The following is a 57,671-nucleotide window of genomic DNA, read 5'->3' as shown; positions in this document are numbered from 1 at the left end:
CAACAGCGACGACCGCTGCCTGTGGCAGAAACAGGGAGGAACTGTTGGGGCAGCGGCCTGCAAGATGCGAGTGCCGCTCCAAGGCACGAAGCAGACGCAGGGTGCCGCAACCCGTAGGCGTCGGCCATTTTAATCTGCGATTACTTCTTCCTTCAGCCGTGCAATGAGCCGCTCCATCAGGGCCACACGGTTGAAGGGGGTCATCAGGTAGAAGCCGTCGGCATAGGGGGCGGCCGCAAGTGCCGCCTGCACCGAAACTTCCAGCCCCAGTTCTTCGCCCTGGGCACGGTCCAGCCCGGCAAAGCGGTCAATGATGGCCTGTTCCACATGGATGCCGTTGATCTCGTTTTCCATAAAGATGGCGTTGCGCTGGCTCACCACCGGCATGATGCCCGCCAGCAGTTTGGCTTTTTCGCCCAGCGTCTCCCGGGCCTTTTTCAGGTTCTCCACTGCCTGCGCCGACAGCACCGGCTGGGTGAGGAAGCCGCTCATGCCGTTTTCCATCTTTTCCACAGCGCGGCGCAGCTCTACATCAAAGTTGCGGGCGTTCAGGTTCAGTGCGCCGAACACCGTCATGGGGCTGGGCATCTCCCTGCCCTCCCCGGCCAACGAGACGATGTACTGCGCCAGCTTGCGGGAGTTGAACTGGTACACGTTCTTCACCTCGTCGCGCTCGGCGGTGGGGATGGGGTCGCCGGTGATGGCCAGCACCTCCCGCACGCCCTCGGCGTACAGGCCCAGCAGCAGGGCCTTGGTGGCGTTCAGGTTGCGGTCGCGGCAGGTCATGTGGGGCAGCACGTTCAGCCCCAGCTCCCGGTGCACCCGGCAGGCCACCAGCGAAGAATCCATCCGCGCCCGGGCAATGGGGCAGTCCGCAATGGTCAAAAGTTCCGCCCCGGCGGCCTGCAGGCGGCGGGCACCATCCAGATAGCCGGTCAAGTCGGCATCCTTGGGACTGTCCAGCTCAATGGCAATGACCTTTTTCCCTGCGTTCAGCTTGCGCAGGAAGGCGTCGTCTTTTTCCACTTCCGGCTTCGCAGGGGTGGAGATTTCTGCCGCCGGGGCAGCGGGCAGGGCGTCCGGCAGGGCGTCCAGCGCCCCCCGCAAAGCCACGATGTGCTCCGGCGTCGTGCCGCAGCAGCCGCCCAGAATGCGCACGCCGCTGCATTCGGCCGCGATGCGGGCCAGCTCCCGGGCAAAATATTCCGGCCTGCCCTGGTACTGCACCCGGGTGCGGGTGACCACCGGGTAGCCTGCATTGGGCATGACCGAAAGCGGCAGCTTCGTCCCGCCCAGCCGCTGCACCAGCGCGCGCATGGCACCCGGAGCAGACACGCAGTTCAGTCCCACGGCATCCACCACGCCGCTTTCAGTCATACGGCGCACAAGCTCCGCGCAGTGGCGGCCCTCGCGGGTGTAGCCGTCCGGCAGCACCGCAAAGGACACCAGAATGAAGGCGTCCGGCACCGTTTTTTTGATGTGCTGTGCTGCTTCAGTCACGCCGGTGTCGGTGCTGAGAGTTTCAAACAGGAAGTTCTTCGCGCCCAGCGCGGCGAACCGGTCCGCCAGCGCGATGTACAGCTGTGCAGCAGGCTGGGCTTCGGTGTCCGGGGCCGGACCGATGTCGGCAAACACCGCCGCGCCGGTCTCGGCGGCAGCCTGCACCGCCAGCTTCCAGCCCTCGTCGGCCAACGCTTCCCACACCGGGTTCTGTGCCGCCGCCATGCGGGGCAGGCCGAAGGTGTTGGTTTTGACGGCATCCGCACCCGCCGCCAGATAGGCGCGGTGCACAGCCTGAATGCCCTCCGGGTCCAGCAGGTTCGCCTGCTCGCACTCCTGACCGGGCGCAGCTTTATAATAGGTGCCCATGCCGCCGTCGAACAGCAGCGGGCGTTTTTTCAGAATTTCGCGCACATCCTTCATGGTGGGGTCTCCTTTTTCCCTAGAAAAGTAGTCGGTTTTAAGTGTAATGCACAAAAGCGGTCCGGTCAAGCATTTTTTCGCCGCTGCGCTTGCAGGAACGCCAAATTTGTGCTATCCTATGCATACTTTATAAATTGGGGAGGTGTGCGCCATGCGCCATGTAGGGACACAGGAGCTGGAAACGAAACGGCTTTTGCTGCGCCGCCTGCTGCCGGAAGATGCCGGGCAGATGTACCAGAACTGGGCATCCGACCCGGAGGTGACCCGCTGGCTGCGGTGGGAACCCCACAAAAACGAGCTGGAAACGGTGGGCCTGCTGGCCGCCTGGGCCACCCTCTACCCGAACCCGGACTACTACCAGTGGGCCATTGTGGAGAAAAGCAGCGGGCAGGTGTTCGGCAGCATCAGCATCTTCAACACCCTGCTGGGTGACCCGGCACAGAAAGCGCTCTGGCCGCAGCTGGACTGCGCAGACGGCGTGTGGGAAGCAGGCTACTGTCTCGGACGGGCGTGGTGGAACAAAGGCTTTGCCACCGAAGCGCTGCGGGCCGTGGCGGACTACTGGTTCACCCAAACGGACGCTCCCTTCCTCACCTGCTGCCACGCCAAAGCGAACCCCGCCAGTGGCTGGGTGATGGAAAAGGCTGGGTTTGTGTACGACCACGACTCGGTGGACCACAAATTCGACGGCACCCCGGTGGAGTGCAAAAGTTATCTATTAACAAGAGCGCATTATCAAAGAAAGGACTTATTTTGAGCGAACTTTACGATATTTTGGTGGAAACACCCCCGACGAAGGTCATCCTGCTGGCACTGGATCAGGGCCTGTGGGATTGTGACCGCAGCCTGGCAGAGCTTTCTGCCCTGTGCGAAGCCAACCACATGGAGGCCGTGGCGCAGGTGACCCAGAAGCGCCAGACCCCGGAGACCGGCATCGTGCTGGGCAGCGGCAAGCTGGAAGAAGCATCCCTTGCTGCTGAGACCTTGGGTGCCGAGTGCGCCGTGTTTGACGGCGAGCTGACCGGCAGCCAGATCCGCAACATTTCGAACGCACTGGGCGGGCTGGAGGTCATCGACCGCACCATGCTCATTCTGGAAATTTTCCGCAGCCGTGCTGTTACCAACGAAGGCAAGCTGCAGACCGAGCTGGCCCTGCTGCGCTACCGCCTGCCACGCCTGCAGGGCATGGGCGAGGCGCTCAGCCGTCAGGGCGGTGGTGGTGGCGGCGGCGGTGGTGCACGCCGTGGTGCCGGTGAGACCAAGCTGGAGCTGGACCGCCGCCATGTGCACGCCCGCATCGACGCGCTGGCCGAAAAGCTGGCCGAGATGGAAAAGCGCCGGGGCGAGAGCCGCAAGGCCCGTGCCAAGACCGGCATGCCGGTGGTCAGCCTTGTGGGCTACACCAATGTGGGCAAATCCAGCCTGATGAACGCCCTGTGCGGCCCCAGTGTGGCCGAAGCAGACATGCTGTTCGCCACGCTGGACCCCACCAGCCGCAAGCTGGTGCTGCCCAGCGGCATGGCCGTGCTGCTGGTGGACACGGTCGGGTTTGTCTCCCGCCTGCCGCACAATCTCGTGGAAGCGTTCAAATCCACGTTGGAAGAAGCCGCATGGTCGGACGTCATCGTCCGTGTGGCCGATGCGGGCGACGAGCAGCGCGAAGAACAGCTGGCCGTCACCGACGAAGTGCTGGACGGCCTGGACTGCGCCGACATCCCCCGCCTGACCGTGTACAACAAGTGCGACAAATCCAACAGCATGAGCTTCGACCCGGACATCCTGCTCACCAGCGCCAAGACCGGCTACGGCCTGGACAAGCTGCTGGCAAAGCTGGACGAAGTGCTCAGTGACCGAGTGCACACCCTGCGGGTGCTGCTGCCCTACGATAAGCTGGGTCTTGCCGCCCCCATGCGGGAGCGCGGCAGCGTGCAGGTGGAGGAGTACCGGGAGGACGGCCTGTACCTGGAGGGCATCGTAAAAACCGAAGACCTGCATTGCTTTGAAGGATATCTGGTCTGAACCTGAACAAGATTTTGCAAAAAAGCCGTGCGCGATTTGTACAAAAACGCCTTTGCATTTTTGGTGCTGTTTCTGATAGAATAAAGTCCTAACGAGTGGCAGTAACTGCGTAAATCCAGTTGCTGCCGCTCGTTTTCTTTTTTGCCCAAAAAACAAAGGAGGAAATGCTTTTATGCAAACCAGTTCGCAAAATAAAATGGCGGTGCAGCCCATTGCACCACTGATGTTCCGCATCGGCCTGCCCATCGTGCTATCCATGATTCTGCAGGCTGCCTACAACGTGGTGGACAGCGCCTATCTTGCCCGCATGACCACCGGCGGCGAGGATGCCCTCACCGCCCTGAGCCTTGCCTTCCCGGTACAGCTGTTCATGGTGGCCGTGTCCATCGGCACCGGCGTGGGCACGAATGCCCTGCTGGCAAAGCTGCTGGGGCTGGGTGACCGGGAAAGCGCAAACCGCACCGTCGGCAATGCGCAGATGCTGGCCATCATCCTCTCTGCTGTGTTCATGCTGTTCAGCCTGCTGGGCGTGCGGCCCTATGTGTACTCGCAGAGCGCAGGCGGCAGCATCAGCCCGGAAGTGCTGGACATGGCCATTGATTATCTGCACATCTGCTGCGGCATCCCCTTCGGCATCGTGCTGTTCTCGGTGTACGAAAAAGTGCTGCAGGCCACGGGCCGCTCGCTGTATTCCACCATTGCACAGATCGCCGGTGCTGTGGTGAACATCATTCTGGACCCGTTTTTGATCTACGGCTGGTGCGGCCTGCCGGAGCTGGGCGTACGCGGTGCCGCATGGGCTACCGTCGTCGGCCAGCTGGTCAGCATGGGGCTGGGCCTTGCATTCCATCTGCACTTAAACGTCGAAATCAAAAACAACTTCTGCTATTTCAAACCCGACCGCCGCACCATTCTGGGCATTTACGCCATCGGCCTGCCCGCCATCATCTCGCAGGCACTGCTCACCGTCATGACCTACTCGCTCAACCTCATCCTCGGCGGCATCCCGCAGGTGGGCCAGAACGCCGTCACCGTCTATGGCCTGTACTATAAGATCCAGCAGCTCATCATCTTCGCGGCTTTTGGCGTGCGCGACGCCATCACGCCCATCGTCTCCTTCAACTACGGCGCACAGAACCGTCAGCGCGTGAAGGACGGCATCCGCTGGGGCCTGATCTACACCTCGATCCTGATGCTGGCAGGCTGTCTCAGCGTGGAGCTGTTCGCCGCCCCGCTGGCCGGGCTGTTCTCGCTGTCCGAGACGACCCTGCCCATGTGCATCGACTGTATGCGCATCGTCTCGCTGGGCTTTGTGTTTGCCGGGCTGTGCATTGCCTTTCAGGGCGTGTTTCAGGCATTGGAATGCGGCATCGAATCGCTGGTGATCTCGCTGTGCCGTCAGGTGCTCTTTGTTCTGCCGCCGGTGTGGCTGCTGAGCCGGATGGTGACCGGGGCTGGGAACGTGCGCATCGTCTGGGTGCCGCTGGCCGTCGGCGAAATGGTCACGCTGTGCATTGCACTGGTGATGTTCCGCCGGGTGAAGAAAAGCAGGGTCGATTCCATTCCGGAATAATTGAGAGCATTCAGAATGGCCTCCGCCTACGGGTTGCGGCACCCTGCGTCTGCTTCGTGCCTTGGAGCGGCACTCGCATCTTGCAGGCCGCTGCCCCAACAGTTCCTCCCTGTTTCTGCCACAGGCAGCGGTCGTCGCTGTTGCACTCTGGCCATGTTTAGCGGAAAATTATTTTTAATTTGAAACCCAGAAACGCCTGCGGGCGTTTCTGGGTTTCGTTTTCACCGGGAAGGGGTCGTAGATAGTAACAGCACCTGACTGCGCCGACTCCCTGTGGGAGCATCCGCACAGCCGTTCCCCATGTGCCGCAGCGCACATCATTTTGCAACGCAAACATCATCTGCGTCAGCAGACATCATGCCGCAGGTGCATCATTCTTCAAAAAATCCCCAACAAACACAAAAACCCGCCTGGCAGCGGGTTTTTGTGTATAGAGGGGTGGGAAAGTATATAAAGTGGTGAATCTCAATTTTTAAGGGGGCAGGCGCTTTTGGTTTGGCGCTGCCTTGCATGATGTATTATACGCCTTTTTCTTTTCTTGTCAAACAAATTTTTCCGTTTTTGCTTTAAATTAAGTCTTTACTTTTCCGGCAAAACTTTATATAATTAACACAAAGCCAAATCCGACCGACCTTTTCTGTCCTTTGTGCTTTTGCCACAACAATAAAACTTTACTTTCAAAAAATTTTATACATTCCAACATATTTTCAAAGGAGAATTCCCATGGACGATCTGGATCGCAAGATTCTCTCCCTTCTGGCCAAAAACGCCCGGATGCCGGTGAAGGAGATCGCCGAGCAGGTGTCGCTCACCAGCCCCGCCGTTTCCAGCCGCATCCACAAGCTGGAGACCGACGGCATCATCAGCGGCTACACCGTCACCCTCAACCGCCCCGCCGACCGCATGTATGTGGATGCCCTCATCAGTCTTTCGGTGGCTCCCTCCAAGCAGGATGCCTTTCTGGAGCTGCTGCAGAGCAGCAAGGAAGTGCTGCAGTGCTACCACGTCACGGGTGCATACACCTTCCTTGTCAAGGTGAGCTGCGGCAGCATGCCCCAGCTGGAACACCTGATCCTGCAGTTCCAGAAGCTGGGCACCACCAGCACCCAGATCATCCTTTCCACGCCGGTGAACCACGGCGAGCTGGATGCCCTTATGCTGTAACGCTGTTCATAAAATGGTTACGTTTGCGGTGCAATTCTGCCGGGGTGTTCTTTCGTATTATGGATAGCAGGCGCAAAACAGCACACAATAGCTTCAAAACCGCTGCGCCCGCTTTCACACGAAGATTTTCACACACGAAAGGACTTCATTTATGAAACGTATCATTGCTTCCCTGCTTGCCGGCCTGTGCCTGCTGGCACTCGTGGGCTGCTCTGCCGGCAGCAAGGCCGACAGCACCACCCCGAAGGACTACTCCCAGATCCTCCACGACGCCCGCAGCGACGAGGAGAACGAATACGACATGATCTTCACCAAAGGTGAGGACGGCAAGTTCACCGCCATCGACGGCTACAGCGCCGAGTACGACGCCGACCAGCTGGACGACGAGGTGAAGAACATGATCCTGCCCCTGCTGAACCTGGAAGACGACATGTACACCGACCTTGCCGCCTCTGTCTCCTCCATGATGGTGCGCAGCTACGCCGTGGCCATCGTGAAGCCTGCCGAGGGCAAGACCGACGCCGTGAAGGCCGCGCTGGAAGCCTATGTGGCCAGCGAGCAGCAGTCCATGGAGCACTACCTTGAGGACCAGTATCAGATCGCCAAGGCCGCCACCGTGACGGTCGCCTCCACCGGCGAAGTGGTCCTTGTCTGTGCCGAGGACCACGACACCCTGCTGGCCAACATCGAAAAAGCCCTCGCTGCCTGATTTTTTGCTGTATGGAAGCCGCGTCCCGCCGGGATGCGGTTTCTTTTTGCGTGCAGATATGCTATACTGTCTGCGTGAACGTGCACAAAGATACAGGAGTATTTATGGTTAAAGCGACGATCGTTATCCCGAACATCAACGGCAAGGGCTGGCTGAAGGATTCCATCGAGTCGGTCTACGCCCAGACCGAGCAGAGCTTCCGACTCATCGTGGTGGACAACGGCTCCACCGATGAAAGCCTGGAGCAGGCCCGCAGCTACTGCAGCCGTGAGAACTTCACCCTCATCGAAAACGGCACCAACACCGGCTTTTCCCACGCGGTGAACCAGGGCATCGCCCTGGCTGACAGCGAATATGTGGTGCTGTTCAACAACGACGCCTTTGCCGAGCCCCAGTGGCTGGCCGAGCTCATCCGCGCCGCCGAGTCGGACCCCAAGATCTTCGCGGTGCAGAGTTTGATGATCCGCCACTTTGACCGGGAGCTGGCCGACGATGCGGGCGACTACGTCACCTGGATGGGCTTTGCCTGCAAGACCGGCGACGGCCGCCGGGCCAGCCGCTACACAAAGCAAAAGCGCATCTTCTCGGCCTGCGGCGGTGCGGCCCTCTACCGCAAGAGCATTCTGGACGAGATCGGCAATTTTGACGAGAACTTCTTCGCCTACTTTGAGGATGTGGACCTGAGCTGGCGCGCCAACAACGCGGGCTACAAAAATATCATCTGCCCCACCGCCAAGTGCTACCACATCTGCGGTGCCAGCACCGGCGCGGTGCGCTACAACGCCTTCAAGAGCCAGCAGAGCGGCCGCAACAGCATCCTGCTGCCACTCAAAAACGAACCGCTGCTGATGCTGCTCCTCAACTTCATCCCGCTGGCGGTGGGCTACCTGCTCAAGTGCTACAAGTTCCACAGGCAGGGCTTTGGCGAGGCGTGGGACAAGGGCATGCACGAAGCCTTTGCCCTGCTGAAAAACGGCCAGCTGGGCAAACGGCCCTTCCGACTGAAAGACCTGCCAAACTACATTCTGATGGAGCTGTGGATGATCTGGAATATGGTGCCGTATCTGTGGTACCGGCTGGTGGTCGTGAAATTTGACCTAAAATAACGCACAAAAAGCCCGGGTGTGAGACTCCTCACATCCGGGCTTTGCGTTTGCTGTTTTTTATGCAGCCGGGCTGGCGGCGCTGTCGTCCGCCTGCGCTTCGGTGCTGTCGGCGCTCTCGTCCAGGCTCTGGGCGTCCGCAGCGTCCTCGGCGGCGGTGCTGTCCGCGGCGGCACTGTCGGCAGAATCCGAACCGGCTGCGGCGAGGATGGCGTCGTTTACGTCGCTCTCGGCCATGGGCTCCGGCTGGCTTGCCAGCGAAGCCGTATCGGTGCTTTCGGGCTTGGTATCGCTCTCGGTCAGGCCGGTGAGATACCAGCTGCCGCTCTGGCGCTCGAACAGATAGTCCATATATTTGGTGGGCGTATCCGAAGACGAGTTGATGATGCTGTCATCGGTGCTGGTGGTGGGGATGTAGCCCACCGTGACGTGCAGCTTGCCGCCGCGCTTGAACAGTCTGGTGACCGTTGCGCGGTAATAGCCCACCGTGCCGGTGACCGGGATCTTGTAGCACTGGGTGGATTCATCGAACTCGATGGTCATATCCTCCATGTCGAAGCTGCGGTGGGTGAGCTTGAAGCCCGGGCCCAGCAGCTTTGCCAGATAGGCATCCACATCCACCGAAGGCAGCAGCAGCTGTTCGGTGTCGGGGTCGGTGTTGTAGTTGTCAAAGCCGCCCTGGGTCTCCTGGATGCTGTAGATGCAGCCCCAGACGGCCGCCTCGCGCAGGGTCAGGTCGTCAATGTTCTCAATGCCGTCAAAGGGCATGGGGTCGAACAGCACGAGGCCTTCCAGCTTATCTTCGTATTCCTGCTTCTGGGCAGTGTCGTCGAACAGGTTCGCCACCAGCCCCACACCGGCGCGCAGCACCGTGACAAAACCGACGAGCACCAGCACAGCCACCAGCAGCCCCAGCGCCTGACGGCCCCGGCGGCGCTGCTGCCGTGCGTGTTCTTCGGGGGTAATATAATGTTTCATAGTTATTTTATCTCCCAGCGTTCAATGCTTTACAGCTCAGTATACCACATACTGCCGCGTTGTGCAAAACATTGGCCGTGGTTTTTTTGTGAAAGTGCGTGCAATACCCGTTTATTCCCAGGTTTTCCACACGTCCGGCTGGTAACCCACGGTGGCCTTGCGGCCGTTGCGCACGATGGGCGTTTTGAACAGCTGCTGGTTCTCAAAGAGCTTATCCTCTTTCTGCCAGTCCACCAGCGCGTCCAGCAAAGCCAGGGTCTGCTTGTCCTTGGCATTGGGGTCCACCAGCTTTTCCCAGCCGCCCAGCGCGCGGGAAACGTTCTCGAACTCGCCGCGGCTCATGCCTTTTTCCTTCAGGTCGATCATCTGGAACTTGATGCCCCGCTCCTTGAAATAGCGCTGGGCCTTTTTGGTGTCAAAGCACTTGGTGGTGCCGAAGATCTGAATATTCATGGTATCGCCCTCCTGAATCTTTATTGTACCACAGCAGCGGGCGGCTGCCTAGGCATAATTTGCGGCAAAGCGGGCCATACTGCCTGCAAGGCATCATCAAAAGGAGGTTTTCCCCATGAACGCATACGTTGACCCTGATCTGTGCATCGGCTGCACCCAGTGCGCCGGACTGTGCCCCGCCGTGTTCCACATGGAGGGCGTTCTGGCTGTGGCCGAGCCCGGCCCCATCCCGCCGGAGGAGGTCCCCCAGGCAGTGGACGCCGCCAACGCCTGCCCCGTGAGCGCGATCCGCATCGAGGAGTAACTTTGTGAGAGCCTTCCCCCCACACAGGAGGAAGGCTTTTTTGTTTTTTCTTTAAAAATCCCCCGCTGGATGCCGTTTTGTGCTATACTATAAGATGTGTAATAATGCAATGGAGGAACACGACTATGCGTTTACTGGTCATTGACGGCAACAGCATCGCCAACCGCGCCTTTTTCGGCATCAAGCTGCTGACCACCAAGGACGGCCGTTATACCAACGCCATTTTCGGCTTTCTGAATATCATGCTCTCCCTGCTGAAGGAGTCCCAGCCCGACGAAGTGGCTGTGGCCTTTGACCTGAAGGCCCCCACCTTCCGCCACAAGATGTACGAGGGCTACAAGGCCACCCGCCACGGCATGCCGGACGAGCTGGCCCAGCAGATGCCGGTGCTGAAGGAGATCCTCACGGACCTGGGCTATCGCATCGTCACCGCCGAAGGCTGGGAGGCCGACGACATCCTGGGCACGCTGGCCGCCGCCTGCGCGGCCCGGCAGGACGACTGCTTCCTTGCCACGGGAGACCGCGACAGCCTGCAGCTGGTGAGCGACACCACCACGGTGCTGCTGGCCACCACAGCGCTGGGCCGCAGCAAGACCGTGACCATGGATGTGGACGCCATCCGCGAAAAATACGGCATCGAGCCCAAGCAGCTCATCGAGGTCAAGAGCCTGATGGGCGATGCTTCCGACAACATCCCCGGCGTGCGGGGCATCGGCGAAAAGACCGCCCTCTCCCTCGTGCAGAACTTCGGTTCGCTGGAAGGGGTGTATGAGCACATCGACGACAAGCGCATCAAGCCTAAGCAGCGGGAACATTTGCTGGAATGCCGCGAGCTGGCCCAGCTGAGCCACACCCTGGGCACCATCCGCACCGATGCGCCCATCGACACCGCCGAGGGTGCCTACGCCATCGGCGAGGGCAACAAGCCCAAAGCCGTGCGCATGCTGCAGGAGCTGGAGATCCACTCCCTGATCCAGCGCTTCGGGCTGGGCGGCATCGTGCCCGCCAATCTGGAGGAGGAGACCGCGAACCTGCCCGAGGCAGAGATCGCACCGCTGTCGCTGACCCCTGCCGGGCATTATCTGGTGGCGTCCCGCCCCCCCGTGATGGGCAAGCAGGGCGTCCACAACGTGGTGCTGCAGCCCGAGAGCTGGTACGCCGTGCAGGGCACCACCGTTTACCCGCTGGAAGACGCAGAGCTCGTGCGCCTGCTGGATGACCCGGATGTGACGCTGGATGTGTTCAACTCCGCGCCGCTTTACGCCAAGGCCATGGCCGCCGGCGGCTGGGGCAGCAGCATCGTGTGGGACGGCAAACTGGCCGCCTACCTGCTGGACGCATCGGCTTCCAAGTATCAGGTGGGTGAGCTGGTGCCCAGCTACAAGGCGGCTGCCGCCTTCACCTGCACAGACTACCCGGACGCAGGCCGTCTGGCGGACCTGTTCGCCAAGATGAAGGCCGAGATCACCGCCTGCGGCGAGGACCCCCTTTACAACGAGATCGAGTTCCCGCTGGCACAGGTGCTGGCGGACATGACCCGCATCGGCATGCTGGTGGACCGCGACGGCATCGACCAGTTCGGCGTGAAGCTGCGCAGCGAGCTGGAACAGGTGCTCACCCGCATCCACATGGAGACCGGCAGCGCCAGCTTCAACCCCAACAGCACCAAGCAGCTGGGCGAGATGCTCTTTGTCACCATGGGCCTGCCCCACGGCAAAAAGACCCAGCGCGGCTGGTCCACCGACGCAGAGACGCTGGAAGCTCTGCGGGATTACCCGCTGGTGGAGGACATCCTGCAGTACCGCGCCTACCAGAAACTGAACTCCACCTATGTGGAGGGCCTGCTCAAGGTCATCGGCGAGGATGGCCGCATCCACACCACCTTCAATCAGACCGAGGCCCGCACCGGACGTCTTTCCTCCGATAACCCCAACCTGCAGAACATCCCCATCCGCACCGAGCTGGGCAGCCAGCTGCGCGCCTACTTCATCGCAAAGCCGGGCTGCGTGCTGGTGGACGCCGACTACAGCCAGATCGAGCTGCGCATCCTGGCCCACGTCACCGGCGACGAGCACATGCAGCAGGCCTTCCGCAGCGGTCAGGACATCCACCGCAGCACCGCCGCCAGAATTTACGGCATCCCCCAGGGCGAGGTGACGCCCCGGGTACGCTCCGGTGCCAAGGCCATCAACTTTGGCATCATGTACGGCAAGGGTGCCTACAGCCTTTCGAAGGACATCGGCGTGACCGTGAAGGAGGCCGACGCCTTCCTGAAGAACTATCTGGCCGCCTTCCCCAGCGTGAGCAGCTATATGGACAAGACCATCGCCGACGCCCGGGCCAACGGCTACGTCTCCACCCTGTTCGGCCGCCGCCGGGCCCTGCCGGAGCTGAACAGCAACAGCCACAACATCCGCGCCAGCGGCGAGCGCATGGCCCGCAACACCCCCATTCAGGGCACCGCCGCCGACGTGATCAAACTGGCCATGGTGCGGGTGTGGAAGCGCCTGCGGGACGAAAAGATGGAGAGCCGCCTGATCCTCACCGTCCACGATGAGCTGATCGTAGAGGCCCCGGAGGCCGAGGCCGAGAAGGCCGCGCAGATCCTGCGGGAGGAAATGGAAGGCTGCGTGCACTACGCCGTGCCGCTGAGCACCGATGTGCACACAGGCAAAAACTGGCTGGAGGCCCATTAAAATGATCATTCTAGGAATTGAATCCACCTGCGACGAGACCGCCGCAGCTCTGGTGGAGGACGGCCGGCACCTGCTGAGCAACGTCATCTCCACCAGCGTGAAAGAACAGGCGCTGTACGGCGGCGTCGTGCCGGAGATCGCCAGCCGCCGCCACTGCGAGTTCATCAGTGCCACGGTGAAAAAAGCCCTGCTGGATGCAGGCAAGACCATCGACGATGTGGACGCCGTGGCCGTCACCTTTGCGCCGGGCCTCATCGGCGCAGTGCTGGTGGGCGTAAACTTTGCCAAGGGCCTGGCCTACTCGGCCAATAAGCCGCTGGTGCCGGTGCACCACCTGCGGGGCCACATCGCTGCGCTGTATCTGACCCACCCGGAACTGAAACCGCCCTTCCTCTGCCTGGTGGCATCCGGCGGCCACAGCCACATCGTGGAAGTGCAGGGCTACACCCACTACCACATCCTCGGCCACACGGTGGACGATGCCGCAGGCGAAGCCTTTGACAAAGTGGCCCGCACGCTGGGCCTGCCTTACCCCGGCGGCCCCAGCGTGGCCAACGCCGCCAAGACCGGCGACCCCAAGGCCTACCGCCTGCCGGTGCCCCATGTGGAGGGCAAATACAACGTGAGCTTTTCCGGCCTGAAGACCGCCGTGCTCAACGAGGTGAACAAGGCCCAAATGAAGGGCGAGGAAGTCAACGTGCCGGACCTTGCGGCCAGCTTTCAGGAGCGCATTGCAGGCATCCTGGCCGAAAAGCTGCTGCTGGCTGCTGCCGATACCGGGGCAAAGCAGGTGTGTCTGGCAGGTGGTGTGGCCGCCAACGGCCGCCTGCGCCAGCTGGTGAACGACGGTGCCCAGAAATTGGGTGCCAAGGTCTATCTGCCAGAGCTGAAGTTCTGCGGCGACAACGGTGCCATGATCGCGGCGCAGGGGTATTATCAGTACATTGCGGGCCACACGGCGGGCCTTGAGCTGAACGGCCTGCCCACTTTGCCCATCGACTACGAATAAGCAGCAAAAAAGACCTGCCTTTCCGGGATCTCCGGAAGGACAGGTCTTTTTCTTATGCAATCTTATGCAAAATATTCCTGCGCGCGCTTTGCGGCGTTGTTGATGCACGCCCGCAGCTCATCCAGCGTGTCGAACTTTTTGCTGGGGCTGAGGTAGGCGTGGAACTCCACCACCGGGTCGGTGCCGTAGAGGTCGCCGGAGAAGCCGGGGATGAAGGTCTCGCAGGTCACCTTGGTGGCGTCATCGTTGACAGTGGGGCGGCTGCCCAGACCGGTGGCCGAGGGGTACCACCTGCCGCCGATGCAGGTGCGGGTGATATAGATGCCGCTGCGGGGCATCTGGAATCCGGCCGGGTACAGCTGGTTGATGGTGGGCACGCCCAGCGTGTGGCCCAGACCCGCGCCGTGCTGCACCTCGAACCGGATGGCGTAGGGCATGCCCAGCATGGCGTTGGCCGCCGGGATGTCGCCGCCTTCCAGCGCGGTGCGGATGCGGGTGGAGGACACCGGCTTTTCTTCAAACTGCGCCATGGGGATGACCACCACTTCCACGCCCAGCGGCGCGCACAGGCGGCGCAGCATCTCAGGATTGCCCGCAGCTTTTGCCCCAAAGGTGAAGTTCTCGCCGCAGAACAGGGCGCGGGCATGGCAGTCCTCCACGATGCCGCGGACAAACTGCTCCGGCGTCAGGCCTTTGATCTCCTCGAAATCCGGCGTGAGGTAATACTCCACGCCCAGGCTTGCGATCAGCGCGTGCTTGTCCGCTGTGGACAGCAGCCGTCTGCCCTTCATTTTATTCACCACCGGCAGCTTGAAGGTGAACACAGCCGGGGCGGCATCGTGGGCCTTGGCCCACTGCACAGCCCCGTCGATCACCGCCCGGTGGCCGATGTGGATGCCGTCAAAGAAGCCCATTGCCACGGCGGTGCCTTTCTCGGGCTCCGCCAGCGGCAGCGGCGCAAACTGTGAAATGATCTGCATGGGTTTTGTTTCCTTTACTTTCGGAATACGCCTTCGCCCTCTCAGTCACCTGACGGTGACAGCTCTCCCAAAGGGAGAGCCAAGAACGTTTCGGTCAGACTTTTGTGTTTCTAAAAAACAACTGCAAATGAACGAATGCGGGCGTCAATTGCGTTCTACAAACAGCTTTTCCACCCGCAGCACGCCCTGCACGATGTTGGCAAGGCCCAAAAACTGCCCGGCGGCATTGCGCGCCCGGTAGCGGCCATCTGCTGCCGGATAGCGGCTGGTGGGGCAGCCGTTGTACAAGTGCTGCTCCACCCATGGCTCCACCACCAAAAGCGGCAGGCTCTCGAACACGCTTTCCACCGGCAGCATCAGTGCCTGCAGAGCGTCCGGGCCCTGCTCCTTTGCGGCAAGGATTTCTTCCAGCGTGTGGGCATCGGCTTCAGTGTACACGCCCGCCGAAGTGCGGCGCAAGGCGCTCATGGTGCCCTTCTGGCCCATGGCGGCGGCGATATCTTCCAGCAGGGTGCGGATATAGGTGCCCTTGGAGCACCGCACGTCCAGCACGAACTCGTTCTCGGCCGGGCTGCCGCCGTAGGTGATGCTGTAAATTTCAATGGGCCGGGCCTTGCGCTCCACGGTCACGCCCTCGCGGGCCAGCTTGTAAAGGGGCTGGCCATTGAGCTTGATGGCCGAATACATGGGCGGCACCTGCAGCTGCGGGCCGATGAACTGCGGCAGCACGGCCAGCAGTTCGGCTTCGCCTGCCGTCACCGGGGCAGTCTCCAGCACGGTGCCGGTCACATCGCCGGTGTCGGTCTTTGCGCCCAGTTTGAGCGTGGCACGGTAGCTTTTGTCGTGGTTCAGCTGCAGGTCCACGGCCTTGCTGGCCCCGCCGCAGAACACCGGCAGCACGCCGGTGGCCATGGGGTCCAGCGTGCCGCTGTGGCCCAGCTTGCGGGTGCCCAGCACGCCGCGCAGCTTTGCCACCACGTCGAAGCTGGTCCAGTCCATGGGCTTGTCAACGATCAGGATGCCCTGCATTTATGCGTCCTCCTGCGGTGCGTCCAGCTCGGCTTCTACCTCTGCCAGGATCGCGTTCTTGGTGTTTTCCAGGTTGCCCAGCAGTTCACACCCGGCCGCGCGGGCATGGCCGCCGCCGCCCAGACGCCGCGCGATGGCGCAGGCGTCCACGCCCTTGGCGGTGCGCACGCTGATGCGGTAGCTGCCGCCGGGCTGCTGGCGCAGGGTCAGGCCCACTTTCACGCCCTCAATGCTCACAGGCAGGCTGGTCAGTTCTTCCAGGTCCGCCGGGTCCACGCCGCTCTGCTCGATCTCATCCCGGGTGAGGTAAATGAGCGCGCACCGGCCGTCCAGATAGTATTCCAGATGGTTGCGGGCAATGCGCTCAGCCTCCATGCGTTCCCGAGGCTTGGTGTCGAACAGCAGGGTGTTCAGTTCTTCCACATGGCAGCCCGCCTCGATGAGCTTTGCCGCCACAAGGTGGGTGTTTGCCGTGGTGGACGAGAAGCGGAAGCAGCCGGTGTCGGTGGCAAGGCCGGTGTACAGGCAGTCGGCGATGTGGGGGGTGATGTCCACGCCCATGGCGCAGATCACCTCATACAGCAGCTCGGCAGCCGCAGCGGCCCCGCCGTCCAGCAGGGTGAAGTCAGCATAGCCGCTGTTGCCTGCGTGGTGGTCGATGCACAGGTCCACATGGCGGGAGAACTGCGGCACACCGTTGCCCTCGCCAAACAGCTGCACGCTGGCCACGTCCACGGCCACCACGGTCTTCGGCTCAAACTCGCCCTTGAACAGCCGCGCATTGGTGAAGGCGTAGCGGGAGGGGATGGCGTCGGAGCAGAGCACCGCTGCATTTTTATCCAGCGCTTTCAGCGCATAGTACAGGGCACTGCCGCAGCCGATGGTATCGCCATCCGGGTTTTTGTGACACAGGATCAGTATGTTGTCTGCAGCCGTCAGGCGCTGGGCCATCTGCTGCACATTCAACTGTTCTGTCATTCCATGATCCATCCTTTCCGCAGGCGGAATTATTCCTCGGTCTCCTCCGGTGCGCTGGCTTCGGCGTCAGCGTCGCCGTTCACATTCAGCGTGCGGAGCAGCTCGTTGATGTGGGCTGCATAGGCTGCGCCGTCATCCTCCACGAAGATGAAGCGGGGTGCCTTGCGGATGTGCATCTTCTTGCTCACTTCGGTGCGCACATGACCGGCCGCGCGGTTCAGCGCTTCAATGGCGGGCTTGGGGCCGTCCTCGCGGCCCATCACGCTCACATACACCTTGGCCACATCCAGGTCGGGGGTCACGTCCAGACGGGTGACAGTCAGCAGACCGCCCTCCAGACGCGGGTCTTTCAGCCGCCCGATGATGGCAATGATCTCGCGCTTCATATCCTGCGCCAGACGGCCCATATTCTTCTGAGACATAGTATTTCTCCTTAAACAAACTTTCTCTGGCACCTTGAGCAGTGCCAGAGAAAATTTCAAAAACTCTTAGTCGCGGTACTCCTCCATCTTGAAGGCTTCGTACACGTCGCCTTCCTTGACGTCGGCGAACTTTGCCAGCGTGACGCCGCACTCGTAGCCCTCGGCCACTTCCTTGGCGTCGTCCTTGAAGCGCTTCAGGGATGCGATCTCGTCCTCGGTGATGACGATGCCGTCACGCACCACGCGCACCTTGCTGTCGCGGGTGATCTTGCCGCTGGTCACGCGGCAGCCTGCAACGGTGCCCACGTTGGAGATCTTGTACACCTGACGGACCTGCAGCTCGCCCAGAGACACCTCGCGGAACTTGGGAGCCAGCATGCCCTTCATAGCGTCGGTGACATCGTTGATGGCGTCGTAAATGACGCGGTACATACGCATTTCCACCTTGGTGGCAGCGGCTTCTTCCTTGGCCACATTGTCGGGGCGGACGTTGAAGCCGATGATGATGGCGTTGGATGCATCGGCCAGGTCCACATCAGACTTGCTGATGGCACCGACACCGGCGTGAATGACGCGCACGCGCACTTCATCGTTGGAGATCTTTTCCAGGCTCTGCTTGACGGCCTCGGCAGAACCCTGCACGTCGGCCTTGACCACGATAGCCAGTTCCTTCATGTCGTTCTGGGCCATCTGGCTGAACAGGTTATCCAGCGTGACCTTCTGGAAGGAGGAGAACTGCTTCTCCTTGGCGGCAGCGATGCGCTGCTCGGCCAGTTCACGGGCCAGACGCTCGTCCTCAACGGCCTCGAACAGGTCGCCTGCTTCGGGCACTGCGGTCAGACCGGTGATCTCCACAGGGGTGGAGGGGCCGGCGTCCTTCAGCTGCTGGCCCTTGTCGTTGCGCATGGTGCGCACACGGCCCACAGCGGTACCGGCAATGATCACATCGCCGGAGTGCAGGGTGCCGTTCTGCACCAGAATGGTGGCGATGGGGCCCTGGCCCTTGTCCAGACGGGCCTCGACCACAGCGCCCTTGGCGCGGCGGTTGGGGTTGGCCTTCAGCTCCATGACCTCAGCTTCCAGAGCGATGCGCTCCAGCAGGTCGTTGATGCCCATGCCGGTGAGGGCAGACACGGGGATGCAGGCCACATCGCCGCCCCAGTCTTCGGTGATGATGCCGTACTTGGTCAGGCCTTCCATCACGCGCTCGGGGTTTGCGGTGGGCTTATCCATCTTGTTCATGGCCACGATCAGCTTGACGTTGGCAGCCTTGGCATGGTTGATGGACTCGATGGTCTGGGGCATGATGCCGTCGTCGGCAGCCACCACCAGAACTGCGATATCGGTCATGTTGGCACCGCGGGCACGCATGGAGGTGAATGCCTCATGGCCCGGGGTATCCAGGAAGGTGATGACACTGTCGTTCACCTTGACCTGATAGGCACCGATGGCCTGGGTGATGCCGCCGGCCTCGCCTGCGGTGACGTTGGTCTTGCGGATGGCATCCAGAATACTGGTCTTGCCGTGATCAACGTGGCCCATGACGCAGACGACCGGGGGACGCTCCACCAGATCATCCTGGGAATCCTCCTCCTGGGTGAACAGGCGCTCCTCGATGGTCACATGCACCTCGTGCTCGACCTTTGCGTGGAACTCCTCGGCCAGCAGAGATGCAGTGTCGAAATCGATGACATCGTTGATGGCGTGCATCTCGCCCATCTGCATGAACTTGGCGATGACCTTGCCGGCCTGCTGCTTCAGGCGGGCAGCCAGCTCGCCGACGGTGATCTCGTCGGGGATCATGACCTTCAGCTGGGCGTTGCGGGCCTTCTCCAGCTGGATGCGCTGCAGGCGCTCGAACTCGGTCTCGCGCTTACCCTTCTGGAACTGCTGGCGCTGGCGCTGGCCGCGCTGGGTGAACTTCTGCTTGTTGCCCTGCGGGGTGGGCTTGCGGCGGTTCTCGGTGTTCTTGGTGGAAGCCAGATCGTCGTAACGGGCATCGAAACGGTCCACGTTCATATCCACGGTGCGGGTATCGACGGTGACCTGATTGTCCTCGCGGCGGACAGACACGGCCTGTGCCGGGGCAGCGGAGGCCTTGGCACCGGTCTCGCGGGCCAGCTCACTCAGGGAGACGGTCTTCTCCTCGCGCTTCTTGTGCTGCTCGTTCTTTTTGTCGCCGTGCTTATTGTTGTTTTTGTTCTGCTGAACAGGCTCAGCCTTCTTGGCGGCGGGCTGCTCGGGCTTTTTCTCGGCCAACTTTTCAGCCTTGGGGGCCTCGGGCTTCTTGTCCGCCTTCTTCTCCGGCTTCTTTTCGGCCTTCGGCTCTGCCTTGGGCTCCTTGGCGCTGTTCAAAAACTCGTCCAGATTGGCCACACTGTTGTCCTTGCTGAACTTTTCCAGCAGGTAGTTCAGCTCGTTCTCCTCGAGGTTGGAGCTGTTCTTTTTGCCGGTGCTGCCCATGGCGTTCAGTTCGTCCAGGACCTTCTTGGCAGAAAGGTTCAGGTCCTTTGCAAAATCACTCACTTTATATTTTACGATCATTCGCTCATATCCTCCTCATTTTTGATTGCTCCGCAGTCCGACAGACGGTCAAAGCAGAGCTTTGCGAGGTTGCGGTCGGTCACCGCGTAAACAGCCACAGGCTTGCGGCTGATATCGGCCAGCTTATCCTGCGAAAGCGGCATGGTGATCACATCCACCAGGTCGCCCACAGAATAGTTCAGGCGCTGCACGGTCTTGGCGCTGGCATCGCTTGCCACCATCACCAGCCATGCCTTGCTCTTAACGCAGGCGTCTTCCACGGCGTCAAAGCCCATGGTCAGCGCGCCCGCCTTGCGGCACAGGCTCAGCGCCTGAAACAGCGCTTCCTCCGGGGGCAGCTTGGGCTTTGCGGGGGCGTTATTCTTCTTTGCCATTGGCTGCCTCCTTTGCGGCTTCGGCCAGCTGTGCGGCCAATGCCTCGTACACCTCGGCGGGAACCGGCTGCTCAAAGCAGCGCTCCAGCGCCTTTTTCTTCTTTGCCTTGGTCAGGCAGTCGAGGCTGGGGCAAAGGTATGCCCCGCGGCCCGGCTTTTTGCCGACCAGATCAATGCTGATCTCTCCGCTGGGTGCACGCACCACACGCACCAGCTCCTTTTTGGGGCGGCTGGTCATGCAGCCAATGCACTGGCGGGAAGGGATCTTTTTCTGTGCCATCCGGTTTCCCTCCTTTGGCTGTCTGCGCCGGAATCACTCGGCGTCGGTCTCGGCTTCCTTCTTGGGTTCTTCCTCGCCGTAATAGCCGCTTTCGGGGCGGATATCAATGTTGTAGCCGGTCAGGCGTGCGCACAGGCGGGCATTCTGGCCCTTGTTGCCGATGGCCAGGCTCAGCTGCTGGTCGGGCACGGTAACGCGGCAGGAGCGGGTCTCGCCGGGCAGCAGCTCCACCTTGACCACCTTGGCGGGGCTCAGGGCTGAGGAGATGAACTCGGAGATATCCTCGCTCCACTTGACGATGTCGATCTTCTCGCCGCCCAGCTTCTCGACCACGGCCGCCACGCGGGCACCGTGCTCGCCGATGCAGGCAGAGACGGGGTTGACGTTGGGGTCCTTGGACCACACAGCCATCTTGGTGCGGGCACCGGCCTCGCGGCTGATGGCCTTGACCTCAACGGTGCCGTCAAAAATTTCAGGCACTTCCAGCTCAAACAGGCGCTTGACAAGGCCGGGGTGGGTGCGGCTGATCATGACGCGGGGGCCGCGCTCGGTGCTGACCACATCCACAACGTAGACCTGCAGGGTCTGGCCCTCGGTGTACACCTCGCCGGGCACCTGCTCGTTGTGGGGCAGGATGGCCTCGCCGCCCTTGCCCAGATCCAGGGCCACGATGCCTTTCTCGGGGTCCACACGGGTAACGGTGGCCTGCACGATATCGTGGGCGCGGGACTGGATCTCGCTGAGCTGCTGGCTGCGCTCGGCCTCGCGGATGCCCTGACGGATGACGTGCTTTGCGGTCTGAGCGGCGATGCGGCCGAAGTCCTTGGTCTTCAGCGGGGTGATGATGCGGTCACCGACCTCATAGGTCTTGCGGATCTTCTGGGCCTCGGTGATGCCGATCTCAGAGTGCTCGTCGTACCAGTCCTCGTCGGCGACGACGTCCTGGATCAGGGCCACATCGAAGCGGCCTGCCTCGGGGTCGATATCCACCTTGACGTGGTCTTCCTCGACTTCATAGTTCTTCTTGACGGCAATGATGATGGCCGCCTTGATCTTCTCGATCAGGTATTCTGCGGTGATGCCGCGCTCGTGCTCCAGCATGGAGAGAGCTTCAAAAAATTCGTTGTTCGCTGCTGCCATTTTTCGGGTTCCTCCTGTAATTTACTCTCTATCTATGTTAATCAAACAGGTCTTCGTCGTCGCACAGGTTCACGCTGGATGCGGCGTTCACCTCAAAGCGCACCGGGCCGTTCTCGGTCTCCAGCGTGACGGTGCTGCCCTCGCGGCCGGCCAGGATGCCGGCAAGCTCGCGCACACCGTTTGCATCCGGGCGGATGAGCTTTGCACGGATCTTCTGGCCCTTGAGGGCTTCGTAGTGCTCGGGGCGGGTCAGCTTGCGGCCAAGGCCGGGGCTGCCCACTTCCAGATAATAGCTCTGGTCGATGGGGTCTGCCTCGTCAAGGATGGGGTCCAGTGCATGGGAGACATCCGCGCAGGTATCGGTATCCATGGTGCCGTCCTTGTCGATGAGCACGCGAAGATACCAGTCCGGACCTTCCTTCTCAAAAACGACATCCCACAGGCGCAGACCCATGCCCTCCACGGTGGGGCGGACAAGCGCTTCGACTCTCTGAGCGGTGTTGCCGCCAGACTGCTTCGCCATAAAAAACCTCCAGACAAACAAGAAACGCGGACCTTGCGGCCCACGTTTCAGGTTAAACTATATCGTACTACTAGAATATACCATACATCCTGCGATTATGCAAGCTTTTTCACGGATTTTTTTCGCCGCAGGGCAATTTACAGCACCCAGACACCGTCCCGGAACAGCTCCACGGTGCGGCCGTCGCGGCATTTGCCGGTGATGTGGCTGTCCTCCGCACCGATCATCACATCCTCGTGCAGGTGAGACTGGTTCATGCCGCGGGCCAGCAGGTCTTCCTTCGTCAGCGCCGTGCCGCCCTCCGTGGTGCCGGGGTAGCTGGCACCGAAGGCGATGTGGCAGGCGGCATTCTCGTCAAACAGGGTGCTGTAGAACAGCTTGCCGCTGCGGTTGATGGGGCTGCTGGCCGGCACCAGCGCCACCTCACCGATGCTGCGGGAACCCTCGTCGCCGTCCAGCAGACGGCCCAGCAGTACCTGCCCCTGCTCGGCATGGTAGTCCACCACACGGCCTTTTTCAAAGGTGACGCGGAAGTTTTTGATGAGCTGGCCGTTGAATACATAGGGCTTCGTGCCCCAGACAACGCCTTCCACCTTATCTTTATGGGGCGCGGTGAACACCTCCTCGGTGGGGATGTTGGGCAGGAACACCACACCTTTTTCGCTCTTGCTGGCGGCACTCTCCCACACGGCCTGGTCAGCAAGGCCCACGGTCAGGTCGGTGCCGTTGCTGCTCTCAAAATGCACGCTTTCCAGATCGAGGGCGTTCATTTTGTCCCGCAGGGTAGAAAGACGCTCCATGTGGGCCTTCCACTCGTTGACCGGGTCGCCGCCGGTCACGCGGCAGACATCAAAAATGAGCTTCCACAGCGCCTCCATGGCGGCGTCTGCATCCAGCTCCGGGAAAATTTTCTTCGCCCAGGGTACACTGGGCAGGGCCGCAATGGACCACTGCACACGGTCATTCATGGTGTACTCCTGCCAGGGCTCCATAAAGGCGCGGCGGGCGGCGTTCACCCGGCTGATCTTATTGCCGTCAAGGCCCGCGTACAGTTCCGGGTCGTCCGCGATGAGGTGCAGCACGCAGACGCCGCCCTCGCTCTCGGCATAGTCCAGATAGCGGCGCAGCTGCCACGGCTTCAGGTCGGTCAGGGCTTCCTCGCTGCCCAGCTCCATGCGGGCGCGGGCCACAGCATCATCCGACCAGTTCACCTGCACATCCCGTGCACCGGCTTCGTAGGCGCTGCGCACGCACAGCCGGGCAAGCGGGGCCCCTTCCAGCGGGCAGTTGATGATAAGGGTCTGGCCCGGCTGCGGGTTCACGCCCACCCGGACGATGAAATCGGCATATTTTTTCAGCAGTTCGTCAAAGTTTTCCACGTTAGAACCTCCTGCGGTGCAAAATGCATTTTTGTTTTCAGTATACCGCAATCCCGTGCCCAACACAAGCAAAAGGAGCCGCTCCCCTTTTGCCGGGAACGGCTCCTTGAAACAGCAGTTTAGAACTCGATCTTGCTCTCAATATAAGCCTTCAGCTCGCTGATGGGCATACGCACCTGCTCCATGGTGTCGCGGTCGCGGACGGTGACGCAGTTGTCGGCCACGATGCCCTTGGCTTCGTCGCCCACGGTGTCGAAGTCCACGGTGATGCAGTACGGGGTGCCGATCTCGTCCTCACGGCGGTAGCGCTTGCCGATGGAACCGGTATCGTCGTAGTCCACCATGAAGTACTTGCTCAGCTCATTGCGGATCTCCATGGCCTTGTCGCCCAGCTTCTTGCTCAGGGGCAGCACAGCGCACTTGTAGGGAGCCAGCGCCGGATGCAGATGCAGCACGGTACGGATGTCCTCCTTGCCCTTGCTGTCGGTCAGGTGCTCCTCGTCGTAAGCCTCGCACAGGAAGGCCAGTGCCACACGGTCACAGCCCAGAGAAGGCTCGATGACGTAGGGGATATAGTGCTCGTTGGTCTCGCTGTCGAAGTACTCCAGGCTCTTGCCGGAAGCTTCCTGATGGCGGGTCAGGTCGTAGTTGGTACGGTCTGCAATGCCCCACAGCTCGCCCCAGTCGGTGAACGGGAAGGCGTACTCGATATCGGTGGTGGCGCGGCTGTAGAAGGCCAGCTCTGCAGGCTCGTGGTCACGCAGGCGCAGGTGCTCCTTCTTGATGCCAAGGCTCAGCAGCCAGTTCTCGCAGTAGTCCTTCCAGTAAGCGAACCAGTCCAGATCGGTGCCGGGCTTGCAGAAGAACTCGCACTCCATCTGCTCGAACTCACGGGTGCGGAAGGTGAAGTTGCCCGGGGTGATCTCGTTGCGGAAGGCCTTGCCCACCTGGCACACGCCGAAGGGCAGCTTGCGGCGGGTGGTGCGCTGGATGTTGGCAAAGTTGACGAAGATGCCCTGTGCGGTCTCGGGGCGCAGGTAGCAGGTGGAGGAGCTGTCCTCGGTGACGCCGATGGCGGTCTTGAACATCAGGTTGAACTTGCGGATGGGGGTGAAGTCGTGCTTGCCGCAGACGGGGCAGACGATGTCCTCATGCTCAGCGATGAAGGCGTCCATCTCGTCAAAGCTCATGGCATCCACATTGACCTCGGGGTGCTCCTCGCCGATGAGCTTATCGGCGCGGTGGCGTGCCTTGCAGGCGCGGCAGTCCAGCAGGGGGTCCGAGAAGCTGGAAACGTGGCCGGTGGTCACCCAGGTCTGGGGGTTCATGATGATGGCTGCATCCAGGCCCACGTTGTAGGGGCTTTCCTGCACGAACTTCTTCAGCCATGCCTTCTTGACGTTGTTTTTGAACTCGACGCCCAGCGGGCCGTAGTCCCAGCTGTTGGCCAGACCGCCGTAGATCTCGGAACCGGGGAACACATAACCACGGTTCTTGCAGAGATTGACGATCATATCAAGGGTCTTTTCGCTCTGTTCCATTGTAGTACATCCTTTCCGTCCGCGGCTGGTTTGCCGTGTCGTGTCGTGTTGTTTCCGGCAGCTTTCCCCACCGCCGGGCGTGCGTTCCAAAACGGAAGCACAGTATCTTTACTTTATCATGTTTTGACGCGGTTGTAAAGCCGCAGCGCACTTATCGGCTGTTTTGTCCGCGTGCAGTGCACACATTGGCCAGTGCCTGCAGCATAACGATGCGGTCCAGCGGCTTTGTCAGGTGGTCGGTCATGCCGGCAGCCAGAGCCTTCTGCCGGTCTTCCGCAAAGGCATTGGCCGTCATGGCAAAGATGGGCACCGTTTTTGCGTCCGGGCGGTCCAGCGCGCGGATGGCCCGGGCGGCGTCGCAGCCGTCCATCACCGGCATCATCACATCCATGAGAATGGCGTCGTAAAAGCCTTCCGGCGACGCCGCAAAGGCCTCCACTGCCTGACGGCCGTCCACAGCCCGGGTCACCCGGACGCCCACTTCCTGCAGGAAAAATTCCGCGATCTCGATGTTCAGGGCGTTGTCCTCGGCCAGCAGCACCTTCGCCCCCTGCAGCACCGAGAGATCGGCCTCCCTGTGCTGCTCGGCAGCCGCCGGGGCGGCACTGGGGTCTGCGGTAAACGGCAGGGTGATGGTGTAGGCGGTGCCCACATCCTTTTCGCTCCGGAACGTGATGGTGCCGCCCATGCGGTCCACCAGACTTTTTGTGATGGCCATGCCAAGGCCGGTGCCGCCGTAGGTGGAGCGGGGGCCGCTTTTCTCCTGACTGAAGGGCTCGTAGAGCCGCTCCTGGAATTCATCGCTCATGCCGATGCCGGTGTCGGCGCAGACAAAACGGATCTGCACCGTGTCCCCTTCACCGGGCAGCTCGGTGCATTCCAGCGTGACGCGGCCATTGTCCTTGTTGTATTTGACGGCGTTGCTGAGGATGTTCATCAAAAGGCGCTTGACGTGCAGCGGGCTGCCGATCAGTTTGGTGTGCTCCACCTCCATGGGTCTGCGCCGGATGCGGATGCCGCGCTCTGCCGCCTGTTTTTCCAGCACAGTGCAGGTCTCGTCCAGCAGCTGCGGCAGGTCAAAGGGCACCTTTTCCAGCACGATCTCGCCGGATTCCAGCTTGCCCATGTCCAGCACTTCGTTCACCAGCTCCAGCAGCAGGGTGGACGCCTCCCAGATCTTGCGGCGGCACTCGGTCTGCCGAGCGGTGTCCTCCGGGTAATGGTCGCCGATCTCCACCATGCCGCGGATGCCGTTGATGGGCGTGCGGATATCGTGGCTCATGCGCTGCAGGAATTCGGTCTTTGCAATATTGGCAGCTTCCGCCTTGAGGGCCTCGGCCTTGAGCTGCTTCTGATACTCCTGCTCCCGGCGCAGCTGCTGTTCGCGGTAGCGCTGGGCCGTCTTCCAGCGCAGCATCTGCACCAGAAAGAGGATGACCGCATACACGAACACCGCAAACAGCATGTTGCGCGGGGTGGAATCGAACACCTCGGCTTCCGGCCGGAACACATACACATAGAAATTGCGCCCGCGCTCAATGACGCCGTAGGCGCACCCCGGCCCGGTCCAGCCGGTGTGTACATGGAGCATTTTTCCGTCGGTGCCATTGGTCTTCAGACCCGCCAGAACGGGCATATCGTCCACACTGGTGCCCAGCAGGGACGCATCGTTGCTGGCCACGATCTGGTCGCCCCGGGTCACCACAATGGTGCCGTCCACCTGCGGTGAATATCCCTGCACGATGTTCTGATAAGAAAGGTTGTAGTTGCGCACATATTCTTCCGTGGTGTGGTAATACACCACCAGCACGCCGCGTTTGTCCGTGCGGGCACAGGCCGCGATATCCACATAGGAGCCGTCCTCCAGCTCGACCCGCCCCGCATAGACCTGCTGCGGGTGGTCGGCCACGTTCAGCAGCGTCGTGCGGGAAAGCGTCTGCGGCAGCTCGTCCGCCGTGAGTGGGTCATCCGTCGAAGCGCTGCACTCCACTTTGCCCTCCGGCGTGAGCAGCAGCGCACCGGTGATGGTGTAGCTGCGCAGATATTGTGCCACCGCGGCATCATCCAGCTCCCGTTCCCGTTCGATGTCGCTGCACAGGTGCTGCACGTTCTCCATGACCCGCATCAGACTCTTGGTCTCGGAGGCAAGGTTCAGGTTGTCGTAGCCGGTGCACTGCTCTTTGATATAGCTGATGGTATCCGAAAAATGCTTTTCCGCCGTGTTCAGGTCTGTCTGTATGGAGCCAACGAACACGCCGCCCAGCACCAGCAGCCCCATCAGGATGCAGACCACGATGTAGTGATACCGAATGATTATTTTCTTCCATTCCTCAGTCATCGCTGCTGCCCCCCATTCCCTCCAGATAGTGGTCCGGTTCGTCGAGGTAGCGAGACACGATCTCCCGGGTGGTGCCATCGGCCAGCATTTCCCGGAAGGTCTCGGTCAGCCGCTGAGGCAGACCATCGGCCCGGTCCTTGGCAAAGGCCACGCCGAGGTCCGCCTGCATCAGCGGCTCGGCCAGAATGCGGTACTCCACGCTGTAGTCCTTCATAAACTGCCGGATGGCGCTTTCGTGGGCAGCCAGGGCATCCGCATAGCCCTTGATGAGGGTGGTGTAGATCAGGTCGCGGTCCTGCAGCGAGTACACCGCCCGCAGCTGCGGCAGACCGTTCGCCGCTGCATCAAGGAACAGCTCCTCCGGCTTTGTGGTGGACTGCACCACCAGCGTCTTGTCCGCAAGGTCGGCCAGGGTATAGATGTCGCTGCTGGTGCGCACGGCCACCACCTGACGGCTGTGCAGATAGGGCCCGGCCCAGGTGTATTCGTCCTCACGCCCGTTCATGGAAAAGCTGCCCCAGGCACAGTCAATGGTGCCGTTCTCCACCAAGGTCTTCTTCTCCTCCCAGTTGATGGTCACGAACTGCACCCGATAACCCAGGCGGCGGAATGCCTCCTGGGCCAGCTCCACATCCACGCCGGTGGGCTGACCGTCCGAGCCGGTGTAATTGAAAGGCGGGTAGTTGTCGCTGCCCACCACGATGACCGGCAGCTCTGCCGGGCTGCTGTCCGCTTTTTCTTCGGCCGGGCGGCAGCCGCACAGCAGCACCATGCACAGGCCCAGCACCGCCAGCGCCAGGCTGAAAAACCGCAATCTTCTGCTTCGCGCATTCATAATCCTCTACCTCTGATACCTTCTGTTATTGGCCGCACTTTTGGTAATAACAGAAAAATTGATGGTCATATTATAGCGAACTCTCCTGCCCGATAAAATCCGCAATTTGTGTCAAATCGCGTCATATCGGCTAAGGACCGGCAAAGGCCGCATCGGCCCCAAAAACAAAAAGCCCGCCCTGCACCGAAAGGGGTTTCCTTTCGGCAACAGAGCGGACTATTTCATTATAGTTTTACTTGTGGTATTTCATTCCCGCGTTGATGGTGCAGGCGCGGTAAATTTGCTCGGTGAGCACAAGGCGGGCCAGCTGGTGCGGCATGGTGATGCGGCCCATGCTGAACTTGAGGGCGGCGGCGCGCTTTACTTCTTCCGCAAGGCCGTGGGACGAACCAATGACGAAGGCCACATCTCCGGCCCCGCTGTTGGCGCGGTCGGCCAGGAACTGGGCCAGCTCGTCGGAGGAGATCTGCTTGCCTTCAATGCACATGGCCACGATGGCCGCGCCCTTGCGCACGCTGGACAGGATGGCTTTGCCCTCTTTTTCCAGCGCCTTTTTTACCACAGCATCGGAAGCGTTCTTTTCCTCGATCTTTTCTTCCGGCAGTTCAATGATGCGGAAGGAAGCGAACGCGGCCAGCCGCTTCTGGTATTCGGCCACGCCCTCAGCGAAGTACTTCGCGTTGAGCTTGCCCACACAGATCAGGTCGATATTTTGCATGACAGCTTCCTCTTTTCAGGCTCAACAATTTAAAATGCCCTCCGCGTCTTACGGGTTGCGGCACCCAGCATCCGCTTCGTGCCTTGGGCGGCACTTGCGTCTGTCTTGCTGGCCGCTGCCCCAACAACTCCTCCCTGTTTCCGCCGCTGGCGGCGGTCGTCGTCGTTGCTGGGCATCTTCAGCGGAAAATCCATTTTTATTTTCGTGTTTGTCGCGGCCTGCGGGCTGCTCCAAACACATTTTCACAGGTGGGGTCGTTGCGGCAAACAGCATTTTGCTGCTGTCAGCCTTCGGCTGCCGCGCGGCAGAAAGAGCACGAGCTTCCCCGTACGGCTCGTCGCGCAAGCGACTTGAAATCGGCGGAACACAAAAAATCCTTTAGCGCAGCGACTTGGATTTTTTGTATGGAGCCCAACAGCTTTGGGGTTACTAGGGGCGTGCAGCCCCTAGTTCGTGCCTCCCGCGCCTCGAAAGTAGCGGGTGCTTTTCTGGTTCTCTTTTGGCACGCAAAAGAGAACGTGTCCGGCGGAGAACCATTGTATAAAAGCCATCCCACCTATCCCACGCGAAAATGCTCTGCATGGGAACATTACAGCAAACTCATCTGCTCCCCTGAGTCCTCCGCGCGGATCAGCGCACCGGTGGCGGGCAGGCTGCGCACGCGGTAGCGGTGCGGGTCGGCCAGTTCCAGCGTGTCTGCCGGGACCACCGACGCGATGGTCTGGTTCTTCTTCAGCGTGACCACCGCCACGCCCTGGCTGTCGCGGGTGGTCTTGGCGGCGATCTGCGCCGACCCCACCAGCAGCATCCGGCTGGCGCTGGTGCGGATGGCAAGCTCGGTCTCCTCCGGCAGGAACAGAAGCTTTGCCAGCGGTTCCTTGTCGCAGTAGGCCTTGAGCAGTTTTCGCCGGTTCTGCTTGGTGGCATAGGAGCTCAGCGGAATTTTCGCGCACTTGCCGCTGGCGAAGAAGAACAGCATGTGGCCGCTGTAGTCACCGGTGATGACCATAGCCAGCACATTCTCGCCCTCGTCCATCGCAAGACGGCCCGGGATGAAGATGCCCATCTGGGCCACCTTGCCGTCCTCCAACTCGGCCAGACGCACCTTGTACACCTGCTGTTTGTCGGTGAAGAACAGCGCTTCCATGTTGTTTCGGGTCTCGATCTGCTGGACGATCTCGTCGCCCTCTTTCAGCTTGTGGGCACCGGCAGTGCGCAGACCCTGCGGCGGAATCTTCTTGAAGTAGCCCTCGCGGGTGAAGAACACGGTGACAGGATAATCCGGCACGGCTTCTTCTTCCGCGCCGCTCTCCTCCTCGGGCAGGTCATACAAAATTTCGCTGCGGCGGGGCTGGCCGTATTTCTTGGCCACATCGTTCAGTTCATTGATGATGATGCGGCGGATGCGGGCAGGTTTTGCCAGAATATCGTTCAGGTCGGCGATATCCTTTTCCAGCTGTTCGATCTCGCTGGTGCGCTTGAGGATATACTCCCGGTTCAGGTGGCGCAGCTTGATCTCAGCCACATAATCGGCCTGCACTTCGTCGATGCCGAAGCCGATCATCAGGTTGGGCACCACTTCGGTCTCCTCCTCAGTGGTGCGGATGATCTTGATGGCCTTGTCGATGTCCAGCAGGATGGCGGCAAGACCCTTGAGCAGGTGCAGGCGCTTTTCCTTGCCGTGCAGGTCGTAGTAGGTGCGGCGGCGCACGCATTCCACGCGGAAGGCCGTCCACTCTTTTAAAATTTCGCGCACGCCCATCACGCGAGGCTGGCCGGACACCAGAATGTTGAAGTTGCAGCTGAAGCTGTCCTCCAAGGGCGTCGCCTTGAACAGCTTTGCCATCAGCTTGTCGGCGTCCACGCCGCGCTTGAGGTCCAGCGTCAGCTTCAGGCCGTTCAGGTCGGTCTCGTCGCGCATGTCGCTGATCTCTTTCACCTTGCCGGCCTTGACCAGCTCGGCAATTTTGTCCATGATGGCTTCCACGGTGGTGGTGGGCGGGATCTGGGTCACCTCGATCATGTTCTCGCCCGGCACCACATTGTAGCGGGCACGCACCTTCACGCTGCCGCGGCCGTTCTCGTAAATTTCACGCATCTGCGCTTCATCGTAGAGAATTTGGCCGCCGCCCACGAAGTCCGGGGCGGGCATGGTGGTGGAGATGTCGTGGTGTTCGTCCTTCATCAGTGCCACGGTGGTGGCGCACAGCTCTGCCAGATTGAACGAGCAGATGTTGCAGGCCATGCCGACTGCGATGCCCAGCGTGTTGTTGGCCAGAATGGTGGGGAAGGTCACCGGCAGCAGGGTGGGCTCGGTGGTGGTGCTGTCGTAGTTGGGCACAAAGTCCACGGTCTCCTTGTCGATGTCCCGGAACAGCTCCTCGCACACGCCTTCCAGCTTTGCCTCGGTGTAACGGGCGGCAGCGCAGGACATATCGCGGCTGTAGGCTTTGCCGAAGTTGCCCTTGCTGTCCACGAAGGGCACCAGCAGGCTTTCGTTGCCGCGGCCCATGCGCACCATGGTGTCGTAGATGGCGGCGTCGCCGTGGGGGTTCAGGTGCATGGTGCTGCCCACGATGTTGGCCGATTTAGTGCGGGCCCCTTTCAGCAGGCCCATCTCGTACATGGTGTACAGCAGCTTGCGGTGGGCGGGCTTGAAGCCGTCGATCTCCGGCAGCGCACGGCTGACGATGACGCTCATGGCGTAGGGCATATAGTTGGTTTCCAGCGTGCGGGTGATGGGGTCTTCCAGCACGCTGCCGGCATTTAAGATTTCAACGCCGTCGCCCAGCTGCGGGCGCACCGGCTTGAGTGTTTTCTTGCTTTGTTTTTTTGCCATTGTTTTTCCTCTTTAAGACACATCCAGATCGTCCAGATATTCCGCGCCGTGCTGGGCAATGTGCTCCTTGCGGCCTGCAAGGTTGTCGCCCAGCAGGATGTCGAACACCTGCGCCGTCTGCACCACATCGGTGGGCATGACCTTAATAAGGCGGCGGCTCTCCGGGTTCATGGTGGTCAGCCACATCATCTCGGGGTCGTTTTCACCCAGACCTTTGGAGCGCTGGATGGTGTATTTTTTGTCGCCGATCTCCTCGAGGAAGGCCGCTTTCTCCGGCTCGGTGTAGGCGAAATAGGTGCGGTCTTTCGTCGTGATCTCGTACAGCGGCGACTCCGCGATATACACATAGCCCTTCTCGATGAGGGTGGGCGTCAGGCGGTAGAGCATGGTGAGCACCAACGTGCGGATCTGGTAACCGTCCACGTCGGCATCGGTACAGATGACGATCTTGTTGAACCGCAGGTTGTCGAGGTTGAAGGTAGCCAGTTCCTTGTTGTGCTTGCCGCCCAGCTCCACGCCGCAGCCCATCACCTTGATGAGGTCTACGATGACATCCGATTTGAAAATGCGGGCATAATCGGCTTTCAGGCAGTTCAGGATCTTGCCGCGGATGGGCATGATGGCCTGATATTCACTGTCGCGGCTGGACTTGACCGCGCCCATAGCGGAGTCGCCCTCCACGATGTACAGCTCGCGGCGGGAGGCGTCCTTGGTGCGGCAGTCCACGAACTTCTGCACGCGGTTGGCAAGGTCGATCTGGGTGGACAGCGTCTTTTTGATGCTCTGGCGCGTTTTTTCAGCGTGTTCGCGGCTCTGCTTGTTCACCAGCACCTGCTGGCAGATCTTCTGCGCTTCCTCGGGCTTTTCGAGGAAGTAGACTTCCAGATAGTGTTTGAGGAAGTCGGTCATCGCCTGGGAGACGAACTTGTTGGTGATGGCCTTTTTGGTCTGGTTCTCGTAGCTGGTGCGGGTGGAGAAGCTGGACGACACATACACCAGACAGTCCTGCACATCCTGAAAGCTGATAGCACTTTCGCCCTTTTTATAGAGGTTTTTATCCTTCAGGTACTTGTTGATCTGGTACACAAAAGCGGTGCGCACTGCGTGCTCCGGGCTGCCGCCGTGCTCCAGCCAGGAGGAGTTGTGGTAGTATTCCAGCATCTGCACCTTGTTGGAGAAGCAGAAGGCCGCGCTCATGCGCACTTTATAGTCCGGCTGATCCTCGCGGTCGCGGCCGGACGCTTCGCTCTCACAGCTGAACACGGGCGTCAGGCTGTCCTCGCCCGCCACTTCGGCCACGTAGTCGGCGATGCCGTGCTCATAGCACCAGCTCTCCTTCCAGGGCTTGCCAGTGGCGGGGTCCTTCTCGCGCTCGTCGATGAAATTGAGAGTCAGGCCCGCGTTGACCACAGCCTGACGGCGCAAAGTGTCCTTGTAATAGCTGGCGGGCACGTCGATGTCGGTGAACACCTCGTCGTCCGGCTTCCAGTGGATGATACTGCCGGTGCGGCGGCCCTTGTAGGCTTCCTTCTGCAGACCGCCCACGTTCTCACCTTTTTTGAAGTCAAGGTGGTAGTGATAGCCGTCGCGGTAGATGTCGGCGGTCATCCAGGCAGAAGCGTACTGGGTGGCGCACAGGCCCAGACCGTTCAGGCCCAGGCTGAACTCGTAGTTGTCCTCGCCCTCGCCATACTTGCCGCCTGCGTACATCTCGCAGAACAGCAGTTCCCAGTTGTAGCGGCCCTCGCCGTTGTTCCAGTCCACGGGCATGCCGCGGCCAAAGTCCTCCACGATGACGCTGCCGTCCTTGCAGCGGGTCACATTGATGGTGTCACCGTGGCCGTCGCGGGCCTCATCGATGGAGTTGGAGACGATCTCAAAAATGGAGTGGGCGCAGCCCTCCACACCGTCGGAACCAAAGATGACGGCCGGGCGCTTGCGCACACGGTCGGCACCTTTTAAGGAAGTGATACTCTCGTTGCCATATTCCTGTTTTTTTGCCATGCTGCTCCTCCCGGCGCTGCCGCTTTTGGAGCATGCAGTGCCGTCTGAATCTAAAATCACAGTGCCGATTTTCTTCCTATATAATGTATAGGGAGCTGCGCCGGGCGCAAAAAGGCACCTCTTGTTTTTTTATTTATTAAACCATAGGTTGTTAAATTTGTCAATTGCCGTTTGGCTTCCCTGGCCCGGGCAGTGCTTCCCGCCCGGCAAACCTGCGGCGCAGCAAAAAAGTCATTCTTATTTTACGCGCTGGAGCGACTAAAATCAAGAAAGTTTGAATTTTATTGAAAAAAATTTGGATTTACCCCTTTACAAAATCGAAATTTCAGGTATAATAATCATCGTCCGGTGCGCCTCTGTAGCTCAGTTGGTAGAGCAGGGGACTGAAAATCCCCGTGTCATTGGTTCGATTCCGATCGGAGGCACCAGTCAAGGAAACCCCAGCAGGGTTTCCAATATGCGGCCGTAGCTCATCTGGTAGAGCGCCACCTTGCCAAGGTGGAGGTAGCGAGTTCGAGCCTCGTCGGCCGCTCCATTACGGAGCAGCAAAAGTTGCTCCAATATGGCCCGGTAGCTCAGTTGGTTAGAGCACCAGCCTGTCACGCTGGGGGTCGTCGGTTCGAGCCCGATCCGGGTCGCCACCAAGAAAGCGCAAGCTTTCACCTACTTTGAAATTTGTTTTCAGGGCGTCAGCAATGACGGGTGCAAGGTAAAATGCACCGAATATGCGGCCGTAGCTCATCTGGTAGAGCGCCACCTTGCCAAGGTGGAGGTAGCGAGTTCGAGCCTCGTCGGCCGCTCCAATGGAGTGGTAGTAATCACTCCCTATATGGTGACGTGGCCAAGTGGTAAGGCAAGGGTCTGCAAAACCCTCATCCACCAGTTCAAATCTGGTCGTCACCTCCAAAAGATTCCCGGGAGCTTCGGCTTCCGGGATTTTTTTGTTTTGCAGTCTTCCTTGCGGAGTGTGGACGAGAGGCGCTTCACGCTTTTTTGTGTTCCGCCATTAGAAGGCCTCTCAGTCGCTGCGCGACAGCTCCCCGCAGGGGAGCGCTTCGGGCAGCGGTATCTGCTGCTGTCAGCCTGCGGCTGTCGCGCAGCAGATAAAGAATGTACTTGACCGTACCGTCCGTCGCGCAGCGACTCCAAATCGGAGAAGCGAAAAAAAAAATGCGTTGAGCGAAGCGGCTAGCATTTTTCCGCTTCGACTTCTTCTTTGGGGTTGAAAGGGGCGTGCAGCCCCTTTCTCGTGGGTCCAGCGCGTCGAAATCGCTGGTGGTTTTCTGGTTCTCTTTTGCCACCAAAAGAGAACATCTCCCGGCGGAGATGCCGCCAATAAAAGCCATAGAATCTTCCCTACTCGTCCACACTCCGCACAGGAAGCCAGCTCCGGCAGATACTGCCTACCATTATTCCCTCCTTCCCGTGAAAATGCAAAACAGCCAGCCCCGCAGGGCTGGCTGTTTTGCTCTATCAAGATAAATTTTCCGCTGATATTGCCAAAGCGCACGCGTCGGCAATTCTAAATCGTCCAGTTCAGAAGGTCAGCCGCATCTGATGCCACACTACGCCCCCGTGGGTGGAACCGGAAACACCTTCGTTCACAAATCCAAGCTTCGCGTAATAGTGCACCAGCCTGTCCTTGCAGGTCAGCACCAGACCTTTGCGGCCCTGTGCGCGGGCGTCTGCAATAGCCTGCCGCAAAAGCGTTTCCGCATAGCCGCGGCGGCGGCAGCGCGGGAGCGTGTTTACGCCAAAGATCATCTGCCAGGCACCGGCTTCGTCGTGCAGAGCAGCGTCGGCGTACATTTCATCCGTCAGGTCGGGCGTGTCCGTGCAGAAGCCGTCCACAAAAGCGGCCAGTTCCCCGTCCTCGAACAACAGCCAGAAATGGTTTGCATAGTGTGCCAGCCGGCCGGCAAATTCCTCTGCCGTGGCCGCCTCTGCCGCCGGGAAGCATTCGGCTTCCACCGCCGCGATGGCGGGCAAATCTTTTAACGCTGCATTGCGAATTTCCATGGTTCTTTTCTCCTATTCTTATAGCTGCTTTTCCAGCAGCTTTTGATACGTCGCATCCATGCCGATTGCCCCCAGCGGCGCGGTGATCAGAATTGCCAGCACCGCCACCGAAAGCACGATCTGCCCGCAGGGCAGGCCCATGGCCAGCGGCACCGAACCGATGGCCGCCTGCACCGTGGCCTTGGGCAGGTAGGCAATGACGCAGAACAGCCGCTCTTTCCGGTTCAGCGCTGTGCCCGCCATGCACAGGCAGACGCCTGCTGCACGGAACACCAGCGCCAGCAGGATCATTGCCACCGCCGGGATGCCCGCCGCCAGCGTGTAGCGGATGTCCACCGCCGCGCCCACCAGCACGAACAGGATCACCTCAGCCGCCAGCCACAGCTTGCCGAATTTCTCCGAAAGTCTCTTGGATACGCTGGGCACACACCGCATTTTGAGCACGCAAGCCATGCTGACCACCGCCAGCAGGCCGGACACCGAGACGATGCCCTTGAGCCAGCTCTCGATGGACATGAGCAGGAACGCCATGCCCAGCACGATGATGACCTTCATGCTGTTGCGCACCGTGTGGGCCCGGGCGTAAGCCGTCTCAAAGAACCAACTCAGCACAAAGCCCACGGCGGCACCCAGCGCAATGCCCAGCAGAATGGACACCGGGATGTTGACAAAGTCCATTACGTTGGCGTTGCCGCCCTGTGCCATGCTGGTAAAGGTGGAAAACAGCACGATGACAAAAATATCATCGCAGGACGCACCCGCCATGATCAGTTGCGGGATGCTCTTTTCGGTGCCGTAATGCTCATCCATCAGCTGCACCATGCGCGGAATGACCACTGCCGGGGACACCGCGCCCAGCACAGCACCCATGACCGCGGCTTCGATGCGGGTGATGCCCAGAATGGCGGGCGCAAACAGGATGAAGGCCAAAATTTCGCAGCTGGCCGGCACGCAGGACATCATCACCGCCGGGCGGCCCACTTTTTTCAGGTCGGCAAGGTTCAGCGAAAGGCCCGCTTTGATGAGAATGATGATGAGCGCCATCTGCCGCAGCTCGGACGAGATGGACAGAATGGACGCGTCCAGCGCGTTCAGCACGCAGGGCCCCAGCAGGATGCCGGTGACCAGCATGCCGATGATGCGCGGCAGATGCAGCTGCTGGCAGAGCGCCGCCATGGCAAGCCCCACCAGAAAAATAAGTGCAAGGGATGTGAGCATCGTTCCTCCGTTTCTTCGCAGGCGGCAAACAAAAAAGCTGGTGCCCCCTGCGATTCCGTAAAAAAATCACAGAAGTCATCAGCTTGAAAATCAGCGGTTCAGGGGGACTGCCCCTTGGGAGAACTTCATTCCCAAAAGGATTATAGCAGGTTTGGCTGGATTTGTAAACGGGAAGGTGCTACAATGGCTATACTACACCCGAAAGGAGCTGACGCCCATGCCTGCCGAAAACCACACCACCCTCACGCCCGATACCCCCGTGCGCTACCTGAAGGGCGTCGGCCCCAAAACTGCCGAAAAGTTTGAGAAGCTGGGCATCGTGACGCTGGCCGACCTGCTGTGCCACTACCCGCGCAAATACATCGACTTCACAAAGCCTTACTCCATCGCCGAAGCACCCACCGACGTGGAGTGCGTCGTCAAGGCAGAAGTGTTCGCGAAACCCGGCGGGCGCATCCTGCCGGGCGGGCGGCGGATGGAGCGCATCACCGCCGGGGACGATGTGTCCAGCCTCGAAATCACATGGTTCAATAACCCCTACGCCGCCCAGAAGCTGCAGCTGGGGCAGGAATACTATTTTCAGGGCGTCGTCACGGGTGGGATGCTGCGCCGCCAGATGGTGAACCCGCAGGTGCGCACCGCCGAGCAGATCAAAGCCGCACCGTTTGAGGCCGTCTACCCCCAGACCGAGGGCCTGACCAGCAATGCCATCGCCAAGTGCGTGCGCCAGCTGCTGCCCCACGCGGAGCTTCTGCCCGACCCGCTGCCGCCGGAGATGCTGCAAAAATACCGCCTGCTCTCCAAGGCGGATGCCGTGCGGGCCATCCACTGCCCTGCCACCGAGGACGAAGCCTATGCGGCGCGGCGGCGGCTTATCTACGAAGAACTGCTGGTGCTGCAGCTGGGCATCGGCCGCATGAAGAATCGTGGTGCCGCCGCCACTGGGGCCCCCATGCAGCTGGCCGACCCGGGGCCGTTCTGGGAAAGCCTGCCCTTCTCCCCCACCGGTGCCCAGCGCCGGGCCGTGGGCGAAATTCTGGCCGACATGGCGGGCGAGACTTCCATGAACCGCCTGCTGCAGGGCGACGTGGGCAGCGGCAAAACGCTGGTGGCCGCCGCCGCCATCTGGGCCTGCATCCGGGCAGGATATCAGGCCGCGCTGCTGGCCCCGACCGAAATTCTGGCCGCCCAGCACGCCGAGGGTTTGAACAAGATGCTTGCCCCCTTCGGGATGCGGGTGGCCCTGCTGACCGGCGGCATGAAGGCTGCCGCCAAGCGCACTACGCTGGCCGCCATCCGCGCCGACGAAGCCGACCTCGTGGTGGGCACCCACGCCATCCTCAGCGATGGGGTGGAGTTTGCCCGGCTGGGCCTTGCCGTCATTGATGAGCAGCACCGCTTTGGTGTGCGCCAGCGCGGGATGCTGGCCGAAAAGGCCGCGAACCCCCATCTTCTGGTGATGAGCGCCACACCCATCCCCCGCACGCTGGGCCTGCTCATCTACGGCGACCTCGACATTTCCATCCTCGACGAGCTGCCGCCGGGCCGCACCCCGGTCAAGACCCGGTGCATCACCGGCAAAAAGCGGCATGATCTCTACCATTTTCTCGATCAGGAGATCGGGCGCGGGCGGCAGGTGTATCTGGTGTGCCCGGCCATCGAGGACGTTCCGGACGGCGGGCTGAACGCCGTGAAAAGCTACTACGAGGACGTGGCCAAAGCCCTGCTGCCGGACCGCCGGGTGGGTCTGATGCACGGCAAGCTCAAGCCCAAAGAGAAAGCCGCCGTCATGGAGGATTTCAAGGCCGGGCGGCTGGATGCACTGGTGTCCACCACCGTCATCGAGGTGGGCGTGGACGTGCCCAACGCCAGCGTCATGGTCATTGAAAACGCCGAGCGCTACGGCCTGAGCGCGCTGCACCAGCTGCGCGGCCGGGTGGGACGCGGTGCGGCGGAAAGCTGGTGCTTCCTCGTCAGCGACAACCAGAGTGAAAACGTCCAAAAGCGGCTGAAATTTTTGTGCAGCACCACCGATGGCTTTGCCGTGGCGCAGTACGATCTGGAGACCCGCGGCCCCGGCGACTTTTTTGGCAGCCGCCAGCACGGCCTGCCCACGTTACAAATTGCCGACCTGATGAACGACACCCGCACCCTGCACGCGGCGCAGGCGGAAGCCGCCGCCCTGCTGGCGGAAGATCCGCTGCTGGCCGCACCCGAACATGCGCTGCTGGAAGCACAGGTGCAGCAGATGTTTGACAAAGCGGGAGCGATGAATTGATTTACTCTTTTGTTGGGCTGCGCTTCTGTGGGGAGCGGATTTATCCGCTCCGCTGGCAGGCTATGCCTGCCGGGAAGCAGCGGAACGCATAAATGCGTTCCCTACACAAGAAACAAGAGCACATACATCACGCTGAAAAAAGCTGTGACGCATGTGCTCTTTGTTATATTTTGGAAAAGTATTGCTGTCCGTATCTCATTTACGCCACTTTGCGTGCCGCTCGCCCATGCAGACGACATCGCAGAACACGCACCGGCTCTTGGTGGAAAGCTGCACATCCTTATGGTAGCAGCCGAAAAACCACTTTTCATAGGTCAGCTTCAACAAGATTTTGTCCAGAAAACTGTGCAGCTGGTTGGTCTCGCCGCAGGCAAGAGCCGTAAAATCCAGAAATCTGCTTGGCGCATCGTGGGTCAGCACATAATCCACTTTGTAGTCACATGCCGCAAGGTTTGCTTCGCAGGCGGCGTACTCCTCGTCGGAAGGCAGTTCTTCCTTCCACCAGTTGACGCCGGGCTCCCGGTCCTCTTTGTCCGGGCTCTCCGCCCCGCCGAAGCACAGGTACTTTTTGCCTTCCAGCTCCAGCACGCTGCCCCGGCACACATGATACACATTGCCGCCCAGCGCCTGCACCTTCCCGCCGAACAATTCCTCCACGGGGTACTGCTTCAGCAGGTCGTAGTTCTCGTGGCTGCCGTCCAGAAACAGCAGGGTGTAGGGACGCTTGCGCAGCCAGTCCAGCTTTTTCTGCTCCTCTTTGCTGCCGTCCCACACAAAGCCGAAATCACCCAGCACCACCACGATGTCCCGCTTGCCCAGCCAGCGCAGCCTGCCGTGCTTGAAGCGCTCGATGTCGCCGTGGGTGTCGCCTGTCAGATATACCATTCCGAACCTCCCTGCCTGGGGTGTGAAAGCTGTGCGCAATCGGTGCCAAAAGCCTTGCCACGCCCCTGCAAACCTGTTATTATAAAGAATACAGCATTCCGCTGTTCTCTGTGTCCTTTCGGGCGCGCCCACGGCGCTGTCCGCTGTCTTATATTATCGCTTTTTAAAGGAATTGTCCACATGAAACGTATTTTTGCACTGATTTTGTCCTTTGCTGTCCTGTTCAGCTGCCTCGTGCTGCCCGCCGGGGCCATGTTCGACCCCACCCCCGTCTACCAGGTGCAGGCCAAAAGCGCCTACATCGTCAACACGGATACCAACATCATCGTTTATGATAAGGACAGCACCAAGCAGGTGTCGGCCGGCGGCCTGACCAAATACATGACCATCGCCCTGCTGCTGACCAATTATGCCGACCATCTGGACGACACCTTCCAGATGCCTTTTGCCATCTCGGACTATGTCTATAACACCAACAACGCGGACATGCGCTCCAACGAGACCTTCACCTACCGCGAGGCCGTCTACGCCATGGTGACCCGCAACGCAAACGAAGCTGCCATGGGCCTGGCCTATGCACTCTCCGGCGGCGACCTGGCCGGATGGGTGAGCCAGATGAACGCCCTGTCTCAGCGCATCGGCACCACCGCCAGCACCTGGACCGACGCCTGCGGCATCGACAGCGGCAACGTGACATGCGCCGTGGACATGTACCTGATCCTGCGCTACCTGATGAGCTTTGACGCCTTTGTGGAAATTTCCGGCGCGCCCACCTTCACGATGCCCGCCAAGGAAAAGCACCGTTCTTCGTCGGTCCTCGTCAGCCAGAATGCCGCCCTGAATAAATCCAGCGGCGGCAAATACTACCGCAGCGCCATGCAGGGCGGCATGTGCGACGTGACCGCCTTCAAGAACGACAGTGGCGAGCAGAGCTACGTCTCCTGGGCCAACAAGGACGGTGCCACCTATATCTTCTGCGTGATGGGCAGCCCCGACACCTGTGACGACTTCGGCTATGCCAACCGCCGCCCGGCCCTTTACGAGACCGCGCACCTGATCGACTGGGTGTTCGACAGCTTTTCCATCCAGGCTGCACTGGACACCGACCTGGCACTGGCCGAGATCCCGGTGAAATACTCCACCGACACCGACACCCTGCAGCTTTACCCCGCCGACAGCATGATGACCCTGCTGCCCTCCACCGGTGACGGCAGCGTAACCCAGAAATATTTCCACCTGCCGGATTCTGTCAGCGCGCCGGTGCAGCAGGGCGACGTGGTGGGCACCGTGGAGCTGAAGCTGGCCGGGGAGACCATCGGCGTGGTGGACCTGATCGCCGGGCAGGACATTGACCGCAACCCGCTGCTGTTCACACTGGCCCGCATCCGGGAGTTTCTGGGCAGTCTCTACCTGAAAGTTGTTATTACGCTTTGTATTATCTCCGCACTGATATACGGTGCATGGCTGCTGCTGAACGGCTGGCAGCGCCGCAGACCCACCAAAAAGATCCGCCGCCGCTAAGCTTTTGCACCGTTTGCTTCCCATTTGTGAAAAACACCGCGCAAAAAGCCCCGCCAGTCTGAAAAGACCGGCGGGGCTTTTGGTTGCGCCAGCAGGAGTCGAACCTACGATGGGGGAGTCAAAGTCCCCTGCCTTACCGCTTGGCGATGGCGCAGTATCATTCTTTTTCTTGGCTTTGAATCATTCGGTAGCCTTATTGGTCACCTTATAATTTCAAATTTAGCAGGAATCATGCGTGCTTTCAAAAGATTACTATGCTATTTTAACTGAACATCTGCATTGTGTCAAGACGATTCGCTCTAAATTCTGTCCAAATGGTCACCTTATCATAAGGCTACCGCATCCAGTGTCACGCTGATGCAGTAGCCTTTTTGTCTTATTCTTCTTCTTTTCGCTCCGTGATATAAGAAATCAAATCGTACACCAGCCGCTTTTCCTGTTCGTTCATGCCGCGCAGCACGATCTGTTCTTGCGATTCAAGCCCTAAAATATCATCCGTAGTCGTATGAAACAGCTGTGCAAGAGCTATCAAGTATTGTGCAGTCGGTGCAGAAAGTTCCATTTCCCAAGCGTTGACACTGGCACGCGTGACGCCCAGCTTACGAGCAAGGGCAGCTTGTGAGAGCCCTGCATTCTCCCGAAGACGCTTGATGTTGTCAGAAATCATGTCGTTCACCTTCCTGCATCTACTTTACTATACAGCCTTTGATATTAAATTATCCAAATCTGTATAGTTTTATTGACATCCAGTCAGACAAAGCTTATAATCTTACTATGATCATCTCAATATAAAGAAGGTGACAATTAAGGTTTACTGAGCAACAATACAAAGATTTCAAGGAGGAACGGGTGGAAACTCAGAAGAAAAGCACCGGAAAAGGATGCCTGATTGCAATAGCTATTATTATCTTTTTGGCGCTTGTTGTTCCTACGGATTGGGTACATACCGGGAGTGAGTGTAAAATCTGTCACCACACTTATACAGATGCCAGCGACTATGGTATTACTTGGACCTCTGCAGATGAGTCCGTAGCAATTGTTAATGACAAAGGCGAAGTGGAAGCCAAATCCGAAGGAAAAACCATTATTATTGCAACGGCCGAAAATGGTGTAAGTGCCCAATATTCTGTCGAAGTTACGCCTATGAGTGTATGGCAGCAGCTGACAGCTGACGAAAAATCCTTTGTGAATGATGTGCTTCCCTATATGAACAACTTCAAGAACCCTGAATCTGTAAGATTTACAGATGTTCGCGGGTATGCACATTTAGGAACAGGTGCCAACAGCAGATGGATGTTTACCGTATCTGCACAAAACGGATTTGGCGGAAACACGGTTAGCAGCTATATGCTTTGGGGAAGCGTTTTTATGGAAGTAAACGAGCTGGATGGAACACAATATAGAGCCAACCTTATTACGCAGGCCGCCCACGAAAAACTTGGATATTAAAAATACGGTCATCAAATAAAGTTACTTCCTGCCCTGTGAAAATGGGGCAGGATTTTTTCTGAATCCGTGTGCACTTTCCCTTATTCCGGGAGATGAATTTTTCCGGTTTTTCCGGTTTTTTCTTCTATTTTTCCAGGGCAAATTGTTCTTTACGCTTTTTTGAAAAAATTTAAGAAAAAATGAAGATTTTTTTGTGTTCCTATGGAAAAACGACCCATTTTGTTGCTCTTTTGTTGCGCATCGTATGGTAAAAATAGATTGAATAAACCTCCCTTCCCCGGCTGATCCGTCTGCTTTCGTTGCGGGACGCAGAGGTCTGTTCTGGAACCGCTGGTTCCATGCCCGATTCTGTCAGGAAAGCGAGGAATTTTATGAAAAAGGTTCTGAAAACGCTGCTGGTCAGTCTGCTGGCCGTTGTGCTGCTGTGCAGCGCCGTGCCCGCCGCCTTTGCTGCGGACGCAAAGGAAGCAGAGATCTACACCATCGGTCTGGACGCCATGGGCGGCACCACCTCTGTGGTGGTCGTCACCACCAACCTGAGCGGCAAGCTCTCGGCTCTGCCCGAGCAGCCCACGCTGGAAGGCTACACCTTCGACGGCTGGTACACGGAGCCTGTCGGCGGCACCAAGATCAGCACCTCCACCGTGTTCACCGGTGACACCACCGTGTATGCACACTGGACGGTCAAGAATGCCTCCTCGGCCACGACGCCTGCTGCTCCCACCGAGCCTGTGCAGAGCCCGGAGATCCTGGATCATCTGGGCGGCTTTGTTGTGGCAGGTGTGCTGTTCGGCACGCTGGCCATCGCTTCGCTGCTCTGATCTCACCCACAGCTGCTCTTAAAATTTAATTTTAATTTTTAAAAATGGAAAGGGATACTATTATGTCTACTATGAAACTGCCCGCTTCTTACGCTGTCGTTGATGAAGAAGAAATGGTCTACCTGGACGGTGGTGCCAGCGGCGCTTACAACAACTTCCTGAATGTTGGTAAGGTGTTCAACTACATCGCCCGCATCTTCTCCGGCGCAAGCTCCATCATCAACAACGTCAACGTGATCTATCAGTCCTTCCTGAGCCTGAACGATCTGCTGAAGGGCTTCGCCGTAAAGGCCTAAGCCTGCTCTTTTCATAAGCATTCTCTGAGAGCTGTCCCCAGCCGGGGGCGGCTCTTTTTTGTTGCCCGCTGCCGTTCGGCTGCCCGTTTTGTGCATATTTTACAAACGGCATGAGCGTTTCCGCTTTTTTCGATAAAAGTATATCTTTTTCGATTAAATGATGTAAAATATATGGATTTTTCCTATACAAATACTTTCTTTTGTGCTATCATATGACTTGATACGACAAGTCTAAATCTGCGAAGGCAGGTCGTAAATTGATATATCAGTTCTTCCGGCAGGCGACCTAAAAATCCATGTATCTATCCGGTGTCGCAAAAACCGATTTTTGCAGTGCAGATGCCGTGCCGAAGAATCACAGGGAGACACATCACTATGCCAGATCGTGAGCTGCGGCACATGAGCCGCACCGAGCTGGTCGAGATCATCTTTGCGCTCAAGCAGAGTGAAGACCAGCTCAAAGCCGAAAACGCGGCGCTGACCGCGCAGCTGGAGGACCGGCAGCTCCACATCCAGAACGCCGGTTCCATCGCGCAGGCGGCACTGGAACTGAATAAAGTCTTCGAGGCGGCACAGGCCGCAGCGGACGAATATCTTGCATCGGTCCGCGCAGCCGCTGCGGCGGACGGCCCGGCTGACGCGCAGCTGACCCTGGCGCAGGCCCGCGAACAGGCCGAGGCCATGAAGCGGCAGACCGAAGAAGCCTGCCGGGCCATGACCGACGAGGCCGAGCGCAAGCGTGCACAGACCGAAGCCGACTGCAAGGCGATGGTCGCCAAGGCCGAGCAGGAGGTCCGGGCGCGCTGGGCCGAGTTCGACCGCCGTGCCAGCGAGGTGCTGGACAACTACCAGAAGATCGACTTTCTGCCGGAGGGTCAGCACACAACATGAAAGAGCACGACATCAAATTCGCGGCCATTCCTTCCACCGAGGAAGTGAAGGCCGAACGGGAGCGGCTGGCCTACCGCTCCCGCTACACCCGGGTGCTGCGCAGCACGATTTATGCGCTGGTGGTGGTGGCAGCCGTTGCGGTGCTGCTGGCCACCCTGTTCCTGCCGGTGCTGCAGGTGTCCGGCGACAGCATGAACCCCACCCTGCAGGACAAGGACGTGATCGTCCTTGTCAAGAGCGGCAGCCTGAAAACCGGCGATCTGTGCGGGTTTTACTGGCAGAACAAGCTCCTGCTCAAGCGGGTCATCGGCCTGCCGGGCGATATCATCTCGCTGGATGAGAACGGCGTGGTCACCGTGAACGGCACGGTGCTGGACGAGCCCTATGTGGACGAGCTGGCCCTGGGCGAATGCGACATCAAGTTCCCCTATCAGGTGCCGGAGAACCGGTACTTCGTTCTGGGCGACCATCGCGCAACGTCCATCGACAGCCGCAGCAGCGTTATTGGCTGCGTAGAAAAGAATCAGATCGTGGGCAAGGTCTTTATAAGGGTATGGCCCTTGTCCAGTTTCTCATTGATCCATTAAATTAGGAGGGCTTTGGGGCAATGAAAGACATTGTGGGAGATTATCGGGAAAGGTTCCGTCTGCAGCGGAAAGCACTGCGGCGCTACACGGCGCTGCTGCTTGTGCTGGCCATGATCACGACGCTGTTCGTGAACTGGCAGCTGCACAGCGATGGCATTGCGGCCACCGCGCAGTACCAGTGCAACCAGGAGGAGCACACGCACACGGCGGACTGCTACACCAAAGTGCTGGTCTGCGGTTATGAGGAAGGCCAGCCCGAGGACTGGAACGCCACCTTCGATGACAGCGCTTCGCTTGACGAGAGCATTGGCGTGGACGCAGAAGACGACGGCATTGCGCTGTTTTCTGCCGAACCGGAGTACATCTATGTGCCGCATGAGCACACCGACGACTGCTATCAGGAAGTGAAGACTCTGACCTGTCTCGAGGAGGAGCACGTCCATGGCGACGACTGCTTTGACCCCGAGGACGGCAGCCTGATCTGCGAACAGTTTGAGCACGTCCACGACGACAGCTGCTACACCACCGATTATGAACTGGTGTGCGGCCTGGAAGACGGCGAGCTGGTGGAGGAGCTGAACCCGGCCTACACGGCTGTGGCGGCGTTTGAGGCGCCGGTGGCCGCGAAGCCCGTAGTCGTGAGCCCGGTGATCGAGGCACCCATCCACTACCACACCGACGACTGCTATGAAGAAGTGCTGACCTGCGGCCTGGAGGAGCATCACCACACCGTGAACTGTCTGGCCGACCCGCTGGCCGATGTGGAAGACGAATCCGAATGGCTGGCCAAGACCAGCACCTCCCTCAGCGGCGACTGGTCCGCAGACCTGTTGACCGTGGCGCAGAGCCAGTTGGGCTACACCCAGAGCGAAAAGAACTTTGAAGTGGATGCCGATGACGGCGTGACCGTCCGCCACTACACCCGCTACGGCGAGTGGTACGGCAACCCCTACGGCGAATGGGACGTGATGTTCCTTTCTTACTGCCTGAACTACGCGGGCATCCCGCAGTCTGCCATCCCGCAGCGCGCCGGTGTGCTGGCCCTGCGCAGCGACCTGCGCGGTGCCGGCTACCTGATGGACCCCCAGAGTATCCCCGCCGCGCAGCAGGACGCCATTGCCCTGTGCGATGAGGGACTGCCGGAGGAGGAGAGCTTTGCCGATGCGGACGCCGATGACCTTGGCTTTGCGGACAGTGCATCGTCCTTCTGCAGCATCCAGCCCGGCGATATCGTGTTCTACAACACCATGGTCACCGAGACCGTGGCCGTGGACGACACTCCGGCTGTGGTCGAGGACGATTCCCCGGATGCAGACATTGCCCTGCTGTCGCTGGACCCGGTCGAGACGGAACCGCAGACCGAGCAGCGCACGGTCACCTATGAGACGGTGGGCATCGTGTCCGATGTGGATGAGGACGCCGGTACGCTGTCGGTCATCTCCGGCAATGTGGACGGCAAGGTGGACAGCGTGCAGGTGAACATCTCGCAGCTCACCGGCCTGATCTCGCTGGCTGCCGTGCAGGAGGAAGAGAGCTTCCGGGCAGCGGAAGATCCCGTGGAGCTGTACACCATGACCCCCGGCGGCACTATCACTGGCGTTACTGTTACGGTGAACAAAAAAGATGTTACTGGCACCCCCTTTGACATGACCGCCGGTGACACGCTGACACTAGATTATAGTTACAGCATTCCCGCTGGCACCATCAAGAAAAACGGCAACCACACCCTGACTTATCATCTGCCGGACGGCATCTACCTCAGCACTCCCGTTACCGACAGAGCTATCCTGCAAAATGATAAGCCTGTCGGTACCCTATCTGTAACTAAAGACGGCGAGGTCACGCTTGTCTTTAACGACAGCTTTGATGTATCGCAGCCGTTTGACGGTACATTTGGCTTCGAGGCCAAAGTGACCACCGATACGATCGGTGACGGCGGAAAAATCGAATTTCCGGGTGGCACCGTCATCACTGTCTACGATAAAACCAACCTGAGCCTTTCCAAAAAGGCAAATGGCTTTGAGGAAAAGAATGGCAAGGTCTATGCAAAATACACAGTCACTGTTTCCTCTAAGAATGGCTGGAAAGATTCTATCACCATCCACGATGAGCTGGACAATTCTAACACCGCCAGCGGCCTGAACGGCAAATACGTTTCGGACAGTTTTGTCCTGAAGGGACCGGATGGTGAACTCAAAAAATACAACTTGACAATTGACGGCGCTGGCAGCAGCTTTGAGATCAAGGACCTGCCCGAACTTGCTGCCGGCCAAAAGTACACTCTGACCTACGAGGTAGAGATCACGAACAAGAGCACAGACGGTTCCGGCAAATTTTACAACACCGCATGGGTGCAAGAGGACGACAAGCACGAAACCCCAGCTACCCATAGCAAGTACATTGAAAAATCTTCGCAGTACGATTCCGAAGATGGTTACATCTACTGGACTGTTACCGTCTACAACCCGGACGGCGGCGACCTGAATAATACGACCCTGACTGATACCATTCAAACCAATGGTGCCACGATCGTGGGTGATATTACCGTTACCGCAAAGAGCAAAACCAGTGACACAGGTACGCTGTTTGATACTGTTAGCAGCGCAAATGGTGCGAATACATTTACATACACCTTCAGTAAAACTGCCATTGACAAGCTTTACACCTTTACTTACAAGACCACGGTACCAGAAGGTCAAACTTCTGTAGAAAACCATGCTGAAGTCAAGCGCGGCGACGATACCTACAGTGCAGATGATACCTGCAAGGTGACCAAACGCGATTGGTCTTTCACGAAGACTGCCCCCGACAGCCTGACTGAGACCGGCACCGACGATCTCTATACAGGTAAATGGAGTGTTTCCACCCCGGTGCCTGCTGAATGGAACAGCTACACATTCACCGATACTATCAAAAAGCCCCAAACGGGTGACCACTACGGTATTGCCGATGAACTGGACAAAGAAATCCGCAAAAATCTGCGTTTTACCTGTACAGACAATACAGTGCTCACAGCCACCGAGGCAAATATCGACGTTCAAATCACGTACTACACCTCTGAAGGCGCAAAGAGTGGTACTGAAATCACGCTTCCGAACAGTACCGCGCATGTTCAGTCCTTTAAAATTAAGCTGACCAATAACTATAGCGGGGAACCCCCCATCAAATCCCTTTCCATTGATGGGTACCACACCTATATCAATGTGAGCGGGATCAGCGAGGGTGATGCGGTTGATTTTATCAACAAGGCCGGTGGCAAGGATGCAAAGTACACTTACACCAAGACCAAGCCTACCCCTACGCTGAGCAAGGGTGTTTCTACAAGCGACCTTGGTAGTAAGAAAATCGGAAACTATGACGACAGCCTTACGACAGACTATAATAGAGAAAAGGATAATTACATTTATTACCAGCTGACATTGAAGGTTGAGGATTGGGCGTCTTTCTCCGCCAATGATTCTGTTACGGTCACCGATACACCGGACAGCCGTGTAGTTCTCGATAACGCAAGCAATAAGTACTTCTATGCTGTTTTCAAAACCGGCGATACGAAAGTCACTCAAAAACTTGGCAATTATAAGCTGAGTGATAACTTTAGCTGGTCCGTGGATGACGGTAAAATTACTTTCTCTCTGGCTAACCTGAAAAACCTCAGTGCTGAAGATGCTGCAAACGTGCAGGCCATTTTGATTCGCTATAGAGTCAAGGTTAACGACTCTGCGTGGACCGATGACCCGAATAAGGAAACAGAGACTTATACGAATGCAGCGGCGTGGGGAGAGAATACAGCACATGCAGACGCCACCTTTACCGCCCCTGTACTGAACAAAACCGGTACGAAAAACGACGGACACGGGGACCGCCGTGCCAGTTATTCCATTGTGATCAATCCTGCCGCAAAAAAGCTTTCTACAACCGGAACGGTCACCATGACGGATACAATGACCGTAAACACGGCGGGCATTACCGCTCATCTGGACCGAAGTACGGTCAAGCTGTACAGCTACCCCAAGCAGGATGGTGATACTCCCCTGCCGGATAATTATTACGGCCTTAGTCTCCGTTCCTATACCGACAAGAATAACAAGAATGTGTATGAAATGACGCTCACATTTCCGGATGAACAAGCTTTTGTGCTGGAATACGACTATGTGACCGACGCAAGTAATGATAAGGTCACGCTTGAAAACACAGCGCACATTGACGGTTATGAGGACAGTAAAAAAGAGACCAAACTAGACGCTGTCAATGGTTGGGGTGGTATCACGCAGAATCTGCTGACCCTATATAAGGTAGACAGTGCGAACCAGAATCTTGGTTTGCCCGGTGCCGTGTTTACGCTGTACAAATTCGATTCCACCACCGGCAAATGGGATAACGGTACGGAACTGCCAAAGACCGGAGAAGACGGCAGCTTAGGCCTTTACGTTGGAGAAAAAAACAATGTAACCATCAACACTTCTACCCTGTACAAGCTGAAGGAGACAGACCCGCCGAGTGGCTACCGTAAGTCGGATAAGGAATACTTCTTTATCTGGACGGACAATGACAGCCAGACCGCAGAGGATGCTTATAAGAAAGCTGTTGGCAACAACACAATCAGTGTCCCGGCACAGACAGAGGTATCCATATATAAGTATCACACCTCGCCGGAACTGTATGTGCCCAACGAACGCAGCCAGCTGACGATTCAGAAGTTCTGGCGGGATCAGGACGGCAAAATGATTACGAACAGTTCTGACATCCCAGTGGATAGCATCACCGTCAACCTTTACCGCTACCAAAGCGGCCACACCAAGGCAGAGCGCGATACCAGCTTTGCTCAGACCATTACCTTGAATAAGGATAACAACTGGACTGCTGTTTATTCCGATGTTACAAACGGCTATAGTTATTATATTGAAGAACCGGAAAACAGCAAATACACTGCTACATACAGTGAAAGCAATACTCTCGGCGTCACAGGCGGCGGCCTGCTGACTGTGACCAACAAGCTGACCCCCGCCGGGGGCTACGAACTCCCCTCTACCGGCGGAGCCGGTACCACTTTGTATACAGCAGTGGGCGGCACCATGGTGCTTGCCGCACTGGTGTGTGGTTTCTGTCAAAAGCGCAGACGCGAGAGGAGGGCAGATTAAAACAAGCTGCACCCTCCATTGCGGCCGCAAAACTCTCTGCGCCGCAGACAGGACCGTTTTTACAACGAGGAATCATAAAAAATAGGAAGGAGACTTTCACCCACTATGAAAAAGACCATTCAGAAACTCATGGCTGTACTGCTGGCAGCTGCCATGGTGTGCGCCATGGCGATCCCGGCATTTGCGACTGATGGTGATGCTACCGCTGCTGCTGCCACTGGCACTGGTAGCATTACCATCGAGAACGCCGTTACGAACCAGACTTATAAAATTTACCGTATTCTGAATCTGGAGTACCACGCAGATACCAACTCTTACCGTTATACGGCGAATGAAGCTTGGAGAGCCTTCGTTCGCAACCAAACCGGTGACTTGAAGTTAGACGAAGAAACCGGTGCTGTTACCTGGATCAATAGCAATTCCAAGAATAATGACACTGCTATTCAGAAATTTGCAAACGATGCCGGTACATATGCTAAATTTACTCCCAATAATGTCCCTGAAGATGGCTCTGCCAAGGCTAACGGCATTACTCTTACATTTAGCAATCTGCCCCTCGGCTGGTATCTGGTGGTTTCTGATCTGAACAATGGTGCTATGTGCTCCATTGGTACTACCGACCCGAACGCAGTAATCAGAGAGAAGAACAGCAAGCCCACTATCGAAAAGGAAGTTTACGAAGGCAATACTCTTGGCTACAGCAATGATGCCGGCATTGGTGACACGGTGAAATTCCAAACCCGCATTCATGTGACCGATGGTAATCCCACCAACTACGTTCTGCACGATACCATGTCCAACGGGTTGAAATTCAATGAAAAGTCCGTTACGGTTTTGCTCGTGCGTGACCCTAAGACCGGTGGCAGCAACGACGGTGATAATCTCACCCCTGGTACTGATTATGAGCTGGTAACTTCTACCTCTGATACCTGCACCTTTGAGATCAAGTTCCTCAAGGCTCTGAAACCTTATGATTACATCCAAGTAGATTATAGTGCCACTGTTACTTCTGATGCAGTAATTGGTACTACGGGCAACGACAACAAAGCCGTTCTGACGTACGGTAACAACTCCACGACCGAGTCCTCCACCACCAAGACCTACGTCTGGGAGATGGGCGTGCGCAAGTTTGCAAACCTCGGCGGTGATGATACTAACCACGCTCTGGCAGATGCTGAGTTCCAGCTGTACAAGAAGGACGGTGAAACCATTAAATACGCTGTGCTGACTAAAATCAAAGACGGCTCTGCTGCTGAGAATGCTGAGTATAAGCTGACCGACTGGACTGCCACCGATTCTGCCGCCACAAAGGTCAAGACCCCTGCTAATGGTAACATCACGTTTGAGGGTCTGGACGCTGGCACCTACTATCTGGAGGAGACCAAGGCTCCTGTGGGCTATAACAAGCTGACCGCTCCTATTACCGTTGTGATTGATCGCGGTACTCTGCCCACGGTTGCAAGTCAGACCATTTCTTACACTGTTAAGTACGGCGATACTACTGCTGACGACCACGTTGTTCGCGTTGAGAACAAGGCCGGTACTGTGCTGCCCAGCACCGGCGGCATGGGCACCACCCTGTTCTATGTCATCGGCGGCGGCCTGATGGTGGCAGCCATCGTCCTGCTGGTCACCAAGAAGCGCATGGAGAACAAGTAATTTCTCCTTTATCCCCCACAGCACCGGAGCGCGGGGCCCAAAAGGCCTCCGGCTCCTATCCTTATAACATTAGGGAGTAGCCCATGAAAAAGAACAAAAGCACAATCATCCTGATCCTCGTCTTTTTCGTGGGTCTATCCGTGATGTTATACCCCACCCTCAGCGACTACGTCAACCAGCGGCACCAGTCCCGCGCAGTGGCCACCTACGCCGCCGATGTGGACAAGCTGACCGACGCCGATTACAGCGCCTATTTTGACGCCGCAGACGCCTTCAACGCGCAGATTGCCGCCGACCCGGACGCCCTGTACCACCCGGACCGCTTCCCCAGCTACGAAAGCACGCTGGACGTGACCGGCACCGGCATCATGGGCTACATCACCATTGAAAAGATCGGCGTGGAGCTGCCCATCTACCACGGCACCAGCGACGGCGTGCTGCAGGTGGCCGCGGGCCATCTGGAAGGCACCAGCCTGCCGGTGGGCGGCGAGAGCACCCACGCGGTCATCTCGGCCCACCGGGGCCTGCCCAGCGCCAAGCTGTTCACCAACCTTGACCAGCTGGAAGTGGGCGACACCTTCACCATCACGGTGCTGGACCGGGTGCTCACCTATGAGGTGGACAACATCTCCATCGTGCTGCCCACCGAGACTGATAACCTGAAGGTGACCGAAGGCAAGGACTACGTCACCCTGATGACCTGCACCCCCTACGGCATCAACTCCCACCGCCTGCTGGTACGCGGCCGACGCATCGAGACGCCGGACAAGCTCAAGCACATCCGCGTCACCAGCGAAGCCACCAAGATCGAACCTATCATCACGGCGCCCATCATTGCCCTGCCGCTGCTGCTGGCACTGCTGATTTGGCTGCTGTTCTCCACCCGCAAACGCAAATCTTCAAGAGGTGAAAGAAATGAAACGCACTGATCTCAAAAAGCACGCTGCGGCCCTGCTTTTGATGCTGTGTCTTCTGGCGGTGAGCGCACTGCCCGCCTTTGCCACCAGCGCCAACATCAAGCTGACCGACCGCAACGGCGACCCCATGACCGGCACCATCCGGGTGCGCCTGTACGACGAAGCCAGCCAGAAGGCCCTGCGCGGCGGCGAGCTGACCATCTACCGCGTGGCCGAGGTCCAGCGCAAAAACGGCGACCTGAGCTTTGAATACTGCGGCGACTTCTACGGCTGCGGCATCGAGCTGGGCGACCTGAACGATCTGGGCGACAGCTCTCTGGCAGGCCGCCTGCTGGACTATCTGGCCCCGGGCTCGGAAGGCACGGTGCAGGCCGTGGACAACGACGGCAACGCAGTCTTTGAAGATCTGGAGCTGGGCCTGTACCTCGTGGCGCAGACCAAGGCTTCCGCAGGCTACAAGGCCGTGAACCCCTTCCTGGTTTCCCTGCCGCTGGCAGAGGACGGCCAGTGGCTCTACGATGTGGACGCCAGCCCGAAGGTGGGCGCGTACACGCCGGAGACTCCGGAAACGCCGGACACTCCCAGCACGCCCGTCTCCCCCGACGGCCCGAGCACCCCGGCCACGCCGGATTTCCCGGACGCACCCAATGAGCCGTCCACTCCCGCCGACACGGATACTCCGGCTCAGCCCGGCCGCCCGGCGAACCCCGCCCTGCCCAAGACCGGCCAGCTGAACTGGCCCGTGCCGGTGATGGCCGTGAGCGGCCTGCTGCTGTTCGCCTTCGGCTGGACGTTGGACCGTCGGTACCGCACGGTATAAATTTCATCTTGTTATACAAAGAGGACCCGATGCATCGTCTGCATCGGGTCCTCTTTTTTGCTGATTGCTGATTGGATCGGGCGCTTACTGCTGCTGTGCCTGCTCGGCGCGCTTGGCTTCCAGTGCCAGAATGGCGTCGCGGCGGCTCAGGTTGATGCGGCCCTGCTGGTCGATATCGGTCACCTTGACCACGATGGCGTCGCCCACAGCGACCACATCCTCCACGCGCTCCACACGCTTGGTGTCCAGCTTGGAGATGTGCACCAGACCTTCCTTGCCCGGTGCGATCTCAACGAAGGCACCGAAGTTCATCAGGCGGGTGACCTTGCCCTTGTAGATGGCACCGATCTCCGGGTCCTCCACAATGGTCTTGATGGTGAAGATAGCGCGCTTTGCGTCCTCCTGATCCACGGCGGAGACAAAGACGTGGCCGTCCTCCTGCACGTCGATCTTGCAGTTGCAGGTGGCGCAGATGTCCTGAATGACCTTGCCGCCCTTGCCGATGACGTCCTTGATCTTATCGGTGGGGATCATCATGCTGAACATCTTGGGGGCGTAGCGGCTCAGCTCGTGGCGCGGCTCAGCGATGACGGGCTTGATGATCTCATCCAGGATATACAGGCGGCCCTTGCGGCACTTCTCAAATGCCTCGGCAATGATATCGTAGGTCAGGCCGTCGATCTTGATATCCATCTGGATGGCGGTGATGCCCTTGCGGGTGCCGCCCACCTTGAAGTCCATATCACCGTGGAAGTCCTCCACGCCCTGGATGTCCAGCATAGTCATCCAGCGGTCGCCCTCGGTGATCAGGCCGCAGGAGATGCCGGCAACAGGTGCCTTGATGGGCACGCCGGCGTCCATCAGAGCCAGGGTCGAACCACAGATGGAAGCCTGCGAGGTGGAGCCGTTGGAGCTCAGCACCTCAGACACGCAGCGGATGGTGTAGGGGAACTCCTCCAGCGAGGGCAGCACGGGCACCAGAGCGCGCTCGGCCAGTGCGCCGTGACCGATCTCGCGGCGGCCGGGGCTGCGGGGTGCGCGGGCCTCGCCGACGGAGTACGGCGGGAAGTTATAGTGATGGATGTAGCGCTTGGTCTGCTCGTCGGTCAGGTCGTCCATGAGCTGGTTGTCCTTGGTGCCGCCCAGGGTGCAGGTGGTGAGCACCTGGGTCTGACCGCGAGTGAACATACCGGAGCCATGCACACGGGGCAGAATGCCCACTTCTGCAGCCAGCGGGCGGATCTCGTTGATGCCGCGGCCGTCCACGCGCTTGCCCTCGTCCAGCAGCCAGCGGCGCACGACGAACTTCTGCATCTTGTAGCTGACCAGGTCAAGGTCGGCAGCGGACAGGTCGGGGTACTCCTCGGCGATCTTGTCCATGATGGGCAGCAGAGCGGCGTCACGCACGTTCTTGTCGTCGGTGTCCATGGCAGCCTTGAAGTCGTCCAGATACTTGTCCTGAATGGCGTGGAACACGTCCATATCCAGACCCACGACCTGGAAGTCGATCTTCTTCTTGCCGCGCTCGGCCACGATCTTGTTGATGAACTCGATGGTCTTTTTGATCTCCACGTGAGCGGCCTTGATGGCGTTCAGCATGGTGTCCTCGTCCACCTCGTTGGCACCGGCTTCGATCATGACGATCTTGTCCATGGTGGCGGCAACGGTCAGGGCCAGGTCACTGACCTTGCGCTGCTCCTGGGTGGGGTTCAGCACGATCTCGCCGTCCACCAGACCCACCTGCACGCCGCCGATGGGGCCGTTCCAGGGGATGTCGGACACGGCAGTGACCAGAGACGCACCGATCATACCGGCGATCTCAGGGCTGCAGTCGGGGTCCAGGCTCATGACGGTCATGGTGATGCACACGTCATTGCGCATCTCCTTGGGGAACAGCGGGCGCATGGGGCGGTCCACCACGCGGCTGGTGAGGATGGCGCGCTCACCGGGGCGGCCCTCGCGGCGCATGAAGCTGCCGGGGATGCGGCCTGCGGCGTAGAGCTTCTCCTCATACTCCACGTTCAGGGGGAAGAAGTCCACGCCTTCGCGGGGCTTGGGGCTCATGACCACGTTGCACATGACGCAGGTCTCGCCGTAGCGGATCAGCGCACTGGCGTTGGACAGACCGCACATCTTGCCCATCTCGACCTTGAACGGGCGGCCTGCCAGCATGGTCTCGTAGACCTTGTAGTTTTCAAAGGTCTCTCTGCGGGAACCAAATTCAATTGCCATTGTTTTTGCCTCCTTGGATCTTTTATTTTTTTCTATCCAAAAGGCGGTGGCACGCGCATCATAGCAATAAATCCAACGTCCGTGCACTGCTTTTTCGGCACGGGCGCTCGATTTACTGCTGCAATACGCAGCCGCTGCCATTTGTACATAAAGCAAAAGGCAGGCACCTTTGCGGTACCTGCCCTCTGTTTAAATTACTTACGCAGACCCAGAGTTGCGATCAGAGCACGGTAACGCTCGATGTCCTTCTTCTGGAGATAAGCCAGCAGATTGCGGCGGCGGCCAACCATCTTCATCAGGCCGCGGCGGCTGTGGTGATCGTTCGGGTTCTTCTTCAGGTGCTCGTTCAGCTCGTTGATGTGAGCGGTCAGCAGAGCGACCTGGACCTCGGGAGAGCCAGTGTCCTTCTCGGTCAGAGCGACTTTGGCCATAACTTCCTGCTTGTTCATAGTTACATACCTCTTTATAAAATTTTATGTGCCAATGGAACAGCGGCGGGAAACGGCATTCCCAAAAAGCGGGCATACTCCCAGCCCCGTACCACGGTAACAGATACAGTATACCAGAACCCCTTGCAAAAAGCAAGGATTTTTTTGCCTTCTGCCTTTATTTTTTGGCGTAGGCGTTCCAGTAGAGCTGCACCTCCGGCAGCTTCTTTCTGCGCAGCAAAAACAGCATGGGGATCAGATACACGGCCACCGAGATCAGCATGGAGGAATCGTAGCTGCTCACGCTCTCGGCCATGGTCACGGTGCCGTACATGCCGCCGATGATCATGGAGGAGATATCCATCATGCCATGCAGGAAGACCGTCACCCAGATGTTGCCGGTGCGGAAGTAGATGGCCGCGAACAGGCTGCCCAGCGATGCCGCAAACAGGCACTGCATCAGCACGCCGAAGGGTGCCGACCCCAGAAGGTTCGTCAGGTGGGCCGCGCCGAACAGCACGCCGGACACAAGGCAGGCTTTCCAGATGCCGCCCCGGCTGGTGCCGTAGTGCTCCAGCAGGGTCTGGGCCACCACGCCGCGGAAGACGAACTCCTCTGCCACGCCCACCAGCATCATGCTGACCAGAAAGCTCAGGA

General features: G+C 59.0%; 47 protein-coding genes, 6 tRNA genes and 1 riboswitch (1 of these 54 running past the window's edge). Of the genes, 25 read left to right on the top strand and 28 right to left on the bottom strand.

Going from position 1 to position 57,671, the window contains the following annotated elements; all coding sequences use genetic code 11:
• Positions 1 to 129 precede the first annotated feature (129 nt).
• On the bottom strand, positions 130 to 1,923 hold the full coding sequence (locus tag CGS49_RS08240; RefSeq protein ID WP_097801372.1) for a bifunctional homocysteine S-methyltransferase/methylenetetrahydrofolate reductase: 1,794 nt from the start codon (positions 1,921 to 1,923) through the stop codon (positions 130 to 132).
• Positions 1,924 to 2,074: 151 nt separating this feature from the next.
• Between CGS49_RS08240 and CGS49_RS08235 the strand changes: the two genes are divergently transcribed.
• The 6 genes from CGS49_RS08235 to CGS49_RS08210 all read left to right on the top strand — a co-directional run bounded on the left by CGS49_RS08235 (position 2,075) and on the right by CGS49_RS08210 (position 8,494).
• Positions 2,075 to 2,680, top strand: coding sequence for a GNAT family N-acetyltransferase (locus CGS49_RS08235; RefSeq protein WP_097801371.1), 606 nt, complete (start codon positions 2,075 to 2,077; stop codon positions 2,678 to 2,680).
• A complete protein-coding gene (hflX, locus tag CGS49_RS08230) occupies positions 2,677 to 3,942 on the top strand; it encodes a GTPase HflX (protein WP_097801370.1) in 1,266 nt (421 codons plus the stop codon). The genes CGS49_RS08235 and hflX overlap by 4 nt, the downstream gene beginning before the upstream one ends.
• A 172-nt stretch (positions 3,943 to 4,114) precedes the next feature.
• The gene (locus tag CGS49_RS08225) at positions 4,115 to 5,515 is read left to right on the top strand and encodes an MATE family efflux transporter (protein ID WP_097801369.1); all 1,401 of its coding nucleotides are present in this window, start codon (positions 4,115 to 4,117) and stop codon (positions 5,513 to 5,515) included.
• 723 nt (positions 5,516 to 6,238) lie between these two features.
• Positions 6,239 to 6,679, top strand: a complete 441-nt coding sequence (locus tag CGS49_RS08220; protein ID WP_005945452.1) for an Lrp/AsnC family transcriptional regulator — start codon at positions 6,239 to 6,241, stop codon at positions 6,677 to 6,679.
• 151 nt (positions 6,680 to 6,830) lie between these two features.
• On the top strand, positions 6,831 to 7,388 hold the full coding sequence (locus CGS49_RS08215) for a DUF4358 domain-containing protein (protein WP_097801368.1): 558 nt from the start codon (positions 6,831 to 6,833) through the stop codon (positions 7,386 to 7,388).
• Positions 7,389 to 7,492: 104 nt separating this feature from the next.
• A complete protein-coding gene (locus tag CGS49_RS08210; RefSeq protein ID WP_097801367.1) occupies positions 7,493 to 8,494 on the top strand; it encodes a glycosyltransferase family 2 protein in 1,002 nt (333 codons plus the stop codon).
• Positions 8,495 to 8,551: 57 nt separating this feature from the next.
• Here CGS49_RS08210 and CGS49_RS08205 read toward each other — a convergent pair whose 3' ends face one another.
• A complete protein-coding gene (locus CGS49_RS08205; protein ID WP_097801366.1) occupies positions 8,552 to 9,469 on the bottom strand; it encodes an Ice-structuring protein in 918 nt (305 codons plus the stop codon).
• A gap of 111 nt (positions 9,470 to 9,580) precedes the next feature.
• The gene (locus CGS49_RS08200) at positions 9,581 to 9,922 is read right to left on the bottom strand and encodes an arsenate reductase family protein (RefSeq protein WP_097801365.1); all 342 of its coding nucleotides are present in this window, start codon (positions 9,920 to 9,922) and stop codon (positions 9,581 to 9,583) included.
• 115 nt (positions 9,923 to 10,037) lie between these two features.
• On the opposite strand from CGS49_RS08200, the gene CGS49_RS08195 reads away from it, so the two are divergent.
• The 3 genes from CGS49_RS08195 (at position 10,038) to tsaD (ending at position 13,931) form a co-directional block, all read left to right on the top strand.
• Complete coding sequence (locus CGS49_RS08195) at positions 10,038 to 10,226, top strand: ferredoxin (RefSeq protein WP_097801364.1); 189 nt, start codon at positions 10,038 to 10,040, stop codon at positions 10,224 to 10,226.
• Between the two features lie 125 nt (positions 10,227 to 10,351).
• A complete protein-coding gene (polA, locus tag CGS49_RS08190) occupies positions 10,352 to 12,922 on the top strand; it encodes a DNA polymerase I (protein WP_097801363.1) in 2,571 nt (856 codons plus the stop codon).
• A gap of 1 nt (position 12,923) precedes the next feature.
• Complete coding sequence (gene tsaD / locus CGS49_RS08185) at positions 12,924 to 13,931, top strand: tRNA (adenosine(37)-N6)-threonylcarbamoyltransferase complex transferase subunit TsaD (protein ID WP_097801362.1); 1,008 nt, start codon at positions 12,924 to 12,926, stop codon at positions 13,929 to 13,931.
• Positions 13,932 to 13,993: 62 nt separating this feature from the next.
• Here the strand turns inward: tsaD and ribF are convergent, their stop codons facing one another.
• The 16 genes from ribF to CGS49_RS08105 all read right to left on the bottom strand — a co-directional run bounded on the left by ribF (position 13,994) and on the right by CGS49_RS08105 (position 33,855).
• Positions 13,994 to 14,911, bottom strand: coding sequence for a bifunctional riboflavin kinase/FMN adenylyltransferase (gene ribF, locus CGS49_RS08180; RefSeq protein WP_097801361.1), 918 nt, complete (start codon positions 14,909 to 14,911; stop codon positions 13,994 to 13,996).
• Positions 14,912 to 15,055: 144 nt separating this feature from the next.
• Positions 15,056 to 15,940, bottom strand: coding sequence for a tRNA pseudouridine(55) synthase TruB (truB, locus tag CGS49_RS08175; RefSeq protein WP_097801360.1), 885 nt, complete (start codon positions 15,938 to 15,940; stop codon positions 15,056 to 15,058).
• Complete coding sequence (locus CGS49_RS08170; protein ID WP_097801359.1) at positions 15,941 to 16,930, bottom strand: DHH family phosphoesterase; 990 nt, start codon at positions 16,928 to 16,930, stop codon at positions 15,941 to 15,943.
• A gap of 17 nt (positions 16,931 to 16,947) precedes the next feature.
• Positions 16,948 to 17,340, bottom strand: a complete 393-nt coding sequence (gene rbfA / locus CGS49_RS08165; protein ID WP_097801358.1) for a 30S ribosome-binding factor RbfA — start codon at positions 17,338 to 17,340, stop codon at positions 16,948 to 16,950.
• A 66-nt stretch (positions 17,341 to 17,406) separates the two neighbouring features.
• Positions 17,407 to 19,884: a translation initiation factor IF-2 gene (gene infB / locus CGS49_RS08160; RefSeq protein ID WP_097801357.1), complete on the bottom strand. Its 2,478-nt coding sequence runs from the start codon at positions 19,882 to 19,884 to the stop codon at positions 17,407 to 17,409.
• Entirely contained in the window at positions 19,881 to 20,258 is a 378-nt protein-coding gene (locus CGS49_RS08155; RefSeq protein ID WP_097801356.1) for a L7Ae/L30e/S12e/Gadd45 family ribosomal protein, read from the bottom strand. Before CGS49_RS08155 ends, infB begins: the two co-directional genes overlap by 4 nt.
• Positions 20,242 to 20,538: an RNase P modulator RnpM gene (gene rnpM / locus CGS49_RS08150; RefSeq protein ID WP_097801355.1), complete on the bottom strand. Its 297-nt coding sequence runs from the start codon at positions 20,536 to 20,538 to the stop codon at positions 20,242 to 20,244. The genes CGS49_RS08155 and rnpM overlap by 17 nt, the downstream gene beginning before the upstream one ends.
• Positions 20,539 to 20,571: 33 nt before the next feature.
• The gene (gene nusA / locus CGS49_RS08145) at positions 20,572 to 21,678 is read right to left on the bottom strand and encodes a transcription termination factor NusA (RefSeq protein WP_097801354.1); all 1,107 of its coding nucleotides are present in this window, start codon (positions 21,676 to 21,678) and stop codon (positions 20,572 to 20,574) included.
• Positions 21,679 to 21,715: 37 nt separating this feature from the next.
• Entirely contained in the window at positions 21,716 to 22,201 is a 486-nt protein-coding gene (gene rimP / locus CGS49_RS08140) for a ribosome maturation factor RimP (protein WP_097801353.1), read from the bottom strand.
• Between the two features lie 137 nt (positions 22,202 to 22,338).
• Positions 22,339 to 23,580 (bottom strand): aminopeptidase, encoded by a 1,242-nt coding sequence (locus CGS49_RS08135; protein WP_097801352.1) that lies wholly within the window; start codon positions 23,578 to 23,580, stop codon positions 22,339 to 22,341.
• 119 nt (positions 23,581 to 23,699) lie between these two features.
• Positions 23,700 to 25,121 (bottom strand): glycine--tRNA ligase, encoded by a 1,422-nt coding sequence (locus CGS49_RS08130; protein ID WP_097801351.1) that lies wholly within the window; start codon positions 25,119 to 25,121, stop codon positions 23,700 to 23,702.
• 151 nt (positions 25,122 to 25,272) lie between these two features.
• Complete coding sequence (locus CGS49_RS08125) at positions 25,273 to 27,459, bottom strand: ATP-binding protein (RefSeq protein ID WP_097801350.1); 2,187 nt, start codon at positions 27,457 to 27,459, stop codon at positions 25,273 to 25,275.
• Entirely contained in the window at positions 27,452 to 28,273 is an 822-nt protein-coding gene (locus tag CGS49_RS08120) for a substrate-binding periplasmic protein (protein WP_343215860.1), read from the bottom strand. Before CGS49_RS08120 ends, CGS49_RS08125 begins: the two co-directional genes overlap by 8 nt.
• Before the next feature lie 253 nt (positions 28,274 to 28,526).
• Complete coding sequence (gene rlmH / locus CGS49_RS08115; RefSeq protein ID WP_097801348.1) at positions 28,527 to 29,012, bottom strand: 23S rRNA (pseudouridine(1915)-N(3))-methyltransferase RlmH; 486 nt, start codon at positions 29,010 to 29,012, stop codon at positions 28,527 to 28,529.
• 589 nt (positions 29,013 to 29,601) lie between these two features.
• Positions 29,602 to 31,851 (bottom strand): DNA gyrase subunit A, encoded by a 2,250-nt coding sequence (locus CGS49_RS08110; protein ID WP_097801347.1) that lies wholly within the window; start codon positions 31,849 to 31,851, stop codon positions 29,602 to 29,604.
• A 12-nt stretch (positions 31,852 to 31,863) separates the two neighbouring features.
• Entirely contained in the window at positions 31,864 to 33,855 is a 1,992-nt protein-coding gene (locus CGS49_RS08105) for a DNA gyrase/topoisomerase IV subunit B (RefSeq protein ID WP_097801346.1), read from the bottom strand.
• A 352-nt stretch (positions 33,856 to 34,207) separates the two neighbouring features.
• Between CGS49_RS08105 and CGS49_RS08100 the strand changes: the two genes are divergently transcribed.
• The 5 genes from CGS49_RS08100 to CGS49_RS08080 all read left to right on the top strand — a co-directional run bounded on the left by CGS49_RS08100 (position 34,208) and on the right by CGS49_RS08080 (position 34,761).
• Positions 34,208 to 34,283, top strand: a tRNA-Phe gene (locus tag CGS49_RS08100).
• A gap of 31 nt (positions 34,284 to 34,314) precedes the next feature.
• A tRNA-Gly gene (locus CGS49_RS08095) sits at positions 34,315 to 34,390 on the top strand.
• A 29-nt stretch (positions 34,391 to 34,419) separates the two neighbouring features.
• Positions 34,420 to 34,496: transfer RNA gene (locus CGS49_RS08090), tRNA-Asp, on the top strand.
• A gap of 86 nt (positions 34,497 to 34,582) precedes the next feature.
• Positions 34,583 to 34,658, top strand: a tRNA-Gly gene (locus tag CGS49_RS08085).
• A gap of 28 nt (positions 34,659 to 34,686) precedes the next feature.
• Positions 34,687 to 34,761 (top strand) — tRNA-Cys (locus CGS49_RS08080).
• Between the two features lie 77 nt (positions 34,762 to 34,838).
• On the opposite strand, the gene CGS49_RS08075 is transcribed toward CGS49_RS08080, so the two are convergent.
• The 3 genes from CGS49_RS08075 to CGS49_RS08065 form a co-directional block, all read right to left on the bottom strand.
• Entirely contained in the window at positions 34,839 to 35,201 is a 363-nt protein-coding gene (locus tag CGS49_RS08075; protein ID WP_097801345.1) for a hypothetical protein, read from the bottom strand.
• 190 nt (positions 35,202 to 35,391) lie between these two features.
• The gene (locus CGS49_RS08070) at positions 35,392 to 35,874 is read right to left on the bottom strand and encodes a GNAT family N-acetyltransferase (RefSeq protein WP_097801344.1); all 483 of its coding nucleotides are present in this window, start codon (positions 35,872 to 35,874) and stop codon (positions 35,392 to 35,394) included.
• An 18-nt stretch (positions 35,875 to 35,892) separates the two neighbouring features.
• Entirely contained in the window at positions 35,893 to 37,092 is a 1,200-nt protein-coding gene (locus CGS49_RS08065; RefSeq protein ID WP_097801343.1) for a cation:proton antiporter, read from the bottom strand.
• A gap of 62 nt (positions 37,093 to 37,154) precedes the next feature.
• Positions 37,155 to 37,234, bottom strand: a riboswitch (Fluoride riboswitch).
• 75 nt (positions 37,235 to 37,309) lie between these two features.
• Here CGS49_RS08065 and recG point away from each other — a divergent pair.
• Positions 37,310 to 39,370 (top strand): ATP-dependent DNA helicase RecG, encoded by a 2,061-nt coding sequence (recG, locus tag CGS49_RS08060; protein ID WP_097801342.1) that lies wholly within the window; start codon positions 37,310 to 37,312, stop codon positions 39,368 to 39,370.
• Between the two features lie 195 nt (positions 39,371 to 39,565).
• Here recG and CGS49_RS08055 read toward each other — a convergent pair whose 3' ends face one another.
• Entirely contained in the window at positions 39,566 to 40,255 is a 690-nt protein-coding gene (locus tag CGS49_RS08055) for a metallophosphoesterase (protein ID WP_097801341.1), read from the bottom strand.
• Positions 40,256 to 40,435: 180 nt separating this feature from the next.
• Between CGS49_RS08055 and CGS49_RS08050 the strand changes: the two genes are divergently transcribed.
• Positions 40,436 to 41,776, top strand: a complete 1,341-nt coding sequence (locus tag CGS49_RS08050) for a D-alanyl-D-alanine carboxypeptidase family protein (RefSeq protein WP_097801340.1) — start codon at positions 40,436 to 40,438, stop codon at positions 41,774 to 41,776.
• 80 nt (positions 41,777 to 41,856) lie between these two features.
• Here the strand turns inward: CGS49_RS08050 and CGS49_RS08045 are convergent.
• Positions 41,857 to 41,930, bottom strand: a tRNA-Gln gene (locus CGS49_RS08045).
• A 222-nt stretch (positions 41,931 to 42,152) separates the two neighbouring features.
• Positions 42,153 to 42,443 carry a helix-turn-helix transcriptional regulator gene (locus tag CGS49_RS08040; protein ID WP_097801339.1) on the bottom strand — a complete coding sequence of 97 codons (291 nt, stop codon included), beginning with the start codon at positions 42,441 to 42,443 and terminating at the stop codon, positions 42,153 to 42,155.
• A gap of 182 nt (positions 42,444 to 42,625) precedes the next feature.
• Between CGS49_RS08040 and CGS49_RS08035 the strand changes: the two genes are divergently transcribed.
• The 9 genes from CGS49_RS08035 to CGS49_RS14310 all read left to right on the top strand — a co-directional run bounded on the left by CGS49_RS08035 (position 42,626) and on the right by CGS49_RS14310 (position 54,354).
• Positions 42,626 to 43,225 (top strand): Ig-like domain-containing protein, encoded by a 600-nt coding sequence (locus CGS49_RS08035; protein WP_097801338.1) that lies wholly within the window; start codon positions 42,626 to 42,628, stop codon positions 43,223 to 43,225.
• A gap of 371 nt (positions 43,226 to 43,596) precedes the next feature.
• Positions 43,597 to 44,046 carry an InlB B-repeat-containing protein gene (locus CGS49_RS08030; protein ID WP_097801337.1) on the top strand — a complete coding sequence of 150 codons (450 nt, stop codon included), beginning with the start codon at positions 43,597 to 43,599 and terminating at the stop codon, positions 44,044 to 44,046.
• A gap of 62 nt (positions 44,047 to 44,108) precedes the next feature.
• A complete protein-coding gene (locus CGS49_RS08025) occupies positions 44,109 to 44,342 on the top strand; it encodes a hypothetical protein (RefSeq protein ID WP_242975414.1) in 234 nt (77 codons plus the stop codon).
• A 375-nt stretch (positions 44,343 to 44,717) separates the two neighbouring features.
• Positions 44,718 to 45,233 (top strand): hypothetical protein, encoded by a 516-nt coding sequence (locus CGS49_RS08020; protein WP_097801335.1) that lies wholly within the window; start codon positions 44,718 to 44,720, stop codon positions 45,231 to 45,233.
• Positions 45,230 to 45,820, top strand: a complete 591-nt coding sequence (lepB, locus tag CGS49_RS08015; protein ID WP_097801334.1) for a signal peptidase I — start codon at positions 45,230 to 45,232, stop codon at positions 45,818 to 45,820. Before CGS49_RS08020 ends, lepB begins: the two co-directional genes overlap by 4 nt.
• 20 nt (positions 45,821 to 45,840) lie before the next feature.
• Complete coding sequence (locus CGS49_RS14215) at positions 45,841 to 50,958, top strand: LPXTG cell wall anchor domain-containing protein (RefSeq protein ID WP_097801333.1); 5,118 nt, start codon at positions 45,841 to 45,843, stop codon at positions 50,956 to 50,958.
• A gap of 105 nt (positions 50,959 to 51,063) precedes the next feature.
• On the top strand, positions 51,064 to 52,617 hold the full coding sequence (locus CGS49_RS08005) for a SpaH/EbpB family LPXTG-anchored major pilin (RefSeq protein ID WP_097801381.1): 1,554 nt from the start codon (positions 51,064 to 51,066) through the stop codon (positions 52,615 to 52,617).
• Between the two features lie 83 nt (positions 52,618 to 52,700).
• The gene (locus tag CGS49_RS08000; protein WP_097801332.1) at positions 52,701 to 53,546 is read left to right on the top strand and encodes a class C sortase; all 846 of its coding nucleotides are present in this window, start codon (positions 52,701 to 52,703) and stop codon (positions 53,544 to 53,546) included.
• Positions 53,533 to 54,354, top strand: a complete 822-nt coding sequence (locus tag CGS49_RS14310; protein ID WP_207653401.1) for a SpaA isopeptide-forming pilin-related protein — start codon at positions 53,533 to 53,535, stop codon at positions 54,352 to 54,354. The genes CGS49_RS08000 and CGS49_RS14310 overlap by 14 nt, the downstream gene beginning before the upstream one ends.
• 84 nt (positions 54,355 to 54,438) lie before the next feature.
• Here the strand turns inward: CGS49_RS14310 and CGS49_RS07990 are convergent, their stop codons facing one another.
• The 3 genes from CGS49_RS07990 to CGS49_RS07980 all read right to left on the bottom strand — a co-directional run.
• Positions 54,439 to 56,586 carry a polyribonucleotide nucleotidyltransferase gene (locus tag CGS49_RS07990; RefSeq protein ID WP_097801331.1) on the bottom strand — a complete coding sequence of 716 codons (2,148 nt, stop codon included), beginning with the start codon at positions 56,584 to 56,586 and terminating at the stop codon, positions 54,439 to 54,441.
• Positions 56,587 to 56,780: 194 nt separating this feature from the next.
• Positions 56,781 to 57,035 (bottom strand): 30S ribosomal protein S15, encoded by a 255-nt coding sequence (gene rpsO, locus CGS49_RS07985; protein WP_005933138.1) that lies wholly within the window; start codon positions 57,033 to 57,035, stop codon positions 56,781 to 56,783.
• 157 nt (positions 57,036 to 57,192) lie between these two features.
• On the bottom strand, positions 57,193 to 57,671 hold the 3' portion of the coding sequence (locus tag CGS49_RS07980; protein ID WP_097801330.1) for a CPBP family intramembrane glutamic endopeptidase. The gene runs 361 nt beyond the window's last position; the window shows 479 of its 840 coding nt (coding positions 362-840); its start codon lies off the right edge, out of view — the gene reads right to left on this strand; its stop codon occupies positions 57,193 to 57,195.

It is taken from the genome of Faecalibacterium langellae (assembly GCF_002549775.1).
Classification (GTDB): domain Bacteria; phylum Bacillota; class Clostridia; order Oscillospirales; family Ruminococcaceae; genus Faecalibacterium; species Faecalibacterium langellae.
This window is presented reverse-complemented; position numbering and strand designations above follow the sequence as displayed.

Coding starts and splice junctions, on each gene's coding strand:
- CGS49_RS08170 (WP_097801359.1), bottom strand. CDS start 16,930: ATGGATCATGGAATGACAGAACAGTTGAATGTGCAGCAGATGGCCCAG.
- rimP (WP_097801353.1), bottom strand. CDS start 22,201: ATGGCGAAGCAGTCTGGCGGCAACACCGCTCAGAGAGTCGAAGCGCTT.
- CGS49_RS08000 (WP_097801332.1), top strand. CDS start 52,701: ATGAAAAAGAACAAAAGCACAATCATCCTGATCCTCGTCTTTTTCGTG.
- rnpM (WP_097801355.1), bottom strand. CDS start 20,538: ATGGCACAGAAAAAGATCCCTTCCCGCCAGTGCATTGGCTGCATGACC.
- CGS49_RS08235 (WP_097801371.1), top strand. CDS start 2,075: ATGCGCCATGTAGGGACACAGGAGCTGGAAACGAAACGGCTTTTGCTG.
- infB (WP_097801357.1), bottom strand. CDS start 19,884: ATGATCGTAAAATATAAAGTGAGTGATTTTGCAAAGGACCTGAACCTT.
- lepB (WP_097801334.1), top strand. CDS start 45,230: ATGAAAGAGCACGACATCAAATTCGCGGCCATTCCTTCCACCGAGGAA.
- rbfA (WP_097801358.1), bottom strand. CDS start 17,340: ATGTCTCAGAAGAATATGGGCCGTCTGGCGCAGGATATGAAGCGCGAG.
- CGS49_RS08130 (WP_097801351.1), bottom strand. CDS start 25,121: ATGGAACAGAGCGAAAAGACCCTTGATATGATCGTCAATCTCTGCAAG.
- CGS49_RS08020 (WP_097801335.1), top strand. CDS start 44,718: ATGCCAGATCGTGAGCTGCGGCACATGAGCCGCACCGAGCTGGTCGAG.
- CGS49_RS08055 (WP_097801341.1), bottom strand. CDS start 40,255: ATGGTATATCTGACAGGCGACACCCACGGCGACATCGAGCGCTTCAAG.
- CGS49_RS07990 (WP_097801331.1), bottom strand. CDS start 56,586: ATGGCAATTGAATTTGGTTCCCGCAGAGAGACCTTTGAAAACTACAAG.
- CGS49_RS08215 (WP_097801368.1), top strand. CDS start 6,831: ATGAAACGTATCATTGCTTCCCTGCTTGCCGGCCTGTGCCTGCTGGCA.
- CGS49_RS14215 (WP_097801333.1), top strand. CDS start 45,841: ATGAAAGACATTGTGGGAGATTATCGGGAAAGGTTCCGTCTGCAGCGG.
- CGS49_RS08195 (WP_097801364.1), top strand. CDS start 10,038: ATGAACGCATACGTTGACCCTGATCTGTGCATCGGCTGCACCCAGTGC.
- polA (WP_097801363.1), top strand. CDS start 10,352: ATGCGTTTACTGGTCATTGACGGCAACAGCATCGCCAACCGCGCCTTT.
- CGS49_RS08225 (WP_097801369.1), top strand. CDS start 4,115: ATGCAAACCAGTTCGCAAAATAAAATGGCGGTGCAGCCCATTGCACCA.
- CGS49_RS08220 (WP_005945452.1), top strand. CDS start 6,239: ATGGACGATCTGGATCGCAAGATTCTCTCCCTTCTGGCCAAAAACGCC.
- CGS49_RS08125 (WP_097801350.1), bottom strand. CDS start 27,459: ATGACTGAGGAATGGAAGAAAATAATCATTCGGTATCACTACATCGTG.
- recG (WP_097801342.1), top strand. CDS start 37,310: ATGCCTGCCGAAAACCACACCACCCTCACGCCCGATACCCCCGTGCGC.
- CGS49_RS08050 (WP_097801340.1), top strand. CDS start 40,436: ATGAAACGTATTTTTGCACTGATTTTGTCCTTTGCTGTCCTGTTCAGC.
- nusA (WP_097801354.1), bottom strand. CDS start 21,678: ATGGCAGCAGCGAACAACGAATTTTTTGAAGCTCTCTCCATGCTGGAG.
- CGS49_RS08070 (WP_097801344.1), bottom strand. CDS start 35,874: ATGGAAATTCGCAATGCAGCGTTAAAAGATTTGCCCGCCATCGCGGCG.
- CGS49_RS08240 (WP_097801372.1), bottom strand. CDS start 1,923: ATGAAGGATGTGCGCGAAATTCTGAAAAAACGCCCGCTGCTGTTCGAC.
- CGS49_RS08025 (WP_242975414.1), top strand. CDS start 44,109: ATGTCTACTATGAAACTGCCCGCTTCTTACGCTGTCGTTGATGAAGAA.
- CGS49_RS08075 (WP_097801345.1), bottom strand. CDS start 35,201: ATGGCTTTTATTGGCGGCATCTCCGCCGGGAGATGTTCTCTTTTGGTG.
- CGS49_RS08205 (WP_097801366.1), bottom strand. CDS start 9,469: ATGAAACATTATATTACCCCCGAAGAACACGCACGGCAGCAGCGCCGC.
- CGS49_RS08030 (WP_097801337.1), top strand. CDS start 43,597: ATGAAAAAGGTTCTGAAAACGCTGCTGGTCAGTCTGCTGGCCGTTGTG.
- CGS49_RS08155 (WP_097801356.1), bottom strand. CDS start 20,258: ATGGCAAAGAAGAATAACGCCCCCGCAAAGCCCAAGCTGCCCCCGGAG.
- rpsO (WP_005933138.1), bottom strand. CDS start 57,035: ATGAACAAGCAGGAAGTTATGGCCAAAGTCGCTCTGACCGAGAAGGAC.
- CGS49_RS08040 (WP_097801339.1), bottom strand. CDS start 42,443: ATGATTTCTGACAACATCAAGCGTCTTCGGGAGAATGCAGGGCTCTCA.
- CGS49_RS08065 (WP_097801343.1), bottom strand. CDS start 37,092: ATGCTCACATCCCTTGCACTTATTTTTCTGGTGGGGCTTGCCATGGCG.
- CGS49_RS14310 (WP_207653401.1), top strand. CDS start 53,533: ATGAAACGCACTGATCTCAAAAAGCACGCTGCGGCCCTGCTTTTGATG.
- rlmH (WP_097801348.1), bottom strand. CDS start 29,012: ATGCAAAATATCGACCTGATCTGTGTGGGCAAGCTCAACGCGAAGTAC.
- truB (WP_097801360.1), bottom strand. CDS start 15,940: ATGCAGGGCATCCTGATCGTTGACAAGCCCATGGACTGGACCAGCTTC.
- tsaD (WP_097801362.1), top strand. CDS start 12,924: ATGATCATTCTAGGAATTGAATCCACCTGCGACGAGACCGCCGCAGCT.
- CGS49_RS08110 (WP_097801347.1), bottom strand. CDS start 31,851: ATGGCAAAAAAACAAAGCAAGAAAACACTCAAGCCGGTGCGCCCGCAG.
- CGS49_RS08105 (WP_097801346.1), bottom strand. CDS start 33,855: ATGGCAAAAAAACAGGAATATGGCAACGAGAGTATCACTTCCTTAAAA.
- ribF (WP_097801361.1), bottom strand. CDS start 14,911: ATGCAGATCATTTCACAGTTTGCGCCGCTGCCGCTGGCGGAGCCCGAG.
- CGS49_RS08210 (WP_097801367.1), top strand. CDS start 7,493: ATGGTTAAAGCGACGATCGTTATCCCGAACATCAACGGCAAGGGCTGG.
- CGS49_RS08200 (WP_097801365.1), bottom strand. CDS start 9,922: ATGAATATTCAGATCTTCGGCACCACCAAGTGCTTTGACACCAAAAAG.
- CGS49_RS08005 (WP_097801381.1), top strand. CDS start 51,064: ATGAAAAAGACCATTCAGAAACTCATGGCTGTACTGCTGGCAGCTGCC.